This window comes from Vibrio sp. ZF57 (assembly GCF_001691235.1).
GTDB lineage: Bacteria > Pseudomonadota > Gammaproteobacteria > Enterobacterales > Vibrionaceae > Vibrio > Vibrio crassostreae_C.
Map to the genome: position 1 here is coordinate 1 of NZ_MAKD01000066.1, position 57,671 is coordinate 57,671.

Genomic DNA, 57,671 nt, shown 5'->3' on the forward strand with positions numbered 1-57,671 from the left:
CGATGACGTAGTGGATGCCGCGACAGGCGCAGCAACTGCTGCAACCGCCACTGTTGATTTACCATACGCTGGTGCGCTGTAGCTCGGGCGCCACAACTTAAGCTTCTGCCCTGGGTGGATTGTATAAGGAGCAGAGAGCTTGTTATAACTAACTAAATCGTTAACGTCTTTGTTCGTCACATAAGCAATAAAATAAAGCGTATCGCCTTTTTTCACTTCGTAGTAACTACCGCGATAGCTGCCACGATCAATCGAAGAGTATTTTTTATTTAAGCTTGAAACTGGCGCAGGCGAATTCGCTGCACACCCAACAAGGGCACAGCTAAGTAGTAAAGCACTTACTTTTAACAACTTCGAACGCATCGACTCTCTACCCACCTACACCATTAGTCTTGTTATTAAGCTAGTTCACCGGGAACAAGAGGTACAAATCTCACCATCTCGATCACGCTCGATAAAAACTCGTCACCATGGCGAACAATCTTCAACAATTGTTGTTCGTCATCACCAACAGGGATTAATAAACGGCCGCCATCTTTCAACTGCTGTAAAAGAGCCTGAGGAATCGACTCTGCAGCTGCGGTGACAATAATCGCATCAAAAGGCGCCTTGGAAGACCATCCTTGCCAGCCATCACCATGTTTGGTTGAAATATTGTAGAAATCGAGTTGCTTCAACCTGCGTTTAGCATCCCATTGTAGAGACTTTATTCGTTCAACCGAATACACATGGTCAACAAGTTGAGCTAGTACAGCGGTTTGATAACCAGAACCCGTGCCAATTTCCAAAACACGGCTATCTTGTTGTAGTTCAAGTAACTCTGTCATTTTAGCAACGATGTACGGCTGAGAGATCGTCTGCCCTTGTCCAATAGGCAGCGCATTATTATCATAAGCTTGATGATACATCGCCTGCGACAAAAAACTCTCTCTTGGTAATTGGTAAATCGCATCAAGCACTTTCTGATCTTGAATGCCATTTTCAATCAGAAAAGTAACTAAGCGCTCTGCTTGTGGATTACTCACTTACTTCTCTCCTAACCATGTCGCCATCGCACCCAACGACTCATGCGCCGTTAAATCAACCTGTAGCGGTGTTACCGATACAAAGCCATGCTCTATCGCATAAAAGTCCGTACCTTCACCAGCATCTTGTTCTTTTCCCGGAGGACCAAGCCAATAGATATCATGACCACGAGGGTCTTTTTGCTTAATCATATCTTCGGCATGGTGACGAGCACCGAGGCGCGTAACTTGAGTACCAGAGAGTTGTTCTAAAGCCAAATCAGGCACATTGACGTTTAACAGGCGATTAGTTGGGATTGGGTTGACTAAATGTTGTTCGACGATACGACGAGCAATCGCTGCCGCTGTCTTAAAATGTTTTTTACCCACCAATGAAAATGCCACCGATTGAACGCCTAAGAAATGCCCTTCCATTGCGGCTGCGACTGTGCCTGAATAAAGCACATCGTCACCAAGGTTAGCACCGTGATTAATACCCGTTAAAACCAGATCGGGCATATCGTTCTTGAGCAGTTCATTTAACGCAAAATGCACACAGTCGGTCGGCGTGCCTTGTACCGTGTAGGTATTTTCTGCAATTTCTTGAACGCGCAAAGGTTGTTCTAAAGTTAATGAATTTGAAGCACCTGAGCGATTTCGGTCAGGTGCCACAATGATAACTTCAGCAAGATCACGTAATTCATTTGCTAGCTCATGAATACCTTGAGCGTGCACACCATCATCATTGCTGAGTAAAATCTTCATCTTGTATCCTTTCTTTTGTTCCCATGCTAAGCCAAGTCACTTAAATTCCAATATCAAGTGACTCAGCTCCAAGCAGAATCGTTATTGCTCGTAGGTTCTCTCTACGTGTACTTCTTCAACCAACTCTCGAACGATAGCGGTTGCGAAACAACCTGCGTCTAGAGAGAACTTAAGAGTGACATTATCTTCGTTCACTTCCCAAGTTAAATCGGTTGGTTTTAACGATGCTTCACGACGGTCATGGCGCATGCGGTTACCGCGAATCAGCGCCATTAGGTCAGGTTCAGAATCAAGATGTTTTTGCTCTAACGCTTGAGACTCATCAATCGTTGGTAAGGCATTATCGCCAGCCAAAGCAACAGTTATCAAAGCAGAACCGTTCGCAATGTCTTGGTTTACAGCTTCAATGTTGTCTGCTGTTACTGCCAGTTGAGCACCGTCTTTCACCACGATATCGCCAACCAATGCTGATGCAAACGCATCTTGCTCAATACGGTCTGAAAGGATCAGGTTGTAAATCCACGAACGAGCAGCAGAAAGGTACAAGCTGCGCTTATTCTGGTTACGAGTACGAACGTTATCGCGGCCCCAACGACGAGCTTCAGATAGGTTGTTACCTTCATTGCCAAAACGCTGAGCACCAAAGTAGTTTGGCACGCCCACTTGAGCGACTTTTTCCAAACGCTTGACCACATCATCGCAATCCGTTACTTCAGACAAGGTCAACTCAAATTGGTTGCCAACTAAATCGCCTGGACGTAACTTTTTGTTGTGTCGCGCTGTCGCTAAGATTTCAATGCTTGGGTATTGTGCTAAGAACCCTGAAAAGTCAGGCTCACCTTTCGGTAGGTGAACGCTCAACCACTGCTCTGTCACAGCGTGGCGGTCTTTCAAACCCGCCCAGCTCACGTCTTTCGACTTAACACCGCAAGCTTTAGCCAGCTCGTTTGCTACGAAGCTCGTGTTTTCACCAGTTTTACGAATACGAACCATTAGGTGCTCGCCTTCACCAGCAAACTCAAAACCCAAGTCTTCATTAACGACAAAGTGTTCGGCTTTTGCTTTTAGTTTTGCTTTCGCAGTTGGTTTACCGTTTAGATAAGCCAATGAAGATAAAATATCTGACATGCTGTTCTTTTCGTGTTGGTGCTTACGCACTTTTAGTAATTAGGACCACCGCTTCACATGCGATGCCCTCTTTGCGACCTGTAAAACCTAAACGCTCAGTGGTTGTCGCTTTTACATTCACATTGCTAATGCTGGTTTCTAGGTCTTGAGCAATAGCTTGGCACATAGAGTCTATATGAGGCGCCATCTTTGGAGCTTGCGCCATGATAGTAATATCGGCATTACCAATCACGTAACCTTGTTCTTTTACTCGACGGTAAACATCTTTCAGTAGCTCACGGCTATCCGCACCTTTCCATTCGTCATCGGTATCAGGGAAATGACGACCAATATCACCCGCAGCAATCGCACCCAATAGAGCGTCACACAACGCATGAAGGGCAACATCACCGTCAGAGTGTGCAATAAGACCTTGCTCGTAAGGGATGCTTACACCACCAATAATTACCGGGCCTTCACCACCAAACTTATGTACATCAAAGCCATGGCCAATACGAATCATCATTATTCCTTATTCTGACTTAAATAGAACTCAGCAAGCGCTAAATCTTCAGGCTGAGTAATCTTAAAATTATCTGAACGCCCCGCCACTAAAGCGGGCGATAAACCTTTCCATTCAAAGGCTGAGGCTTCATCAGTAATTGAAGCGCCTTGTTGCAACGCCTCACTTAATGCCTTCCACAGAGGCTTTGCTCTGAACATTTGCGGCGTAAGTGCATGCCATAAATCGGCACGCTCAACGGTATGCTCGATCTGCCCTTGGGCACCGCGCTTCATCGTGTCACGAACTGGAGCCGCTAAAATAGCGCCCACATCATGGCTCATCGCGCCGGAAATTAGCTTGTCGATATCACTTAGCTGAACACACGGCCTTGCCGCATCGTGAACCATTACCCAATCACTAAGCTGCTGCTCAGCGATATAGTTTAGCGCAGAGAGTACAGAGTCCGCTCGCTCGCTTCCGCCTGACACTCTGATCACTTGCGGGTTCAGGTTGAGTGCTAGATCAGGGTAGTATGGGTCATCATCGCTGATCGCAACGACAATTTGAGCGACTTGTGGGTGAGACAGTAATTTCTCAATGGTGTGCTCTAAAATTGTTTTGTCGTGAATCTTGAGATATTGCTTAGGGCGGTCTGCCTTCATTCGGCTACCGACGCCCGCCGCAGGTACAACGGCAATCACGCTTTGAAGTTGAGTCGACATTAATGGGATTCCTCACCAATGATGCGATAAAACGTTTCACCTTCTTTGACCATTCCAAGTTCATGACGTGCGCGTTCTTCTATCGCGTCTAAGCCTTGGCGTAGATCGTCAATTTCAGCAAACATTTCTGCATTTCGAATATGCAGCTTTTCATTTACTTGCTGTTGAACTTGGATTTCGTTGTTCACACCGTAGTAATCAGAGATACCATTTTTACCGAGCCACAGTGTGTGTTGTAGCCAGCCAAACACTATGAGCAGTACTAAAGCAAAAATTCGCATAACACCTTTCGCCGGTTGAAAAAGAAGGAACTAGAATAAGGCACATATATACCATAATGAGCTTATTGGTGCGAGATATGTGGTGTCAGGGAATCAATAAGTCGGGGAGTCATTGTCAGGAAAACAATGAGATTCCCTACTCCTTCCTTCGTCAGTCTAGGGAATGACGAACTTTATATGTGACAAGGAGGAGCTTTAGAGCCTAGAGCTTCTTTCATTCAGTTTTCTACAGACAAAAAAATGCCCCGCATAAGCGAGGCATTCAAAAGTATTAGTGCATAATTCTAACTAGTTGGTGCTGTAGCAAGGCAACAAAGAAGATTCAGCTATGGAGCATAGTTTCCTATGTGACTTAGTGAATCTTCTGCAGTTAACGCAGCTACAGTGCCAAATAGGACGAATTATTGACCTTTAACTTCTTTAAGACCGTTGTAAGGAGCTTTAGAACCTAGAGCTTCTTCGATACGGATAAGTTGGTTGTACTTAGCAACACGGTCAGAACGGCTCATAGAACCAGTTTTGATTTGACCTGCAGCTGTACCTACCGCTAGATCAGCGATAGTTGCATCTTCAGTTTCGCCAGAACGGTGAGAGATTACTGCAGTGTAGCCAGCGTCTTTAGCCATCTTGATAGCAGCTAGAGTCTCTGTTAGAGAACCGATTTGGTTGAACTTGATAAGGATAGAGTTAGCTACGCCTTTCTCGATACCTTCAGCAAGAATCTTAGTGTTTGTAACGAACAGATCGTCACCAACGATTTGAAGCTTGTCGCCTAGAAGTTCAGTTTGGTGCTTGAAGCCATCCCAATCTGACTCGTCAAGACCGTCTTCGATAGAAACGATTGGGAAGTTGTTCGCTAGCTCAGCTAGGTAGTGGTTGAACTCTTCAGAAGTGAAAGTTTTACCTTCGCCCTTCATGTTGTAGATGCCAGCTTCTTTGTCGAAGAACTCAGATGCTGCACAGTCCATAGCAAGAGTAACGTCTTTACCTAGTTCGTAACCAGCAGCTGCAACAGCTTCTGCGATAACTTCTAGAGCTTCAGCGTTAGACTTAAGGTTAGGAGCGAAACCACCTTCATCACCAACTGCAGTGCTGTAGCCTTTAGACTTAAGAACTTTAGCTAGGTTGTGGAATACTTCAGCGCCGATACGTAGACCTTCTTTAAGAGTTTTAGCGCCAACTGGTTGGATCATGAACTCTTGGATGTCAACGTTGTTATCTGCGTGCTCACCACCGTTGATGATGTTCATCATTGGTAGAGGCATAGAGAACTGACCAGCAGTACCGTTTAGCTCAGCGATGTGCTCGTATAGAGGCATGCCTTTCGCAGCAGCAGCAGCTTTTGCGTTAGCTAGAGATACAGCTAGGATAGCATTCGCGCCGAACTTAGACTTGTTATCAGTACCGTCTAGGTCAAGCATGATTTGGTCAACGTCAGCTTGTGCTTTAGCGTCAGTACCAACTAGAGCTTCAGCGATTGGGCCGTTTACAGCTTCAATAGCTTTAAGAACACCTTTACCTAGGAAACGTGATTTGTCGCCGTCACGTAGCTCAAGAGCTTCGCGAGAACCAGTAGATGCGCCAGATGGAGCAGCAGCCATACCTACGAAACCGCCTTCTAGGTGTACTTCAGCTTCTACAGTTGGGTTACCACGTGAATCGATGATTTCACGACCTAGAACTTTAACGATCTTAGACATTGAATGTTTCCTTCTCGTTGAATATATAAATGTCAAATTTAAAGGTAGCAGCACAACTTACGCAGCTACCTGTATTCCTTTTTACTTCTCTAACTCGCCGCGCTGGAACTCACCAGCCGCTTTAACGAAACCTGCAAACAATGGGTGACCATCGCGAGGTGTTGAAGTGAACTCTGGGTGGAATTGAGCAGCAACGAACCATGGGTGGTTCGGGTTCTCAATAACTTCAACCAGTTTCTTGTCCGCAGATAGACCCGATACTTTTAGGCCCGCTTTTTCGATTTGTGGACGAAGATTGTTGTTCACTTCGTAACGGTGACGGTGACGTTCATGGATCGTCGCGCTACCGTATAATTCGTAAGCTTTCGTCCCTTTCGCTAGGTGACAAAGCTGTGAACCAAGACGCATTGTGCCGCCAAGGTCAGATGTTTCTGTACGCTCTTCAACTTTACCTTCGCCATCAGTCCACTCAGTGATAAGACCAACAACTGGGTACTTAGTTTCAGTACAGAATTCAGAAGAGTGTGCCCCTTCCATTTTCGCAACGTTACGAGCGTACTCGATAAGTGCGACTTGCATACCTAGACAGATACCTAAGTACGGTACTTTGTTTTCACGAGCGTATTGAGCAGCAAGAATCTTACCTTCAACACCACGGTCACCAAAGCCACCAGGAACTAGGATTGCATCTAGGCCTTCTAAAACTTCTACGCCACGAGACTCAACGTCTTGTGAATCTACATATTTAATATTAACGCTTAGGCGATTTTTCAAGCCCGCGTGTTTTAGCGCTTCATTTACTGATTTGTATGCGTCTGGTAGTTCAATGTACTTACCAACCATACCAATCGTCACTTCACCCGTTGGGTTAGCTTCTTCGTAAATTACTTGTTCCCATTCAGACAGGTCTGCTTCTGGAGCTGTGATGCCGAAACGCTTACATACAAGTTCATCAGTACCTTGAGCTTTAATAAGCTGAGGGATCTTGTAGATAGAGTCAACATCGCGCATAGAAATAACTGCATTTTCTTGCACATTACAGAACAGAGCAATTTTCTTACGCTCGTTCGAAGGAATGTTGCGGTCTGAACGACAAACTAGGATGTCTGGCTGAATACCAATAGACAGTAGCTCTTTTACAGAGTGTTGCGTTGGCTTAGTTTTCACTTCGCCCGCAGCTGCTAGGTATGGCACTAGAGTAAGGTGCATGAACATTGCGCGTTCACGGCCTAGTTCTACTGCTAGCTGACGAATCGCTTCCATGAATGGTAGAGATTCGATATCACCAACCGTACCACCAACTTCAACGATCGCAATATCGTGGCCAGCTGCGCCAGAAATTACACGCTCTTTGATAGAGTTAGTGATGTGTGGGATAACCTGAATAGTTGCACCTAGGTAATCACCGCGACGCTCTTTAGCGAGTACGTCTGAGTAAACACGACCTGCAGTGAAGTTGTTACGCTTAGTCATCTTGGTGCGAATGAATCGCTCATAGTGACCAAGGTCAAGGTCTGTTTCAGCGCCATCTTCCGTAACGAACACTTCACCGTGCTGAGTCGGGCTCATAGTGCCTGGATCAACGTTGATGTAAGGGTCAAGCTTCATCATGGTCACTTTAAGACCACGAGCTTCTAAAATAGCTGCAAGAGATGCTGCAGCAATACCTTTACCTAGAGAGGATACAACCCCGCCAGTAACAAAAATGTAATTTGTCGTCATGTTTAACCTGAAATTGGTTGAATGAGGGAAATGGACTACTTCTGGACGGGATGAAAATATACCAGAAGCCCCTTATCGCCACAACGTGAAATCTATCACACTGCTATTTTTTATTTTTTGCTTCAAATCAATTCATGATAAAAGCTTTGGTTATCTTTTCTCCGCCACTTTGACTTCATCCCACATGGAATCAAGCTGTTGTAGTGAAAAGTCAGTCAAATTTTTATCTTGCTGACGAACTTTTTGTTCCACCCCTTTAAAGCGACGCGAAAACTTGAGATTGGCTTTATTGAGTGCCGATTCTGGGTTTTTACCTAAATGTCGTACCAAATTGACCGTCGCAAACAGTAAATCCCCCAGCTCTTCTTCAACCAAATCTTCATTTGGCGTCACTTGAAGTGCCTCTTCCAGCACCTCATCGACTTCCTCTAAAACCTTATTAGCCACTGGGCCAATAGAGTCCCAATCAAAGCCATATTTCGCGACCTGCTTTTGAATCTTTGTAGCACGTGAAAGCGCAGGTAGAGAGCTTGGTATTGAGTCTAGAATACTTTCTTGAGTTTTGCCTGCCTGAGCTTTTTCTTTGGCTTTTTCAGCTTCCCAGTTGGCATTAATTTCTTCATCGCTCGCAAACTCGGTATCAGAAAACACATGCGGATGGCGGCGTGTTAGCTTTTCGTTAATGCCATCAACCACATCAGAGAACTCAAACAACCCCTGTTCTTTCGCTAACTGGCTATAGAAGATCACCTGAAACAACAAGTCACCCAACTCTTCTTGTAGGTTCGGCCAATCTTTGTTGTGAATCGCATCCACCACTTCGTACGTCTCTTCGATAGTATGCGGGACAATTGTTTCAAAATTTTGTTTTAAATCCCAAGGACAGCCACCTTCTGGATCGCGCAGCTTAGTCATAATTTGTTCTAGTTGTTCAATCGGGTGGCTCATGGTGCTTTCCTATTATTCTGTTTGATTGTTTTAATCTAATTCTTTTCTTAAAACTAAAAAAGGTGAGCAGCCAAAACCACTCACCTTTCTATTTTTCGTCATCTCCAAGAGTGAAGTATGAGCGAGTTGGGGATCTCAAACCGCTTGGCGAGATTCCCTATCACGTTCGTCCCTCACTGTAGGGAATGACATAAATGACACAAAAGGATCATCCAAGTCTCTTAACGCTCATTACATCTTTGATCTGCTCGACTCGACTTGTCACTCGGCTCAGAATCTCAATATTGGTCACTTCCAAATCGAAATCCATTACCGATAGCTGACGCTTGTAGTCGATGCGGCTCTTCATTGTCGTCACACTGATCTTCTCGTTCGAGAACAGTGAGGTGATGTCTTTCAACAAGCCATTACGTTCTAGCGCTTCAACACGCAGCGTTAGGATGTATGAGCCGACAAAGCCATTACCCCAAACGGTATCAATGATACGTTCTGGCGCATGCACGCTTAGCTCGCCTAGCTGTTCACAGTCAGCGCGGTGCACTGAGATACCACGACCTTGAGTGATGTAACCTTTAATCACATCACCTGGGATTGGCTGACAGCAACGCGCTAGGTGCGTCATTAGGTTATCAACGCCCTCAACCACTACCGCATCTTTCTTCGGACGACTCTGTTGTGCCGGCTTGTTTTCCGACTCAAGCAGTTTCTCTAGCGCTTTCTTGTCTTCTTCTTCCGCCGTTGGCTTATTCACTAGCGCATTGATGTGATTAACCACTTGGTTAATACGCAAGTCGCCACTACCAATACCTGCATAGAGTTCGTCTGGCGTATTCACGTTAAAGCGTTTTAGTGCGTATTGATCAGCATCTTTTAGGGTTGCGCCTACTTTCGCTAGCTCAACTTCCAGGATATCACGACCCGCTTCTAGGTTTTTCTCACGGCTTTGTGCGCGGAACCAAGCGTTGATTTTCGCTCGAGCTCGACCAGAATGAACAAAACCTGTGGTTGGATTTAACCAGTCACGAGATGGGTTCGGCTCTTTCTGCGTGATGATCTCAACTTGATCGCCCATCGATAGTTTATGAGTGAACGGTACGATACGCCCCGCTACTTTGGCACCGATACAGCGGTGTCCGACCATCGAGTGGATGTGGTAGGCGAAATCCAACGGGGTTGCGCCCATTGGTAAGTCGACCACGTCACCACGTGGAGTAAATGCGTATACACGGTCATCGAAGACTTGGCTACGTACCTCATCCAGCATCTCGCCAGAGTCCGACATCTCTTCTTGCCAGTCGATAAGTTTACGCAACCAAGTGATTTTCTCATCGTAGCCACTACGGACGCTTGAAGCTCCTTCTTTGTACTTCCAGTGCGCCGCCACACCAAGCTCAGAGTCTTCGTGCATTTGCTTAGTACGGATCTGAATCTCAATGGTCTTGCCTTCAGGGCCAAGTACTACGGTATGAATCGACTGGTAACCATTTGGCTTAGGGTTCGCCACATAGTCATCAAATTCGCTCGGGAGGTGCTTGTATTTAGTGTGTACCACCCCAAGGCCGGCGTAACAGTCTTGCAGCTGGTCAGCGATAATACGTACTGCTCGTACGTCAAAAAGCTCATCGAAGGCTAAGCCTTTCTTCTGCATTTTGCGCCAGATACTGTAGATGTGTTTTGGTCGGCCACTCACTTCAGCATTGATGTTTGAACGCTGCATTTCTGCGGTTAAATCATCAACGAAATCTGTGATGTATTGTTCACGAACGATACGACGCTCAGACAGCTGTTTTGCAATCTGCTTGTAGGTATCTGGTTGTTGGTAGCGGAATGCGTAATCTTCGATTTCCCACTTAAGTTGGCCGATACCTAAACGGTTTGCCAGTGGGGCATAGATGTTAGAACACTCTTTTGCGGCCGCGCGACGCACAGCATCAGGCGCTTTTTTTACCTCGATAAGGTTACAGATTCGTTCAGCGAGTTTGATGACTACGCAGCGGAAATCATCGACCATAGCCAGTAGCATGCGTCGAACGTTATCAACTTGACCCGAGGCAGCACTGCCTTCAAGGGTCACGTTTAACTGGCCTAAGGCCGCCATTTCTTCAACGCCATCGATCAACTTTACGGTTTCTTTACCGTAGCTTTCTTCAAACGCTTCGCGCTCAAAAACGCCGCTTGAGACGACAGGGAAAAGTTGTGCAGCAATTAAAGTGGCACGGTCCATGGACAAGGTGACCAAGATTTCGATCATCTCACGGCCACGCCAAAGCAAGAGCGATGCTTGCTCGTGATCTTTTAAAAGTTCTTCACAGTGACGATAAACTTTAATCAGTTTATTCGAGGTTTTTGCGTCTTGATTCAATGACGCAATCCAACTTTCTAGCTCAAACTGTTCGCTTGGGTTTAAATGTGCGCTTCGTACCGCAACCATCATGCCTTCCTAGTTATTATGTTTTATACCCAATTCAATATGACTAACTGGTTCCAAGTTAGTTCGACCATATTGATATCAGCGCAGGCTTCCCTGCGCCTTTGTGATTCATTTGAAGCCTTGTTTAAGGGCCTCTAAGCCTTGATAAAGAGAGCCATCGATTCTAGATGACTGGTGTGTGGGAACATGTCCAACATACCCAGTTTGGCTAATTGATAACCTTGTTTTTCTAAGCTCTCAGAATCTCTAGCTAGAGTAGCAGGATTACACGAAACATAAACCACACGCTTCGCTCCTAACGCTGAAATTTGATCAACGATCCCACTAGCTCCCGCACGTGCCGGGTCAAGCAATACTTTATCGAACTTCTCTTTTGCCCAAGGCTGTGAAGATAAGTCTTCTTCAAGGTTAGCTTGGTAAAATTCCGTATTGCTTAACTGGTTTAACGCTGCATTAGATTTGGCTTGCTGAACCATTTCATCAACGCCTTCTACACCAACCACAAACGCCGATTGTTGCGCGATAGGTAAACTGAAGTTACCTAAACCACAAAACAGGTCTAGTACTCGCTCATCCGCTTGAGGCTCTAGCCACTCAATCGCTTGAGCCACCATCTGCTGATTCACTTTCTGGTTTACTTGGATAAAGTGGTTTGGCTCAAACGGTAACGTCACGCCAGTTTCGCTGTAAGAAGGTGTATCGCCGACTAAGCGAACCAACTTATCGGTTTCAGGCATCGAATACAGCGTAGCGCCTTCTTCTTTTGCTAACGCAATCAGCGCTTGCTCATCTTTTTCAACCAAAGGCTTAAGGTGACGTAGCACCATAACAGGGCCAGTATCGCCCAACACCAATTCAACGTGTCCTAAAGACGTAAGGCTGTTGAAAGTGTTCAGTAAATTTTTCAGTTTTGGCAGCAATACATTGAGGCGAGGATCAAGCACGGCACAGTCGGTGATGTTTTCAATCTGCTTACTCTGCTTCTTACGGAAACCAAACTGAAGCTGCTGTGTCTTCTTATCAACAAATAGGCTGATACGTGCACGACGTCGATAACCGGTTTCATCACCGACAATAGGTTGTGCAACTTCAGTGTTAGCTGTTTGGTATTGGCTCATAAGGTGCGTCAGAGATTGCGATTTATGCTCAACCTGAGAAGAGTAACCGAGGTGTTGAAGGTGACAACCACCACACTGATTAAAGTGCTTACAAAACGGCTTTAAACGCTGCTCGCTCGGCTTCAATAACTTGATGAGCTTAGCTCGCGAAAACTTACTTTTGCTCTCAGTAAGTTGAATAACCACCTGCTCACCGGGCAATGCGCCATCAATGAAAACCGGTTTATTCTTTTGATAAGCGATGCCAGCGCCATTGTGATCCATTCGTTCAACCAAAACCGATTGATGCTTGGTCTCGAGTTGAGTTTTCTTTTTTGGTTGGAAAAAACGTGCCATTGCTTGTGCCTAATGTATCTTTTAATAAGTAATTGGTATCCAGGACTCACTATTATGTCTTGGAATCATTGTCGAACGTCACGGCTTTGATTAAGCTTACCGTTCACTTAACCGCCATTGTGTGCGTTATTTTCCCATATCCAGACCTCGATGTAATTAAAGAACATGACCAGATATGGCTTAAGAGCCCGTGTAATTACCTTAACTCTAGCTCCAACCCTGATTATTGGGTTGCTATTGAGTGCATTTTTCTCATTTAACCGCTATCAAGACCTTGAAGGTCAAGTGGTTAACACTGGTACTAGCATCATTGAGCCACTTGCGATTGCGAGTGAATCAGGCATGAAGCTCGAAAGTCGAGAGTCTGTTCGTCAGCTTATTAGCTATGCGCATCGAAAGAATTCTAAGCTAGTGCGCAGTATCGCGGTGTTTGATGAGCGTCATGAGTTGTTTGTAACCTCAAACTTCCACCCCGATTTTGAAAGCCTGACCTACCCCAAAGATAAACCGATCCCGCATTTAAGCTCATCGAACCTTCTCGATAATACGCTGATCCTGCGGACACCTATCATCGCCGAAGGCCAGTACATCAATTCAGCCAACGGTCAGTCTCAAGCTAATCAAGCGATCGGCTACATTGCGATTGAATTAGATCTTTCATCACTTCGATTGCAGCAATATCAAGAAGTGTTCTCTGCATTCTTAGTGTTGATTCTCGGGCTTGGTTTATCGGGTGTGTTTGCGTTCCGCTTAATGCACGATGTCACTCAACCGATCACACACATGAAAAACATGGTCGACCGAATTCGTCGAGGTCACCTAGATGTGCGTATCGAAGGTAAGATGCATGGTGAGCTAGACTCGCTGAAAAACGGTATCAATGCGATGGCGGTATCGCTATCAGAGTATCACGTCGAGATGCAGCACAGTATCGACCAGGCCACATCAGATTTGCGTGAAACTCTTGAACAGCTTGAGATTCAAAACGTTGAGTTAGACATCGCGAAGAAACGCGCTCAAGAAGCGGCTCGTGTTAAGTCTGAGTTCTTAGCGAATATGTCTCACGAATTGAGAACGCCGCTGAACGGTGTGATTGGCTTTACTCGTCAAATGCTCAAGACTCACCTATCGAACAGTCAAACCGATTACCTACAAACCATTGAACGCTCGGCAAACAACCTGCTTAGCATCATCAACGATATCTTGGACTTCTCGAAACTTGAAGCCGGTAAATTAGCCCTAGAGAACATCCCATTTGAATTCCAAGCCAGCCTTGAAGAGGTAGTAAACCTTCAAGCAACCAACGCTCATGAGAAAGGCCTAGAACTGACACTGAAGATCGACCCTAAAGTACCGCCAGGTGTGGTGGGCGATCCACTGCGTATTCAGCAGATCCTAACCAACCTTGTTGGTAACTCAATCAAGTTTACCGAACGCGGCAACATTGATATCAGCGTTGAGCTTCGCTCACAAAGTGAAGACAACATCGAGCTGCAATTCATGGTTCGCGATACGGGTATTGGTATTTCTGAGCGTCAACAAGCTCAGCTTTTCCAAGCTTTCAGCCAAGCCGATGCAAGTATCTCTCGTCGTTACGGCGGTACAGGCTTAGGTCTGGTTATCACCCAAAAACTGGTCAGCCAAATGGGCGGAGAGATCAGCCTAACCAGTCGTCTTCACCAAGGCTCTACCTTCTGGTTCACCTTGAGACTATCAACGACTGATATGCCGATGACAGAGCTGATTGAGACGCAGTGTCTGCAAGACAAACAACTGCTGCTTATCGAGCCAAACATGCAAGCGGCATCGATTACTCAGCAAATCCTAACCCAAGAAGGCTTAGTGGTAACGTATCGTTCGGTGATGCCAGATGAGACGACCTCGTATGACTACGTTCTGCTTAACCTAGCCGCCAACCAAGAGTATCAATTTGATACTGTGAGTGGTTGGGCGATCGGTGCGAAGAAGATTGCTCAAAACGTGATTATTGGTACACCAAGTACCGAGCTAGCGTTGGGTGAGCAACTAATGAAAGAGGTCGATGTTCAGTGCATCACCAAGCCTCTTTCTCGTAAGAAGTTGCTGCAAACTCTGGTATCGAATCAGGCACCTACCTTGATTGCACCAGCGATTGAAACGCATTCTGAAGAGAAGTTACCGCTTACTGTGATGGCAGTAGACGACAACCCAGCCAACCTTAAGTTGATTACCGCGCTGCTTAAAGAGCGTGTAGAAACCGTCATCAGTTGTACCAGTGGTCAGCAGGCGATAGACAAAGCGACAGAGACGCCATTTGATATCATCTTCATGGATATTCAAATGCCACAGATGGACGGTGTAACCGCTTGTCAGAACATCAAAAAACTGGCGAACAATGCGAATACACCTGTAATTGCCGTGACCGCACATGCAATGATTGGCGAACGAGATCGACTGCTTGAAGCAGGCATGGATGACTACCTAACCAAACCTATTGAAGAGCATGTTTTACAGCAGGTTCTGATTCATTGGAGCTCGACCTCTGAGGTTGAGCACATCGAAAAAATAGATCCAGACCACCCAGCGGTCTCTGCTGAAGTCGACAACGGTCCGGTGTCAGAAACTGAAGCCAGCGTGCACACAAACATCATCATTGATTGGCAAGCTGCGATGAAACAAGCCGCCAATAAAGAAGACCTCGCACGCGATATGCTGCAAATGCTCGTCGACTTTATTCCAGAGGTGTATGAGGCAGCAGACAAAGCGATAGAAGACAGTGACTATCCAGTTGAAGAGCTGATACACATCATTCACAAGATGCATGGCAGCAGCTCGTACAGCGGCGTACCAAGGCTAAAATCGGTATGTGCGACAATAGAGAAAGAGCTGCGTTCAGGTACTTCTGTTGAAGACATTGAACCTGAGCTTTTCGAGCTTCAGGATGAATTAGATAAGGTTCAAGCAACCGCGATTCACTACTTGAAACAGGCGAAGGCCTAGCGGGTACTTGTTACTCACTAGTATTCTTTAGAGGGTTTACCCGCCAATAAAAAAGCAGAGCTCATGAGCTCTGCTTTTTTCTGTCTAGAGCCAAGAGCACTAGATATAAAGTCGCGATAATCTGTTTACGATTCGAGTAACACCGTTGCCACAGCGTAGTGACGCTCATCCGAGATAGTCAGATGAATCGATGTTGTGCCATTCGCCTCTGCGATTTCACGCGCTTTCTTGTGTAAGCTCAATACTGGCTTACCATGCTCATCGTTTGAAATCTCAAAGTCGTGGAAGGTAACACCCAGCGCAATCCCCGTACCTAACGCCTTAGATGCAGCTTCTTTAGCAGCAAAACGTTTTGCAAGGTAACGGCCTTTTTGCTTCAACTGTTGGAATACTTCAAACTCAGAATCCGTCAAAATACGCTGAGCAAAAGCGTCGCCACTTCGCGACAGCGCCTTCTCGACACGTTCGATTTCTGCGATATCTGTACCTAATCCAACAACTGCCATGTTTCCTCTACTACTTAACTTCTGTCTAATGATTAACTGTACATCGCTTAGTGCCGACGACTTGCCGAACTAAGCGTTGTTACGTGCTGTTTCCATGATTGCTTTCATGTCTGCAACGGCTTTGTTTAAGCCATCAAACACTGCACGTCCCATGATCGAGTGACCGATGTTCAGCTCGTAGATCTCTGGAAGTGCCGCAATCGGTGCTACGTTGTGGTAAGTCAGACCATGACCCGCATTGACTGTGATACCTAAGTCATCTGCATAGCTTGCGCCTGCTGCGATCTTCTTAAGCTCGTCTTGTTGATCTTCTTCTGTCTTAGCATCAGCATAGTGACCCGTGTGCAGTTCAATGAACGGTGCGCCACACGCTTTTGCAGCATCGATTTGCTCACGGTCAGCATCGATAAACAGAGATACCTTGATACCTGCTGCAGACAGTTTTTGTGTCGCCGCTTTGATCTTCTCTAGTTGACCAACTACGTCCAAGCCACCTTCAGTGGTTAGCTCTTCACGTTTTTCAGGAACCAGACAAACAAACTCAGGATTAGTATCGAGTGCAATTTGAACCATCTCGTCCGTTACGGCCATCTCCAAGTTCATGCGAGTTTGAAGTGTTTCAGCCAGAATACGCACATCGCGATCAACGATGTGACGACGGTCTTCACGCAGGTGAATAGTAATGCCATCTGCACCAGCACGTTCAGCGATTTCAGCTGCGTGTACTGGATCTGGGTATTTAGTACCACGTGCATTACGTAGTGTTGCAATATGGTCGATATTAACGCCTAAAAGGATTGAGCTCATTTTCCAATACTCCGTGCTCTGGAGAGGGCTATTGTTGGCATAAATAGCTCTCTACTTTTTAATGGTTTGCCGCCAAGATACGGCTTTAAGGCTATGCGTGTAAAGCGTTTTGCCGCTTTTAACTGCTCTTTAGTGATAAACCTACGTTCGCTGATTGCAATAAGTTCATCGCCCATAAAAGTCAGGTTATCTCGACGTACTGAAGCGATGAAACCTTTCTGCTCTCGATAGCGATAAGTCATGCTCGGATCAATCGCTTCGCCAGTGCCCGCGCAGTGTAAAAAGTCGACGCCGTAACCCATAGCAGATAATAGAGCCAGCTCAAAGCGACGCAGTGCTGGCTCAGGATTATCATTATGCGCCAGCTCTGTTAAAGCATGAAGATAGTCGTGAAAAAGTGCAGGCATCGGTACTTCCGCCATCAATACCCGACCGATAAGCTCGTTCACGTACATGCCTGAATACAGATTAATACCGGCGAGAGGGAGCCCCAAGCTGATGGGTTCAGCTTGGCGTAAGGTTTTCATCGAACCATTACCAGACCACTTAAGCAATAGCGGCGTAAAAGGTTGTAATGCACCTTTCAAATTGGAACGCTTGCTGCGAGCGCCTTTAGACATCAACGTCACCCGACCGAACTCTTCGCTGAAGACGTCCAAGATCAGGCTCGACTCACTGTATGGTCGACGGTGCAACACAAAGCATCGCTGTAACCCTTCGCTCAATCACTTACCCTTATTACAGATACAAAAAGAGAGAGTTCGCACTCTCTCTTGGATTTATCTTCAGTTCAACTTTCTTAATCTCAGAAAGTGACGTTCAATATATTATAGATCGTCGATGTAGCCTAACGAGCGAAGTGCACGCTCATCATCAGCCCAGCCAGATTTAACCTTGACCCAAGTCTCTAGGTAAACCTTACGGCCGAATAGCTCTTCCATATCGATACGCGCTTCACGACCAATCGTTTTGATCTTCTCGCCCGCTTTACCAATCACCATTTTCTTCTGGCCTGTACGCTCAACAAGAATCAGTGCATTGATGTGGAAGCCATCGTTATCTGGGTTGTAATCGAAACGTTCGATTTCAACCGTTACCGAGTAAGGTAGCTCGTCACCCGTAAAGCGCATCAGCTTTTCACGGATAATTTCAGAGGCCATAAAACGTTGCGAGCGATCAGTCACGTATTCTTCAGGGAAGTGGTGTGTCGCTTTAGGTAAATGTTCACGTACGTGCTTACGCAGTACATCAATATTTTTACCTTGCTTCGCTGAGATTGGCACTACATCAATGAAGTCCATCTTCTTAGAGACTTCCATCATGTGCTGCATGACGTTAGTACGGTCTTGAACGTTATCTACTTTGTTGATGCAAAGTACAACTGGGAAGTCAGTCTTCTTCAGTTTGTTCAGAACCATCTCATCGTCGTCAGTCCAGTGAGTACCATCGACAAGGAAGAATACTAGGTTTACATCACTCAATGAGCTGTTCGCCGCACGGTTCATCAAGCGGTTGATGGCACGCTTTTCTTCAATATGAAGTCCAGGAGTATCAACAAAGATCGCTTGGTAATCACCCTCAGTTTCAACGCCCATAATACGGTGACGTGTCGTCTGTGGTTTACGTGATGTAATAGAAATCTTCTGACCCAGAATATGGTTCAGAAGCGTCGACTTACCTACATTTGGGCGACCGACAATAGCGATGAAGCCACAGTGTTGGTTTTCCGGTAGGCCTGTTTTTTTGCTATCAGATGAAAAGAATGCATCGATATCGAAATCTTGGTTGTTATCAGACATTGCTTAGTTGCTCTAATGCTGTTTCAGCAGCCGCTTGTTCTGCCTTGCGGCGGCTAGTGCCTTTACCGATAACAGGTTTATCCACACCTGCCACTTCACACTCAACCGTAAACTCTTGGTTGTGTGCTTCACCTTTAATATTAGTCACTGTGTAGACAGGTAGAGGATTTCTTCGACCTTGCAAAAACTCTTGTAGGCGAGTTTTCGGATCTTTTTGAGATACTCCAGGCTGAATAGCATCTAGGCGAGATTGGTACCAGCTTAAAATAATGCCGCGAACCGTCTCGGTATCACTATCTAAATAGACAGCGCCGATGACCGCTTCAACCGCATCCGCTAGAATAGAATCACGACGGAAACCGCCACTCTTCAACTCACCTGGACCTAATTTTAAGTAATCTCCTAGTTCGAATTCACGACCTAGTTCTGCCAATGTATGACCACGTACTAATGTTGCGCGCATGCGGCTCATATCACCTTCGTTTACCTTAGGAAAACGGTGGTAAAGATCATCAGCGATAACAAAACTTAAAATTGAATCGCCCAGAAACTCAAGACGTTCGTTATGTTTACCTGCGGCGCTGCGGTGAGTCAGCGCCAAGTGGATAAGATCGGCATCATTAAACTGATAGCCAATCTTTCTCTCTAGTTTATCAATTGGAGAATTCATGCTCTCTCGATGTGTTATGTGATCGATTAATGAATCCCACCGATGCGATTAAAACGCACACCAGTAGGAATCCATGTTGGAAGTACACTGTCTGAACCGCGTTCGAATTCGAAGCTGATCCAAATAGCAACGGCCTTACCAACAAGGTTTGCTTCAGGGACAAAGCCCCAGTAACGGCTATCGGCACTGTTGTCACGGTTATCACCCATCACAAAGTACTGGCCTTCTGGAACGACCCATTCGTTAACACCATTGCGAGGCTGATATGCTTGCACACGATCGCGGCGCAATGGGTTAACTAAAATCTGGTGTTCTACGTCTCCAAGCTGTTCGTTCAGCTGAATCAGAGGCACACCATCTTGAATAAATTGGCTCTCTTCAACATTACTTAGTTTCACTGGTTCACAGCTACTTGTACCCTTCGCCTGAATGCAGATCTCTTTACGACTGCTGTAGCGAATGGTGTCACCTGGCATACCAACAACACGCTTGATGTAGTCGATGTTAGGCTGAGGTGGGTACTTAAATACGATTGAATCACCACGCTCTGGCTTGCCCGTTTCTACCAGTTGAGTGCGCCATACTGGGTCTTTTAGACCGTACGCGTACTTCTCTACCAAGATGAAGTCACCAACCAAAAGCGTTGGCATCATCGAGCCAGAAGGGATTTGAAACGGTTCATAAATAAATGAACGCAGAACCAAAACAAATGCAATTACCGGGAAAATGGACACACTGTTCTCAACCCACCAAGGCTGAGCCGTAACTTTTGCGCTGGTTTCAGCGTCTAGGCCATTCGATTGTGCTTCAACGTCAGCAAGTTTTTGCTGGCGTTTCTTCGCCCACACAAACTTTTCCAACGCCCATACAATGCCGGTCACTAGAGTTACGATCACTAAAATAAGCGAAAATGTATTAGCCATTGATATCCCTTAAATTTCATTTCTTTAAAAATAACGAAAGTGAAAGAGTAGCGAGCTACTCTTTCACTTTAAATTATTCGTTTAATGCTGGATAAAGTTAGTCTTTTCCAACATGAAGGATTGCAAGGAAAGCTTCTTGAGGCAGTTCAACGTTACCGATCTGCTTCATACGCTTCTTACCTTCTTTTTGTTTCTTAAGAAGTTTCTTCTTACGACTGATATCACCACCATAACATTTTGCGATTACGTTCTTACGCAGTTGTTTCACTGTAGAACGAGCAATGATGTGGTTACCAATCGCTGCTTGAATCGCGATATCGAACATCTGACGAGGGATGAATTCTTTCATCTTCTCTACCAGTAGACGACCACGAGACTGGGCAATATCTTTATGCGTAATGATCGCTAATGCATCAACGGTTTCGCCATTCAGCAATACGTCGACACGTACCATGTTTGATGGCTCGTAGCGTTGGAAGTTGTAATCCAATGATGCGTAACCGCGAGACGTTGACTTCAGACGGTCGAAGAAGTCTAGAACGACTTCTGCCATAGGAAGATCATACGTCACAGCAACTTGGTTACCGTGGTAAACCATGTCGACTTGTACGCCACGCTTCTCAACACACAGTGTAATTACGTTACCTAGGTAATCAGAAGGTACCAGAATATTACAGCGTGCAATTGGTTCGCGAATTTCTTCTAGGTCATTAACTGCTGGCAGTTTAGCCGGGCTATCAACGTACAGAACCGTTTTATCTGTTTTTACAACTTCATACACTACTGTTGGAGCAGTTGTGATTAGGTCTAGGTCGTATTCACGCTCTAGACGCTCTTGGATGATCTCCATGTGAAGCATTCCTAAGAAGCCACAACGGAAACCAAAACCAAGTGCTGCTGAACTTTCTGGTTCAAAGAACAGTGATGCATCGTTCAGGCTTAATTTGCCTAACGCGTCACGGAAGTTTTCGTAGTCATCAGATGATACAGGGAATAGACCAGCGTATACCTGAGGCTTCACTTTTTGGAAACCAGGTAGACGTTCAGTGCTGCCGCCTTTTGCAAGCGTCAACGTATCACCAACTGGTGCACCTAGGATGTCTTTAATACCACAAACAACCCAACCTACTTCGCCAGTATTTAGCTCTGTAGTATCGATTTGCTTAGGCGTGAAGATACCTAGACGGTCAACACCCCATACTTGGTCTGTCGACATTACTTTGATCTTATCGTTCTTCTTCAGCTTACCGTTTTTGATACGAACCAAAGAAACTACGCCAAGGTAGTTATCGAACCAAGAGTCAATGATCAACGCTTGTAGAGGCGCTTCAGGATCACCTTCCGGTGGCGGGATTGCCGTCACGATGTTTTCTAGAACATCATCAACACCCAAACCTGTTTTCGCAGAACAGCGAGTCGCTTCCATCGCATCGATGCCAACGATCTCTTCGATTTCTTCAGCAACACGTTCTGGTTCAGCAGCTGGTAGGTCAATCTTGTTCAAGATTGGCACTACTTCCAGTTCCATTTCGATTGCTGTGTAACAGTTTGCTAGAGTTTGTGCTTCAACACCTTGGCCAGCATCCACTACAAGTAGTGCGCCTTCACAAGCCGCTAGAGAACGAGATACTTCGTAAGAGAAGTCTACGTGTCCAGGAGTGTCGATAAAGTTAAGTTGGTAAGTTTCACCATCTTTAGCTTTGTAATCTAAAGTCACACTCTGCGCTTTAATTGTAATACCACGCTCGCGTTCTATATCCATAGAATCGAGGACTTGAGCTGCCATCTCACGTTCACTTAATCCTCCACAAACTTGGATTAAGCGGTCAGAAAGGGTCGACTTACCGTGGTCGATGTGGGCGATAATCGAAAAATTACGAATGTGCTTCATAGGCTTGGTGTGACTAAACTCTTTGAATAGGGATAATAAGAAAGCCGCGACGCGTCCAATCTACAGTCAGCATTGGTGGCGGCATTTCAATCAAGTTGGCAGATTCTACCCAATTTAAGGGCAAGAAGCATCATAAATTAGACGAGAGACTCACCTAGGATTCGAATCAAGACGACTTCTTGCTTGGATTTGTCTTCCATGGGTTTGGCTAACCGCTTCGCTAAGGCAATCCCACCAGCAGTAAACAGTGCTGCACTTAAGATAACAATGCCCTCGCCGCCCTGGAGTAAGGGTTGTAACAAGAGTTGCCCAAAACCAGCACCAATCATCAACATAAAAAGTGGGATGAGATAAACAATCGCCGCCGACTGAAGTAGGCTTTTTTCTGGAAAGCCAATTTCTACGATTTGTCCAGCTTTGACTAAGCTTTTGGTTTTAAGCTGCCAAAACAAAGATTTATTGCCAACAGCCTTGGTCACAATACCCGTACCGCAGTTTTTTTGAGAAGAACAGCTGCTACAACTGGTTTGTTGTTCGCAGCTCAATTGAACAAAGTATTGCTTACCTTTTTGTTCAACCGAGCTAACGGTCGCCAGCGCGGTCATCATTGCGCTTGTACCGATTTATTAAATGTAACTGACTGAGCAATACGTTTTGCAGTTGCCGGCGGAATGTCACCAACCACAGAGATCTCTTTATCGCCAATCACTAAGCTGTGCAAGGTTCTACGCCCTTGACGCACCAGCTGCCCTTTCAATGAATGCTCATCTTTTTCCGCGATATAAACCGAAAAGTTAAACAGTCCATCACTGAAAAGCTGACTTTCAACCATTTTATCGGTCGCAGCCATTTGATAGCGGCTAAGCTCTTTTGATTTAAACCCTTCAGGAATCCACGACGCTTGCCAGTTAGTTTCACTCACTAAGCCTTCCGGTAATGATAAAACTTTCGGCAATTGAGCTTGGCTCAAGCCACCCATAGCCTCAGCAATCTTATCGTTCACCACGTAAGAGATAGTGCGGTACTGTTCAAGCACTTCGCCATCACGATCCAAAAGGTCGGCACGCAAAGGAAGATTCGTTTTTTCGTCTACCCAAACCACGTAAGAGTAGCGAAGGCCATCTTTCGGCACGACACGCAGCACTTGAGTGGTGCTACCTGCTTCACGAGAGCGACCAACTTTCACAAAGTCGTAGTACTGATTCAGAGATTCGATATCTCGATTAATCATCGGAATAACAGGCGCAACCATGCTGCCTGACTGAATCGTAAATGGCTCTGTACCCGGCTCGATGTAGCTAACTTCGTTGCCACGTCGAATGACTTCACGAACAGGGCCGCTTAGATAAACAAGGTGTGCAAGTTGTTGGTCGTCGTTAACCGCATGGCGATAAACAAGAGGCTCAATACTGCTCTTCTTTATCAAAATGTAGGAGAGTTCGTAATTTAGATGCTGACTGGCCTCGTTCATTTGATGCAACAAGTCCTTTGCAGTGGTTTCCTCTGCAAAGGCTGTTGGAGACATCAAGCTGAACAGTGTCAGTGCACTGACCAGGATTTTCTTCATTCAATGTCCGATTCTAGATGTGCATCTTGCATTGGCGATGCATCACTGTTTAATCTTAGCTGCAGCTCATAATCTTCTAACAATGCATGAACGCGTTTGCGCTGCTCTTGCAAGTTAGCTTCAGATGCTGGTTTCTCAACAGAGTCACGCGTTAAACTTACTGGTTCCGCAGAACCGGCAAATGGAATCGTCTGGAGTACAGGCAACTGCTCTGGTGCTGCAGGGTCGCTACCACCATATTGTTGAACACCTAATACAACGGCTAATGAAACACACGCTGCCACGGCAACTTGTCCAAACTGTTGTAACCACGCCGGAAGCTGACGCTTCGCTTGCTGAGGTTTAGGTTGCTCTTCAATTGGAGCAACAGTAGGTTCAACATTCACTTGGTGCAGGTTCGACATTGAACCATGTGCAGGCTCGTTCTCAAGCGCTGCCGCTACACTATTAGCAATGTTCCACTCTGGAGTTTCTGGCGAATCCCCACGCATAACATCACCAATTAAATGGTAACTCTGCCAAGTATCCATGCTTTCTTGATCAGATTCTAGATCTACAATGAGAGCTTTATCGATCGTTTCACCATCCATGAGTGCCGAAAGCTTTTCTTTATCAGCCATTATTTTCACCATAATTATTACAAGTTCTAGCGTTGCAAAAGAGGTTTGATTTTCTTTTCCACCGCTTCACGAGCTCGGAAAATACGCGAACGTACGGTTCCTACAGGGCAATCCATTACTTCTGCAATCTCTTCGTAGCTCAAACCTTCGAGCTCTCGCAACGTCATTGCAGTTTTTAAGTCTTCTGGTAGCGCTTCAATCGCTCCAAAAACAACTTGTTTCAATTCTTTAGACAGCGTTAAGTTCTCAGGGTTCGATATTTCTTTTAACGCGCTGCCTGTTTCGTAATATTCTGCATCTTCTGCATCTACATCGGTTGCTGGCGGCCTACGGCTTTGGGCAACGATATGATTTTTAGCGGTGTTCACGGCAATTCGGTATAACCATGTATAGAAGGCACTCTCGCCACGAAAGTTAGGTATCGCGCGGTAAGCTTTAATAAAAGCTTCTTGTGCTACATCAGGTACATCACCGGAATTATTCACGTATCGAGAGATAAGATTACAAACTTTGTTTTGATACTTAACCACTAGTAAGTTAAATGCCTGCTTATCTCCACTCTGAACTCGCTCAATCAACACTTGATCGGTTAGCTGCTCGTTCATTCGAGCGGGTACTCCTATTGTTATAACCCTCACCTTCACAGATATGGGTACTAATTATGCGAAATGTAGTATTGACACCACCGTCTACAAGAGCACTATTGTGACTAAGCCAAATACCGAAAGTTCCAACTTTCTTAAAATTATTTGCCATTATTGTTTCACAATGTGATGTAATAAAAATAGCTATCCCTATCAATTTGGGGAAACTTGAGCAAAAGCAATGGTATTGAGCAATTAAATATTTCTAGATAGCTGTCTATATATTGATTTTGCATAGCGTTTAAGGATGACTCTGGAGAGATTATAACAGTCTTAGCCAAACTCCTAAAACAAGACAAAGTCAATTGAGAGTGGACAACTCGACTATAGCCCGGGATTTAATAAGTTTTATGAACGCAAACCGTGAACATCAGTGTGATGTATTAGTGGTAGGAAGTGGTGCGGCAGGCTTGTCATTAGCCTTACGCGTAGCAGAACATGCAAAAGTAATTGTATTAAGCAAAGGACCACGCAGCGAAGGATCGACGTATTACGCACAAGGTGGTATCGCCGCGGTGTTCGATGAGTCGGACAGTATTGAGTCTCATGTAGAGGATACTCAAATCGCTGGGGCTGGGTTATGCGAAGAAGATACAGTTCAATTCATTGCTGAAAATGCGAAAGAGTGTGTGCAATGGCTGATTGATGGTGGTGTTCCATTTGATAAAGATGAGAACAGCACAGAAGGCCAACCAAAATATCACCTCACTCGTGAGGGTGGCCACAGTCACCGCAGAATTCTGCACGCTGCCGATGCAACTGGCATGGCGATGCAAACCTCACTACAAGATAACGTCAACAACCACCCAAATATCGAGATCTTCGAGCGCCACAATGCGCTGGATTTGATCACGGAAGATAAGATTGGTGGTTCAAAAGACAAGGTGATCGGTGCCTACATTTGGAACCGTAACCAAGAACATGTTGAAACCGTGCGCGCTAAGTTTGTTGTATTAGCAACAGGCGGCGCTTCAAAGGTTTACCAATACACCTCTAACCCAGATGTTTCTTCAGGTGATGGTATTGCTATCGCTTGGCGTGCGGGTTGTCGTGTGGCAAACCTTGAGTTCAACCAGTTCCACCCAACTTGTTTATTCCACCCAGAAGCGCGTAACTTCCTACTAACGGAAGCACTGCGTGGTGAAGGTGCTTACTTGCGTCGTCCAGATGGTTCTCGCTTTATGAAGGACTTCGATGAGCGCGGTGAACTGGCGCCACGTGATGTGGTTGCTCGTGCAATTGACTTCGAAATGAAGCGCTTGGGTGCCGACTGTATGTATGTTGATATCAGCCACAAGCCTGAAGAATTCATCACAGCGCACTTCCCGATGATCCATACTCGCTTGATGGACTTGGGCATCGACATGACCAAAGAGCCGATCCCTATCGTACCAGCCGCTCACTACACGTGTGGTGGTGTCATGGTGAATAAGCAGGGTCAAACCGACCTAACGAACTTGTATGCGATTGGCGAAGTGAGCTACACCGGCTTACACGGTGCAAACCGAATGGCTTCTAACTCACTGCTTGAGTGTGTGGTTTACGCATGGGCAGCAGCAAAAGATATCGTTGAGAACATCGACCAATCTCAACTGTGCGCTGAACTGCCAGCATGGGATGAAAGCCAGGTCACCAACAGTGATGAAGAAGTTATCATTCAACACAACTGGCACGAACTGCGCCTATTCATGTGGGATTACATGGGCATTGTTCGAACGGATAAACGACTAGAGCGAGCATTGCGTCGCATTCAGATGCTGCAACAAGAAACTCATGAGTACTACAGCTACTTCAAGGTTTCGAATAACCTATTAGAACTGCGTAACTTGCTACAAGTGGCAGAACTAATGGTTCGTTGTGCAATGCAACGTAAAGAGAGCCGCGGCCTCCACTACACGTTGGATTACCCTGAACTTGCAGAAGACAGTGGCCCAACGATTCTGACGCCAGAGAAACGCCAATCATAATAATTGGTTAAACGTGCTTAGCGAATTAGCCGTCAGCGGAAAATGATTAAACGAAAGGGAGCCGAGTGCTCCCTTTTCTTTTGTCTAACGCTTTCTTTTATCTAATACTTTCTTTCATCGAATAGTTTGGCTTCTCTAGCGCGCTCGTTGTAAGTTCGCCAGAAAATGGCGATATTCTCGCTCGCAACAGCTGTCCCGCCAAAGCAGTACCGAGTGCCCACATTCAAACTGCAATTTAACGAAGAACTGCGCCCAGATCTTATCAACGGACTTGAGTCGGTAAGTTCGGTCATTGAGTCGAATATCACCATCCTCTCTGTAATCAAAACGCCCATAGACACTATTTAGAATCACATGATTGTTTCTGAACAAGCGGATCATTAAAGCTAAGCAATAAAGGCTGGCGGCAAGTGGAATAGAAGACAGGACGATGAAAAACAAAAGGCACCCAAAAATAGTGCCTTTTGCAAATAATGCGGAATACGAAGGGTTAAGCTGAAGCTTAACGAACCTTGCTGAGGTTGTGTGCGACAATTTTATCAACCATTGATGCATGGCCTAGGTTTTCACTGCGTCCGTGGCCCATTACCCAAGTAAACAAATCTGGATCATCACACTCTAATAGAGAAACAAACTCGCGCTGTTCCTGCTCTTGCAATGAATCAAAACACTCTTCGAAAAATGGCATGATGACTACATCAAGTTCTAACATGCCGCGACGGCAACCCCATTTAATTCGTGCTTTCTGCTCTGCAGTGTACATTGGCTATCCTCACCTATAATTTTTCTTTCTCGGAGTGTAACAAGTCATACGCCCTGCAACTACTATGTGAGTCACAGTCCCTATCTAAGCTCACAAAAAAACCTAGGCTGACAAAGAAACAGAACCGGATTAACATAGAGCCAAATAAAATTCTTAGGAAAGATAAAATGGATTGGAAAAACATATTTCAGCCACTCGCTCATACGCAAAATGAATCGCTTCCAGAACTGATGATGACACACGTATCAGACTGGAGTGCAATTACCATGATAGGCGATGACAAAAAGTCGTACCTACAGGGTCAAGTAACGTGCGATGTCGTCACTCTTCCTAATGATGAATCCACATTAGGCGCGCACTGTGATGCAAAAGGAAAGGTATGGAGTATCTTTCGTTTGTTCCACCACAACGGTGGCTACGCACTCATGCAACCTAAATCAGCGATTGAAGTCGAGCTCGTTGAAATCAAGAAGTACGCGGTGTTCTCTAAGGTCGATATCGAGCAAACGTCTGACGTTGTTATCGGTGTGATGGGTTCGTCAGCTAATCAATACATTGATTCTATTTCAGAAAGCCAAGGTAATGTGCGTGCTATCTCTGGTGGTACAGCGGTTCAAGTTGCAGATAACCGCTGGGCTCTACTTGTGACAGAAGAAGCCGCTGAAGCCTTGGTATCAAACAGCGCTGCGGAGAAAGTATCAGAAACACTTTGGCAATATCATGAAATTCTTGATGCTCAGCCTAACCTATCGAAAGCAGAGCAAAACGAGCACATCCCTCAAGCGCTTAACCTGCAAGCGATTGGCGGTATCAGCTTTTCAAAAGGCTGTTACACAGGTCAAGAAACGGTTGCTCGTGCTAAGTACCGTGGCATGAACAAGCGTGAGATGCGCATTGTGTCGGGCACAACTGCGGACGTGCTGTCGTTAGAAAACCCTATTGAACTGGAACGTAGTGTGGGTGAGAACTGGCGTGGCGCAGGCCGACTATTAAACGTCTATCAATTTGCTGATAACCGAGCGATTGGTTTGATGGTACTGCCAAACAACCTTAATGACGATGTTCAGCTGCGACTGACCGCGCAGCCTGATCAAACATGGAATATCCTGCCACTGCCGTACAGCCTTGACGACGAGTAACCACGTGGAAACGCAGATTACACAATGGCTGGATCAACAGCAGGTGAATTATCGCCTGCTGATGCAAAGCAAGCCAACCACCAGCATTGAAGAAACTGCACAAGAGCGAGGCATCGACGCCTCTCAAATGGTGAAGTGCATCCTGCTCAAGGATATGGGCAACCAGTATGCGTTAGCCTGTACTGCTGGCGATCGCTCTGTCGACCCCAAGAAAGTACGCTCGGTACTGAATTGCCGTCGAATGACCTGCGTGTCGCTCGCTGATGTTGAAGCGATCACCGGTTTTAAAGTGGGTTGTGTTGGTCCGCTCGCTCTCAAGAGACACATGCCGATCATTTTTGATCCTTCCATTCAAAACAACTCGACCGTAACCATTAGCTCCGGCGACCGAATGGCTGGCGTTGCGCTGGATCTCAATGATCTTATGGCGCTATGTGCACCGACCGTCGCGGACATCAGTCGATGATCGTTTAGATCATGCTTCGCAAACTTCATTTTAATATTTCATTGAGTACATTTTTAGTGTGAACCTCGTCATAAGAAGAACACACCATCAATAAATAGTTACTCAAAATAAAAGCATAAGTAGTCACAAAGTTAAATTTGCGTTATTGTAAATTTACTGACTAGCTATTAAGCAAATCAGTGCAAGTGAATCCACTGAGTAACATCAGTATCCACTTTTGTGTAATGCATCTGTGACTATTCGCCCGTTTTAGACGGGCTTTTTTTTGTCCGAAATTTACAATTTGATTACACAAACAAAAAATCCCGCCTATTCTTATACTTGTAACATTATCACTGCTTAATACTGAACAGAAAAGTTCACGGCAGTTCACAACTCAGTATTATTTTGGGGAGGAGCTCACGTAAAAATAGATATTTACTGAAGAAAGTGCTTAGAACAGCACAAATATCTAATTAACGTCAACGCTACTGCATATAACTCCATGCTTATCACAATTATTATCTCGGAGTTTTTCTATAATATGCAGGCTAGGTAAATATAAGGATAATTAAGAATGAGACTGTTTAAGCGCTATACACCGAGTATGATTGCTAAACATGTAAGTCGACTTTTCAAAGGACGAATCTACATTTACGGCGTAGGAAAATTTGAGTTTGATAACGGTAAGCTAGTGCTACCAGACCGAGCAGAAAAACGTCACTTTCAAACAGTGAAAGAAATAAATAGTGAAATCATGAAACTGCGCTGCGCGTACGCATGACCTGATTATCTACAGAATTAAAAACAAAAAGGGTTGGCATTATGCCAACCCTTTTTTCGTACCAATTTTCGTATCAATGATGATTCGATATACCACCAGAACACTATGTCATTATCGATGAGTCACTGGACGCTTAGCTAAGTCAGGAAGATTGCCAGACAAACCCAGTGCGCGCTTCATGATCTCATCTTTCGCACCCGGTAATTGGCCCGCAAGCTTCATACCAATGCCACGAATCAGCTTCTTAGCTGGGTTATCGCCTTCAAACAGATCTTTAAAGCCCTGCATTGAAGCAATCATTTTCGCCGCCTCTGCTTTTCTCCAGCGCTCGTAGCCGCGAAGATTACGCTTGGTGCCAATGTCTTCACCCGCAGACCATAGCTTTAACAGCTCTTGCGCTAGGCTTGCTGCGTCTAATAGGCCAAGGTTCACGCCCTGCCCTGCTAATGGGTGAATGGTATGAGCAGCATCACCAACCAAAGCCACACGCTCTACCGCAAAGTCACGCGCATAACGCATGCGCAGTGGGAAGGCAAAACGGTCACCAACCACTTCACATAAGCCCAGCTTTGCATCGAACTCAGCTGTTAACTGCTTGTTGAATTCAGCATCCGACATTGATACGAGGTTCTCGGCACGATTTGGTTCCGTAGACCAAACAATCGAGCTCATGTTGCTTGGTTGCATTGGTAGGAATGCCAATGGGCCTTGAGGCGTGAAGATTTGACGAGCAACGCTGTGGTGCGGCTCTGTGGTTTTGATGTTCGCGACAATCGCACTGTGTCCGTAATCCCAATGTGTTAATGGGATATCTTGCTGCTTACGAACCCAAGAGTTTGCGCCGTCTGCTCCAACAACTAACTTAGCTGTCAGTGCTTGACCATTGTCCAATGTTAACCAAGCTTCACTTTCACCAATCGCCATCGTTTTACACGTTGCGGGCATATACAGGCTGACGTTGTCTTGTTTCTTAACCTGATCAAGCAGCGCTAATTGAATCACACGGTTTTCAACTATATGACCAAGATTAGGCTGAGCCAAGCGTGTCGAGTCAAACTCAATACGAGCGAAACTGTCTTGTTCCCACACTTCCATCGCTTGATACGGTGCAGCGCGTCTTTGTTCGATACCTTGCCATGCACCTAGATTACGAAGAATCACTTCACTAGAACGACTCAACGCGGATACACGCACATCAGGCAGCTCACTCAGCCCTTCACTAGGCGCTCTGCCTTCAATGACAGCGATTCTTAGGTCACTGTCTTTTAGGGCAGCAGCAAGCGCTAGGCCAACCATGCCACCACCAACAATCGCGATATCAACACTTTGCATCATTATTTATTACCTTATCTTTCTACTAGGCCAAGCGTATGACGCAAAAGTGGACCTTTAAGTGGTGGAAGGTTATCTATTACGGCTAACCCAAGATTACGCCCAATGCGAGCGGTCATATAATCGTTTGAGAACAGGTGAACTAGGCTTGAAGTCAACGTGATCGTTGCGTCTCGGTCTTGTTCTCTACGCTTTCTAAAGTTAACAAGACCACGGTAACGACCTACATCATCTAACTGGGTACACAACTCTTCTGCCAAGGAAGCCACATCTCGGATGCCTAGGTTAAAGCCTTGCCCCGCAATTGGGTGAAGCGTTTGAGCAGCATTACCAACAATGGCAAATCGATGAGAGATATTTTGCTGTCGGTGACGAAGAATCAGAGGGTAACTCGCGCGCTTGCCGACCTTCTCTAATCGGCCAAGTCGCCAGCCAAAGTCATTCTGCAATTGCTCAAGAAACTCATTGTCGTTTAGCGTCATCACTTTTTGTGCTTGCTCTGGTGTTAAACACCAAACCAGCGATAAACGGTTGTCACTCATCGGTAATAGAGCAACTGGCCCATGATGGGTAAAACGCTCAAATGCGCGACCTTGGTGAGGTTCACTCGCCACAATATTGGCAATCACAGCGACTTGCTCAAAGTCGTGCTCACTCAATGAGATATTGAGCTGTTGGCAACAGGTTGAGATTGCACCGTCAGCAGCAACCAGTAACTTAGTGGTTACTGTTTGCCCACTTGTCAGTTCAATCGTCGTCAACGCTTCTTCACGTTCAACTTTACTAACAGACTCAGGACAAAGCATGGTAATTGCCGCTTCTGATTCAAGTTTCTGCTGATAGATTCGACCCACATCTGCTAACTCGACCACGTAGCCAAGCGCATCTACAGCAAGCTCTTCACTGTAGATGTCTGTCATTCCGGCATGCCCGCGATCCGAAACATGGATATCTTTAATCGGGGTCGCGACCGGAGCGATAGATTGCCATAAGCGCAAAGAATCCAGGATCTGCACCGTGCCATAGGACAAAGCAATCGAACGAGAATCAAACCCAGGGTGAGCTTGATGATCAACCTGATAAGGCTCCACTACCGCAATCGACAGTGAACCTTGGCTTAGGTGATTCAAAGCAAGGGCTAAGGTTGCCCCTGCCATTGCGCCACCAGCAATTACAACATCATACTGAGCCATCATAACCTCAAACCGGCCAACGAATTAATGAATGGTAGGCGCCGCATCTTCAGATGGGCGAGCACCAAATTCAGCATGAATCGTTAGTGCACACGCTTTTACGTGCTCAATAACGTGCTCTAGAAGCTGCGCTTGCTCTTCCAGATCATCTTCTTCGTCAATGCCTAGCTTAGCCATCTCTTCTAGATCAGCTAATGCTTCTTTTGTACTGTCAGACGCTTTGTTCAATTGAGCGCCAACCAAGCCTAAGCCAGAAATAAAGTGGTTAATCCAATCAGACACACCGTCAGCAAGATCAAACAGGCTTGCGCTTGCGTCTTCGTCAGGCAGCAACATAGACAATTCCATACCCGAACCTGTGATTTCACTGGTCGTTACTTTCAGTGTCGCTTCCGCTAGCGTTAATGCGCGATCTGGCCAACCCATGCCTTCATTGGTGTAATCGAAGATCAGTGGTTGCCAGCTTTTATCTGCAAGGCTTAAGCCTCCGCTTAACATACCCGTTAATAAACCGTGCATCTCAGCAGGGGTTACGGCTAGACTTGCCGATTGAAGTTCAGTCGCAACCGTTAGGTAGTCAGGTAAAGTAGTTTCGCTCATCAGATAGCTCGCTCAGTTATTCTTTATATCGATAGTATAATCGTACCACTTCACCCCAATTCTGGTAAGCATCGATCCCCAGCAATTGAAGGATGACTGACTACCAATTGTTCAATTTGCTGAATTACTGTGTGCTCAAGCTCTCATTTACAAACAGTCACTCTGAAAAGCTTGAATCTTAATAGCGGTTTACCTATAGTTTCTCCCTCAGAGGAGATTGCTTCCTCATCGGTACTTGCACTTTTTCTTTCTCAAAAAATGGCGAAGGGCAACAGCCTTAAAATAGCGCGTTAAAGAGTTCATCCATCATGAGTAATCAAGCGGTAGACGTTGAAATATTAGGAAAACTGACTCGAGTGAATTGTCCACCAGGGCAAGAAGAGTCATTGATTGCAGCGGCGGCCGATCTTGATAATCGATTGAAAGAGATGGCTGAACGTACTAAGGTAACCAATGAAGTGAAGCTGCTGACTATCGCAGCTCTGAATATTTGCTACGAATTACAAACCAAGAAGTTTGAAGCAAATGATGAACAAAACGCACTGACCGAGCGAATGGAACAGCTCACGACATCACTTTCAGATGTCCTCAGTAAAGTTAAGCACGGACAGCAATAGCGTACACAAAATTTACCCTGGAGTGTTTGTCAGAGGATTCACGTCCCCGAGCCGATAAGCAATCCCTAAGGGTTAGTACTTGAGTGCTATTGAGCATGCTCGGCCCGACCGAGAAGCCTACGGTAATCATTGCTGATCCGCCTTGAACTCGCTGGTTCAAGGGCCATCTATTCTCAACGGCACTTTGGGGTATCCCTTCTTATGAAGACGCTCACACGCAGCGAATTTCGCAAACAGATCCGTATCAAACGCAATGCCTTATCTGGCGACCAACAAACTCAATCCGGTATCGACTTAGTTAAGCAGTGCATGCAGCTTGATGAAATTCAGTCTGCTCAGCATATTGCCCTCTATATCTCTATCGATGGCGAACTCGATACTCAGCCTTTAATCGAATGGTTATGGGCGCAAGGTAAGCAAACTTATTTACCAGTATTGCACCCCTTCTCTGCCGGGCACCTGCTGTTTTTACACTACTCGCCAACCACACCGACGGTCTTGAATAAGTACGGTATTGTCGAACCTCAGCTCAATCAAATGCTGGTTAAACCTTGTCAGCAACTCGACCTTATTCTTACGCCCCTTGTCGGCTTTGACTCCCATGGCCATCGTTTAGGTATGGGCGGCGGATATTACGATCGCACCTTGGCAAAGTGGTTCGAGACGGGCGAAGGTGCAGCTCCTATTGGTTTGGCTCATGATTGCCAACATGTTGATACGCTACCGATTGAAGAATGGGACATTCCGTTACCTAAAATCGTGACTCCGAGTAAAACTTGGCAATGGGAAAGCAACCATTAAAGCGCTATAATCGCGCCGCAAACGTTAACCTCGATATAGAAACGTTAACTCAATATCTAAACGTTAACTTCATCATTACGCAAACGATCAATTCAAAGCGCAAGACCTTATTCAGGAGAATGGCATGACTCAAGATGAAATGAAAAAAGCAGCTGGCTGGGCAGCACTTCAATATGTTGAAGAAGGCAGCATTGTAGGTGTAGGTACTGGCTCTACAGTAAATCACTTCATCGACGCACTTGGCACAATGAAAGACAAAATCAAAGGTGCGGTTTCAAGCTCTGTAGCCTCTACTGAAAAACTAGAAGCACTAGAAATCAAAGTATTTGAGTGCAACGACGTATTCAAACTAGACATCTATGTTGATGGCGCAGACGAGATTAACGCTTCACGCGATATGATCAAAGGCGGCGGCGCTGCTTTGACTCGTGAAAAAATCGTAGCGGCTATCTCTGATAAGTTTGTGTGTATTGTTGACGGCACTAAAGCAGTTGATGTGTTGGGTAAATTCCCACTGCCTGTTGAAGTAATCCCAATGGCACGTTCATACGTGGCACGTGAGTTGGTTAAGCTTGGTGGTGACCCAGTTTACCGCGAAGGCTGCACAACCGATAACGGCAACGTGATCCTAGATGTGTACGGCATGGCGATCGAAAACCCGAAACAACTAGAAGATATCATCAATGGTATAGCTGGTGTGGTGACGGTTGGTCTGTTCGCTCACCGTGGTGCTGATGTGGTTATCACCGGCACGCCTGAAGGTGCAAAAATCGAAGAATAAATAATAGAAGATTGAGTTTTTCTGTTACTTCATTACATACGGTGCCCTAGGGCGCCGTTTTTTTTGCTTTATTGCTGTAAAATTATGTCTTATTCCGTAATTTTCTTACCCAAAACATTTTTTTTTTGTTACTTTATTGTTCAGAAGACGCACAGAGAAAACGTTTGTCTCCTAACAAAGTGGTGAATTTGTTCCCCTTTCAGCCATTTTGTAGCACGTGCGCCGCATTTGCCCAACCTTTCCATTTTAAGGACGAGAACAATGGCCAAAGTTTCACTGGAAAAAGAAAAAATTAAAATTCTACTTCTAGAAGGTCTTCACCCTTCTTCTGTAGAAGTACTGCAAGCCGCTGGTTACACAAACATTGAGTACCACAAAGGCTCGCTACCGGAAGATGAACTTCTTGAAGCAGTAAAAGATGCTCATTTCATTGGTATTCGTTCTCGCACTAATATCTCCCAAGAAGTTATTGATGCAGCTGAAAAGCTGGTTGCCGTCGGTTGTTTCTGTATTGGTACTAACCAAGTCAACCTTCAAGCAGCAGCAAAACGCGGTATCCCTGTGTTCAACGCACCGTTCTCAAACACTCGAAGCGTTGCTGAGCTCGTTCTTGGTCAGGTTCTATTGCTACTACGTGGCATTCCAGAAAAGAACGCGCTTGCACACCGTGGCATCTGGAAAAAGAGTGCCGACAACTCTTACGAAGCCCGTGGTAAGCGTTTAGGTATTATTGGCTACGGTCACATCGGTACTCAACTGGGTATTATTGCTGAAAACCTTGGCATGCGTGTTTACTTCTACGACATTGAAAACAAACTGTCTCTGGGTAACGCAACGCAAGTTCATACCATGACGGAATTACTGAACAAGTGTGACGTAATCTCTTTGCATGTACCTGAAACCAACGAAACAAAAGACATGATGGGTAAAGAAGAGTTCGAGCGCATGAAGCCTGGTTCTATCTTTATCAACGCAGCTCGTGGCACGGTAGTCGATATTCCTGCTCTGTGTGGCGCTCTGGAGTCTGGACACCTTGCAGGTGCGGCTATTGATGTTTTCCCAACAGAACCAAAAACCAATGCAGACCCGTTTGAGTCTCCATTAATGCAGTTCGATAACGTGATCCTAACGCCTCACGTGGGTGGTTCAACTCAAGAAGCACAAGAGAACATTGGTGTTGAAGTTGCTGGTAAGCTAGCGAAATACTCTGATAACGGCTCTACGCTATCAAGTGTTAACTTCCCTGAGGTATCACTACCACTGCATACTGGAACGTCTCGTTTATTACACATTCACGAAAACCGCCCAGGCATCCTAACTCAGATCAACACCATCTTCGCTGAGGAAGGGATCAACATCGCGGGTCAATACCTACAGACTGCGGCTGATATGGGTTATGTCGTTATCGATGTAGAAGCCGATCGCTCTGAAGAAGCACTGCTTAAACTGAAAGAGATCGAAGGCACAATCCGTGCTCGTCTTCTTCACTAATCATCGCACTCAAAATGCATAAAAAAGGCTCTCACCATGAGAGCCTTTTTAGCATTTGGCCTATCGTAGGTAATTAGGTCGTCATGATCCAAAACCTTCTATAGCACTGTCATTACTCTTCGATCTGGTAGATCACATTCACGCGATCACGAATGGTGATCGTTGAGTCTTCATAAGAGTTCGATTCTGTTCTTGCATCCATCGCCATTGAACGCATGAGTACTGGCTGAGAAGATTGGGCGTTGTAATCCACGCGCCATACATCACCTAACTCGCGCTCAAAACCACTCGCCAATGATTTAGCTTTTGATGTCGCATCTTTAATGGCTTCTAAGCGCGCTTGCTCTTGATACTTAGCTTGGTCGCGAACTTGCAGTTGGATGTTGTCGATCTGATTAATGCCTTCTCCAATCGCAATATCCATGTACTCATTAAGATTAGCTAGCTCAGTCACTTGAACGGTCACATTACGTGAGGCGCGGTAGCCAACCAGTTCCGGTTTGCCATCTTTCGGGTAATGATATTGAGGAGATAAATACAGGTTAGAGCTGTGTACACTCGCCTCATCAACACCAGCTTGATGTAGCTTGTTTAGAAAGCCTGTCACGACTTTATCAACGGTATTTTTAGCCTGTTCAGCAGTCATCGTCGATTCCACGACTCTCACAGAGAATGTCGCCATATCAGGTGTAGCGATCACTTCACCATAGCCTGTCGTTGAAATATGAGGAAAGGATGGAGAGTCAGCCAATGATGGAAAACTCACAGCACTCAACGCCGCAGTAAGAGTAAGAGACGTTGCTAACATCTTTGGTACAAGCTTCATTAGGTATGACCTATGCTAAACAAATGTCCTTTCATCATAGAGCAATTTATCGTTTAGCCAATCCAGAGCACACACTTCTAACAGAACTTTGACGCTGAAAAAACCAACAGTTTACTGAGGTAAGTGATTGTGAGCAAAACTCAATATTGCTTGGGATACCTCTTTTAATACTCCGCTCTCAAGCTGCCAATGGTGCCAATAGATGCGATAAGAGAGCAGAAAGCCAGGGGTAATATCAATCAGAGCACCAGACTCGAGCTCATCGATAATCTGTAATCGGGGGATCAAGCAATAGGCTACACCCGATAATGCCAAGCGCACAAATGCTTCTGAACTGCCGACTGTATGATTGATCACACTGTCTCTCGGGACGTTAAAATGATCATGCAGAAACTTCTTATGCAGATCATCGTATTGATCATAGGAAACCGCAGGTGCTTTGCTTAAGGTGGCGTAGTTTACGCCCTCTGCAAAGTAACGCTGATGAAAGTCAGGGCTAGCCACGCACACATAATCCATCCTACCGAGATAGTCAGCACTGCAGCCAGGAATCGCTTGAGACTCCAAACTGATTGCACCGGCCACCTCGCCACTTTTAATCTTTTCAATGGTTCTCGACTCACCATGAATCGCGAGGTTCAACTCGACTTGGCGAGACTTAATCACATCCGACAAAGCTGGTAGCAACCATGTCGCCAAACTATCAGCGTTGGTGGCTATGGATATCGATAGTGGTTGATTACCCTCTTCATTCATCAACTCAGGCACAAGCTCGTGCTCTAACAAACGAACACGGCGATATAAGCCCAGTAGTTTTTTACCCGCAGGCGTTGGCCTAGGCGGGCTTTCTCTCACCAAGGCTGGCTGAGCCAACCACTTTTCCAGCTGTTTGATGCGTTGAGATACCGCCGACTGGGAGATATATAACTGCTCAGCAGCCCTTTCGAAGCTACGTTGTTTTACTACAGCATCCAGTGCTTCAATCCATTTATAATCCAATCCGCGCATCAATTTGCTTCCTTTTTAAGCTAACTCACCACCACATTAGCAACTCTAATAATGGATTAAAATCATTAATTATACTTATTTAAAGGGTCAGAGTATCTTCGCCATATAGCACGTAAATATCGTTAAATAAGTGGAGGTTAAAATGAGTTTTTGGGCTTTATTACAAGGTTTTGGTCTAGGGGCAAGTATGATTATCCCTATTGGCGCTCAGAATGCGTACGTCCTAAATCAAGGGATAAAACGCAATCATCATTTAACGACAGCAACGATTTGTAGCCTGCTCGATACTCTGTTTATCTCATTAGGCATTTTTGGCGGCGGAGCGATCTTGTCGCAAAATGAATTACTGCTTACCTCAGTGACACTAGGTGGCATCGCTTTTCTGACTGTGTATGGTTTGCTCTCACTACGCAGTGCATTCAAAGTGCGCACCAGTGATGAGTCGAAAGGTGAGATATTAGCGCGTGGCAAGCGCACCGTTATTTTAGGGGCATTGGCAGTAACAGTATTAAACCCACATCTCTATTTGGATACCGTGGTAATTCTTGGATCCATTGGTGGGCAATTTGAAGGCAACGACAGAATTGCATTTGCTATGGGGACTATATTAGCTTCGTTCGTCTGGTTCTATTCTTTGTCATTAGGCGCTGCAAAACTAGGCCCGACGCTATCTAAACCTAAGGTTAAGAAAGGCATTGATATCGCAGTCGCAACCATGATGTTCGCCATAGCAACAGTGCTTACCGATGGACTTATTGAGCAATACTGGTAAATCTATTTAGCTTCATGAAACCAACAAAAAAGGCGGATAACCTAAGTTATCCGCCTTTCCTTATAAAAGCTTATAGTTATAAAAACTAACTAGGAATTAAGCTTCTACTTTATTCATGTGTACATCCATTTGCGGGAATGGAATTTCGATACCCTCGTTATCCAAGCCTTCTTTGATTGCTTGCATCAGGTCGAAATAAACATTCCAGTAGTCAGCAGTGCTAACCCATGGACGAACAACGAAGTTAACTGAAGAATCAGCAAGCGTATGAACACCAACTTGAACGCCAGGTTCTTTCAGTACACGCTCATCAGATTCACAGATCTTAGTCAGTAGCGCTTTTGTCTTCTGAAGATCAGCGTTGTAAGAAACACCAATCATTAGATCAATACGGCGCGTCGCATGACGAGAATAGTTTGTGATTGGGCTGCCGATAACGCTACCGTTAGGTACTACAACCATTTTGTTGTCTGGCGTTGTTAGAACCGTTTGGAAGATTTGAATAGAATCAACTGAACCTGCCACACCACCAATTTCCACATAGTCACCAGACTTAAATGGACGGAATGCAACGATAAGTACACCAGCAGCAAAGTTAGATAGTGAGCCTTGTAGTGCAAGACCAACGGCTAAACCAGCCGCACCAATAACAGCAACTACAGATGCCGTTTGAACACCTAAACGACCAAGTGCAGCAATTAAAACAATCACAAACAACAAGTAACGAACTAAACCATGGACGAACTCCACAACTGCTCGGTCCATTTTCTTCTTCTGAAGAACCTTAGACACGCTATTCGCTACTGCTTTAACAATAAGGTTACCAATAAATAGAATTATCAGTGCTGAAATGATATTTACGCCATATTGGATAAATAAATCTGAATTATTTGTTAACCACTGCTCTGCTTGAGACAAACCATCCACAAGTGGAGTCTCAATCGCTGTCGAACTATCAGCCATAATGTGCATCCTCTATATAATATGCTATGGGCTAAACTGCCTTAAGCCTCATTTACTCTGCAATATAATAAACAGTGTAATTACCGTTAAGTCATTGTGTTAAAAGTAAATTAAAGCCAAGTCCTTTTTATAAACTGAACCAAGTTCAGTTTTTCGGCACGATATCCTATCTTTGACAGATTGCAAAGTCATATTTATGTAAGCTTTTGAATTATTAAAACTTACCGATAAACACAAATACCGATAACTAAAAGACTACGAAATTTATTCACCGCACGCTAGGTTTTTCACATATTTAGTACAAGTTTTTATCAGATATAAAAAAACCCGCTCAATGAGCGGGTTTTTAAAACTTAAAGAGTACTTAATTCAAAGAATTATAGTACGTCTACAGCGTTAAGGTCAGCAAATGCTTTCTCTAGACGAGCAACCATTGAAGCTTGACCAGCACGTAGCCATACGCGTGGATCGTAGTACTTCTTGTTTGGAGCAGCTTCGCCAGTTGGGTTGCCGATTTGACCTTGTAGGAAATCGAAGTTGTCAGCAGAGTACTGACGGATACCGTCCCAAGTTGCCCACTGTGTATCAGTATCGATGTTCATTTTGATAACACCGTAGCCGATAGACTCTTGGATTTCTGCTTCAGAAGAACCAGAACCACCGTGGAATACGAAGTTTAGAGCGTTAGGTGCGATACCGAACTTCTCTGCACAGTATGCTTGAGAGTCACGTAGGATAGTTGGAGTAAGTACAACGTTACCAGCTTGGTAAACACCGTGTACGTTACCGAAAGATGCAGCGATAGTGAAACGTGGGCTAACAGCCATTAGTTTCTCGTAAGCGTATGCTACGTCTTCTGGAGAAGTGTAAAGCTCAGATGCGTCCATATCAGAGTTATCAACGCCGTCTTCTTCACCACCAGTACAACCAAGTTCGATCTCGATTGTCATGTTCATTTTAGCCATGCGCTCTAGGTACTTAGCACATGTTTCGATGTTCTCTTCTAGAGACTCTTCAGAAAGGTCTAGCATGTGAGAAGAGAATAGAGGCTTACCAGTTTGTGCGAAGAACTCTTCACCAGCGTCTAGTAGACCGTCGATCCATGGAAGAAGTTTCTTAGCAGCGTGGTCAGTGTGCAGGATAACTGGAACACCGTAAGCTTCAGCTACAGCGTGTACGTATTTTGCACCAGCTACAGCGCCAAGAACTTGTGCGCCTTGACCTTCAAGTTTAACGCCTTTACCTGCGAAGAATGCAGCGCCGCCGTTAGAGAACTGAACAACTACTGGAGCTTTAACTTTAGCAGCTGCTTCTAGTACTGCGTTTACAGAGTCAGTACCAACAACGTTTACAGCAGGAAGAGCAAATTTGTTTTCTTTTGCTACTTCAAATACTTTCTGTACGTCATCGCCAGAAATCACACCAGGTTTTACAAAATCGAAGATCTTAGACATGGAAATAGTCCTATTTATTCTATCGTTTTAAGATTAAAAAACTTAAGTTTAAAAACTTGCAATCGTTTGCTCACAACTTATGCCATTCTAGCAAAAAAGTGTGATATGCAGCAAACGTTAAAAGGCGAGATTCACATCTCGCCTTTCTAAATCAATTATGCTTTAGCACGCTCTTCAAGCATTGCTACTGCAGGAAGTACTTTACCTTCAACGAATTCAAGGAAAGCGCCACCGCCAGTAGAGATGTAAGAAACGTCAGCTTTGATACCGAACTTATCGATAGCTGCTAGCGTGTCACCACCACCTGCTACAGAGAAACCTGCAGACTCAGCGATTGCTTTAGAGATACCAGCTGTACCCGCTTCGAAGTTCTTGAATTCGAATACGCCTACAGGGCCGTTCCAAAGGATTGTTTTCGCGTTGCCGATGATTTCAGCTAGTGCCGCAGTTGAATCTGGACCAAGGTCGAAGATCATGTCGTCGTCTTGAACTTCAGAAACGTGCTTGATTTCAGCTTCTGCGTTTTCGTCGAATGCTTTAGCACATGCAACGTCAGTTGCTACTGGGATAGCACACTCTTTCATTAGCTTTTGAGCCGTTTCAACTAGGTCAGCTTCGTATAGAGACTTACCTACGTTGTGGCCTTCAGCAGCGATGAATGTGTTCGCGATACCACCACCAACAACAAGCTGGTCAGCAATTTTAGAAAGAGATTCTAGAACTGTTAGTTTAGTAGAAACCTTAGAACCACCAACGATAGCCACTAGTGGGCGAGCTGGGTTGTCCATTGCTTTACCAAGCGCTTCAAGCTCAGCAGCTAGAAGAGGGCCAGCACATGCTACAGGAGCGTAAGTACCAACACCGTGTGTAGAAGCTTGAGCACGGTGAGCTGTACCGAATGCATCCATTACGAAAATGTCACATAGTGCAGCGTATTGCTTAGAAAGCGCTTCTTCGTTCTTCTTTTCGCCTTTGTTAAAGCGAACGTTTTCAAGAACAACAAGTTCACCAGCGTTTAGCTCTAGGCCGTTTACGTAATCTTTAGCTAGTTTAACTTCGCAGTCTAGTGCGTCGTTTAGGTAGTTAACTACAGGAGCTAGAGAGAACTCTTCGTTGTATTCGCCTTCAGTAGGACGACCAAGGTGAGAAGTAACCATTACCTTTGCGCCAGCTTCTAGGCAAAGTTTGATAGTTGGAAGAGATGCAAGGATACGTGCATCTGAAGTTACTTTACCGTCTTTTACTGGTACGTTTAGGTCAGCACGGATAAATACGCGTTTACCTGCAAGTTCCAGGTCAGTCATCTTGATCACAGACATGATTTGTCCTCTCAAATTTAAATAAATATAAAGTTTTGGAAACTCAGCAACCCTGCTAAGCCTATAAATTATTCAACTGGTAATTCTTTCACTACCAATAATATGTGGACTCTTAGTATTTATTTCAAGATAAAAAATAAATAATCCGCACATTTGCTTCTAGGTCTTACTTCTTGCCTTCAGAAGCTTGCATTGCAAGAACCGTATCCAGCATTCGGTTCGCAAAGCCCCATTCATTGTCACACCACACTAGCATTTTAACTAAGTGGCCGTTGCTCACTCGAGTTTGTGAACCATCAACGATTGCGCTATGGGGATCGTGATTAAAGTCGATGGAAACGAGCGGCGCTTCAGTATAGTCAACTATATTATGTAATGTACACTGGGATGCATTAACAATGGTTTGATTTACGTCATTAACTTTCACATTTGCATTAATTGTGACACTTAAATCCATCGCTGTTACGTTTACCGTCGGCACACGCACAGATATAGCTTCAAATTTGTTGGAAAATTTCGGGAAGATTCTTTCAATACCTTTATGCAACTTGGTATCGACAGGAATGATCGATTGGCTTGCCGCTCGAGTACGACGCAAATCGCTGTGGTACGCATCGATAACTTGTTGATCATTCATTGAAGAGTGAATAGTTGTAATAGTACCGGACTCAATGCCAAAGGAGTCATCAAGAACCTTAATGATAGGAACAATACAGTTGGTGGTGCATGAACCATTGGAAACGATTCGGTGGCCCGCTTCAATGGTATCGTGATTCACACCATAGATAATGGTGTTATCGAGGTCATTGGCACCAGGGTGAGAAAACAGTACCTTTTTTGCCCCAGCAGCAATGTGCGCTAGGCCGTCATCTCGGCAACCATAAACACCGGTACAGTCGAGAACAATATCCACTTCTAGGTCACGCCAAGGCAACAGCTCAATATCAGCAAGATGTAAGATACGAATGGTATCGAACTCACCTTTATCTTCCGCACCAATGCCGTGATGGACATAGATGTGCTCTTGATCGTTGGAGATTTTCTTGCCGAAGCGGCCGTGACTAGTGTCGTACTGCAATAGATGAGCCATAGCGTCAGGCTGAGCAAGCTCATTAACAGCTACTACTTTGATTTGTTGGCTTTTGCCACTTTCATAGACAGCGCGTAATACATTACGCCCTATTCTTCCAAATCCGTTTATCGCGACTTTTAGCATATTTCCGTACATCTAACCAAAATTTCGTGCAACAGATGATAACTGAATCCTACCCAAAAGGCATTACTTGAATAACCCCGTTTAGTTAGGACAGGTTAATCTGTTGCTTGTAGAGATAAGCCTAGAAGAAACAAATCCCAGATACAAAAAACCGAGCTCAGCGCTCGGTTTTTCCTTCATTTAACTGTTAGCACAGGCCATCAGTCAATGATTAAGCAAGAAGCTCTTTCGCTGTGTTTACTACGTTTTCAGTAGTGAAACCGAACATCTTGAATAGCTCACCTGCTGGTGCAGATTCGCCGAACGTTGTCATACCGATGATCTTGCCACCGAAGCCAACGTATTTGTACCAGAAGTCAGCGATGCCAGCTTCTACTGCGATACGCGCTGTAACATCAGATGGAAGTACAGACTCACGGTATTCAGCGTCTTGCTTGTCGAATGCGTCAGTTGCAGGCATAGATACTACGCGTACAGCTTTACCTTCAGCGGTTAGTTGTGCAGCAGCTTCAACTGCAAGCTCAACTTCAGAACCAGTTGCAATGATGATTAGCTCTGGCTTGCCTTCACAATCTTTCAGGATGTAACCACCCTTAGCGATGTTAGCAACTTGCTCAGCATTACGATCTTGTTGTGCAAGGTTTTGACGAGAGAAGATTAGAGATGAAGGACCATCTTTACGCTCAATAGCCAGTTTCCAAGCCACTGCAGATTCAACTTGGTCACATGGACGCCATGTGCTCATGTTTGGAGTCAGACGTAGAGAAGCGATCTGCTCAACCGGTTGGTGAGTAGGGCCATCTTCGCCTAAGCCGATAGAATCGTGCGTGTAAACTTGGATGTTCTGAACTTTCATCAGAGCAGCCATACGCATTGCGTTACGCGCGTATTCCATGAACATTAGGAACGTTGCGCCGTATGGCACGAAACCACCGTGCAGAGCGATACCGTTCATGATAGCCGTCATACCGAATTCACGTACACCGTAATGGATGTAGTTACCAGAAAAGTCAGTTGCTTCAAGAGACTTAGAACCAGACCACATAGTCAGGTTAGAAGGCGCAAGGTCAGCAGAGCCGCCCATGAATTCTGGAAGCATTTGACCAAACGCTTCTAGTGCGTTTTGAGATGCTTTACGTGAAGCGATGTTTGCTGGGTTAGCTTGAAGATCAGCAATGATTGCGTTTGCTTTCTCTTCCCACTCAGCGGGTAGCTCGCCGTTAGTACGACGTTTGAATTCAGCTGCTAGCTCTGGGTAAGCCGCTGCGTATGCGTCAAACTTCGCGTTCCACGCTGCTTCTTTCGCTGCGCCTGCTTCTTTCGCATTCCACTCAGCTGCGATATCTGCTGGGATTTCGAAAGGACCGTGTTCCCAACCCAATGCTGCTTTAGTTGCTGTGATTTCATCAGCGCCTAGTGGAGCACCGTGACAGTCATGCGTACCCGCTTTGTTTGGAGAACCAAAACCGATGATAGTTTTAGTACAGATAAGCGTTGGACGAGGATCCGCTTTAGCCGCTTCAATCGCTGCGTTGATAGCATCAGAGTCGTGACCATCTACTGCTGGGATTACGTGCCAACCGTATGCTTCAAAACGCTTAGGTGTATCGTCAGAGAACCAACCTTCAACTTCACCATCGATAGAGATGCCGTTGTCATCCCAGAAAGCAACCAGCTTACCAAGACCAAGCGTACCTGCTAGAGAACATGCTTCGTGAGAGATACCTTCCATCAGACAGCCATCACCCATGAATGCATAAGTGTAGTGGTCTACGATGTCGTGGCCTTCTTTGTTGAACTGTGCCGCCAGTGCTTTCTCAGCCATTGCCATACCAACAGCGTTAGTGATGCCTTGACCTAGAGGACCAGTCGTTGTTTCGATACCAGGAGCGTAACCGTACTCAGGGTGACCTGGAGTCTTAGAGTGCAGTTGACGGAAGTTTTTAAGATCTTCAATTGAAAGCTCGTAACCTGCTAGGTGAAGCAGAGAGTAAATCAGCATTGAGCCGTGGCCGTTAGATAGGATAAAACGGTCGCGGTCAGCCCATTCTGGGTTTGCTGGGTTGTGGTTCAAGTGGCCACGCCAAAGAACCTCAGCGATGTCAGCCATGCCCATAGGTGCGCCTGGGTGGCCTGAATTTGCTTGTTGAACACCGTCCATGCTAAGTGCGCGGATTGCATTGGCTAGATCTTTACGAGAAGGCATGTCTGCTCCTGGATACATAAGCGATTTAAAAAAGAGATAATTGCTAAAGTTTTCATTTTTATTAGCGCGGGTATTCTCTCAAACGACTATTGCGACTGCAAACGTTTTACTGGCATTTTAACGGTCATTTTTCGCAATTTTCGAACATTTACATCACTTGGCAGTGGCTTATCTCGATCGATACGCAAACGATTAGTTATGACATATCATAAAAAAGAGCTTGTAATTCGACCGCTGGAATTTAGAATAGCCGTCTAGATGTAGAAACACCTACAAAATATACTGTATTTAATGGCGGCGCTTCCTAGCTTGCGACGCCATAAACTATTTACACCAAAAACTAAAAGTGGAGCTCTCATGGCTAAGCACCTATTCACTTCTGAATCTGTTTCAGAAGGCCATCCAGATAAAATTGCAGACCAAATCTCTGATGCTGTTCTTGATGCCATCTTGGAACAAGATCCAAAAGCACGTGTTGCTTGTGAGACTTACGTTAAAACCGGCATGGTTATGGTTGGCGGTGAAGTAACAACGTCTGCATGGGTTGATATCGAAGAAATCACTCGTGAAACAGTACGTGAAATTGGTTACGTTCATTCTGACATGGGCTTTGACGCTGACTCTTGTGCTGTTTTAAACACAATTGGTAAGCAGTCTCCAGACATCAACCAAGGTGTTGATAAAGAAGACCCTAAAGAGCAAGGCGCAGGCGACCAAGGCATCATGTTTGGTTACGCGACTAACGAAACTCCTATCCTAATGCCAGCTCCAATTACTTACTCTCACCTTCTTGTTAAGAAGCAAGCTGAAGTACGTAAGAGCGGTAAGCTTGACTTCCTTCGCCCAGATGCGAAATCTCAAGTTACGTTCCAATACGACCAAGGTAAAATCGTTGGTATCGACGCTGTTGTTCTTTCGACTCAACACTGTGATTCAGTAACAACGCCTGACCTACGCGAAGCAGTAATGGAAGAAATCATCAAGCCAGTACTTCCTGCTGAGTGGATCAACAAAGATACTAACTTCTTCATCAACCCAACAGGCCGTTTCGTAATCGGTGGCCCAATGGGTGACTGTGGTTTAACTGGTCGTAAGATCATCGTTGATACCTACGGCGGCGCAGCTCGTCACGGTGGCGGTGCATTCTCAGGTAAAGATCCATCAAAAGTTGACCGTTCTGCAGCTTACGCAGCACGTTACGTTGCGAAAAACATCGTTGCTGCTGGTATGGCTGACCGTTGTGAGATTCAACTGTCTTACGCTATCGGTGTTGCTGATCCAACATCTATCATGGTTGAAACGTTCGGTACTGAGAAAGTAGCACACGAAATCATCATTGAAGCTGTTCGTCAAAACTTCGACCTACGTCCATACGGCCTTCAAGAGATGCTGAACCTTCTTCAGCCTATCTACAAGCAAACTGCTGCATACGGTCACTTCGGTCGTGAAGAGTTCCCTTGGGAAGCGACTGACAAAGCAGCAATCCTTGCGGACTTCGCTGGCCTAAAATAATTTAGCCACTGCGATGTGTTCCTTTAAAGCCCTTACTGCTTAGTAAGGGCTTTATTTTTATGTACTTACCGAACTTTCACTCACAATACCCTTCCCTAACGCCCTTCTTTACCGTTAACCACTTAGTATAAAAAGCCGCTGATAATTTGTGTTTTCTAGCACTACTGACAATAGTTAAGGTAACTCCTAGGCGATCAAGCTCACATTTAACTTAAATTAATTCAGTCTGATAACGCTCGTTAAATGCACGCTAGAACAATAACTGGGATGACAAAGAGCAATTTAGCTCAACACCATAACTCTCACACAAGCCACATCGATGAGCCTTATGGAATTATAACTAGGACGTTATTTAACTAGGGGGATCTATGCCTCGTACCGCGCACCCATCCGAACTGAACGATAAAAAACACAAGGTCAGCGATAAGGATTACGCTCGCACCATTCCTTGCAACCAAATCAGTATTTCCGCACCCTTTCATTGGTTGTCGCTTGCTCTGCATGACTTAGTAAGAATGCCATTAATCAGCGCATTTTACGGATTGTGCTTTATGGGAGCGGCAATTGCGATTGTTCAACTTGTCCAATGGCAAGGAACACACTTAGTCGTGATGCCAAGCCTGATCGTGTACATGCTGATAGGGCCGTTTCTTGCTCTGGGCTTGTATGACGCAGCTTGGGAAAGAGAAAAAGGCCATAACGCCAGCCTACTGCACTCAATGAAAGCCATCACTCGCAACTCGACCCACCAATGGGCCTTTGCGATTGTGTTGATGGTTGCGATGATATTCTGGATGCGTATCGCTGCGTTATTGCACGCGCTCTACCCTTCAGTGCAAGGCGCACCATTGGCTGAGTTCGCTCCCTTCTTAATTACGGGTTCTGTGATTGGTTTTGTCATCGCAAGCCTCATATTTAGCATCTCAGCATTTTCAATTCCGTTAATGATGGAGAGACGCGTTGATGTGATGAGTGCAATTTTCACTAGCTTTAATGCCGTGAAATCGAACATTCCTGCAATGGTGGTTTGGGCAAGTATTATTTGTGCCGGTATTCTGGTGGGTTTTGCCACCTACGGCATCGGAATGATCGTCACCATGCCGCTACTTGGTTATGGTACATGGCACGCTTATCACGAGATCATTAAGAAAAAACATCACGTGTAAAGCATCGCTAGATCAAAAAGCAATGTTATGATGAGGCCTTGGCTTAAACGCTGAGGTCTTTTATTTGGAGTTAACAACGTTTGTCTTACACCCCGCAACAACATCGAGCAAATAAGAAATTGGCCGAGTGCCTAGCTATCGCAAATCAACATTTCTCTCGTGAATTTCCACACCCAACTATCACCTTCAAGTTAAGAGGCAAAGCGGCGGGAAAGGCCTACCTTCAGCTCAACGAAATTAAGCTCAACCACGTACTATTTTCTGAAAATGAAGATGCCTTCATCAACGAGGTTGTGCCACATGAACTCGCACACCTGATCACGCATCAGGTTTTCGGACGTGTTAGGCCTCACGGAAACGAGTGGAAATACGTGATGGAAAAAGTATTCAACGTGCCAGCCAGAACAACTCACAGCTTTGAAATCGCGTCAGTTCAAGGGAAAACCTTTGAATATCGATGTGAGTGCACCACTTACCCATTATCAATCAGACGACACAACAAAGTACTTCGGAATCAATCGACCTACCGCTGCCAATTGTGCCAGCAAACCTTAGCTTTCACGGGAACTCAACTAAGCTAGTGACAGGTTGATTTACTCGGTAGAACAAATCTAATAGAGAGATCTAACATTTGAGTGCTAGACTGATGTTTATCATACTTTTATCAGTCTTTTTCTATGCAAAAACTCACCTTCAAAGCATTTGGCCTACCTGTATCTTTTTACTTAACAATAGTATTTGGCCTACTGGTAACCCAAAGCGTTCTCGCCGCACCACCGAGCTCATTTTCCAAAGCAAAAAGAGAAGCGGTGAAGATTTACCTCGACCATCCGACTTCATTTTATTGCGGCTGTGACATTACATGGAAGGACAAAAAGAAAGGCATTCCCGACCTTGATGGCTGTGGCTATCAAGTCCGAAAACAACAAAAGCGGGCGAGTCGAATTGAGTGGGAACACGTGGTTCCAGCTTGGCAATTTGGCCACCAGCGTCAGTGTTGGCAAGATGGTGGGCGCAAGAACTGCACTCGCAATGACAAAATATTCAAATCCATGGAAGCCGACCTTCACAACCTAACTCCGGCCATTGGCGAGGTTAACGGTGATCGCTCCAACTACAACTTCAGTCAGTGGAATGGCATGGATGGTGTGAGCTATGGTCAGTGTGAAATGCAGGTCAACTTCAAGCAGCGTAAAGTTATGCCGCCAGACAGAGCAAAAGGCTCTATCGCGCGTACTTACCTTTACATGAGCCAAGAGTATGGTTTCAAACTATCTAAGCAACAAACCAACCTAATGATGGCGTGGAACAAGCAATTTCCTGTCGACAAGTGGGAATGTACTCGTGATGAGCGAATCTATGCAATCCAAGGTAATCACAACCCATTTGTTTACCCTGCTTGTAAATAACGTCGCTCGTACAATCAACATTCCTAACTATCTCAAACAAGAGTTTCAGAATTGCCCCTGAAACTCTTGCTCTACCCTTGTTTTTTCAACTAAAAGCATCCATGTTAGGCAGAGACAAAATACCCAAATGAACATATTTATAGGTTTACCAGCATGAGAATCCCTCGTATTCATCACCCAGAACGCATTCATCAGTTAGGTTCACTCGCTTTAGGCGAAGATGCCGCGGGTCATGTTGGTCGTGTCCTTCGCATGAAAGAAGATCAAGAAGTCCTTCTATTTGATGGCAGTGGCGCTGAATTCCCTGCGACGATAGCCGAAGTATCAAAGAAAAATGTCACCGTTAATGTTTCTGAACGCATCGAACGCAGCAGCGAATCTCCGTTAGACTTACATTTAGGCCAAGTGATTTCACGTGGCGACAAAATGGAGTTCACGATTCAGAAATCGGTTGAGCTTGGTGTGAACACCATTACCCCTTTAATTTCAGAGCGCTGTGGCGTTAAGCTTGATACAAAACGCTTCGAGAAAAAACTCGCACAGTGGCAAAAGATTGCTATCGCGGCGTGTGAACAGTGTGGCCGCAATACGGTTCCAGTCATTCGCCCTATCATGCAACTTGAAGAGTGGTGTAGCGAACCGAGTGAAGCATTAAAGCTGAACTTACATCCTCGTGCAAAATACTCAATTAATACCCTTCCAGAACCTATCAGTAAGGTACGCCTATTGATCGGCCCTGAAGGTGGCTTGTCGGCTGAAGAAATCGGCATGACAGAACAATACAAATTTGAAGAGACGCTACTCGGCCCACGTGTACTTCGTACCGAAACAGCAGCTCTAACCGCAATTACTGCCTTACAAGTCCGTTTTGGCGATCTAGGCTAGGAGAAAAAAATGATCAAACTTGGCATCGTAATGGATCCAATTTCATCCATTAACATCAAAAAAGACTCTAGCTTTGCCATGATGCTTGAAGCTCAGCGTCGTGGTTACGAAATCCATTACATGGAAATGGATGATCTACATTTAGATCAAGGCGTAGCCATTGCTGACACTAAGGTTGTTGAACTAAAAGAAGATCCAAACGGTTGGTACGAGTTCAAATCAGAACAGACTATCGCGCTATCCGATTTAGATGCGGTACTAATGCGTAAAGATCCTCCGTTTGATACTGAGTACATCTACGCAACTTACATTCTTGAGCGTGCTGAAGAGAACGGCGCACTGATCGTCAACAAACCACAAAGCCTACGTGACTGTAACGAGAAGTTGTTCACGGCATGGTTCCCTGAACTGACACCGACCACCATCGTGACTCGTAAAGCTGAAAAAATTAAAGCGTTCCGAGAAGAACACGGCGACGTGATTCTAAAACCACTTGATGGCATGGGCGGCGCGTCTATCTTCCGTGTGAAAGAAGGCGATCCAAACGTATCAGTTATTATTGAAACCTTGACCAACCACGGTCAGAACTACGCAATGGCACAAACTTTTGTTCCAGACATCAGCAATGGTGATAAGCGTATTCTTGTGGTTGACGGTGAGCCAATGCCTTACTGTCTAGCGCGTATTCCTGCAAAAGGGGAAACTCGAGGTAACCTTGCTGCTGGCGGTACAGGTGAAGCTCGTCCTCTAAGTGAAACAGACTGGGCTATCGCAAGAGCAGTTGCTCCAGCACTGAAAGAGAAAGGCTTAATCTTTGTTGGGCTTGATGTTATCGGCGACAAGCTGACTGAAATTAACGTGACTAGCCCTACTTGTATCCGTGAAATTGAAGCCGCTTTTGATATTTCAGTTACAGGTAAATTAATGGATGCAATTGAGCGTCGCGTTAACGCTAAATAGCCTAAACTAAAGAAAGCCTTAGCTATTCGAAAACACAGAAATATCTAGGCAAAGAACAATGAGCGGCTTTACGCCGCTCTTTTTCCTTTACTGGGAACACACTGGCAGGAGGCTCTATGAATTTAACGAACCACTTTCTGGTTGCTATGCCCGGAATGAAAGACCCATACTTTCAAAATTCGGTGATTTACCTTTGTGAGCACAATGACGAAGGCGCGATGGGTTTGATGATCAACGCCCCTATTGATGTCACTGTCGGTAGCATGCTTAAGCAAGTTGAGGTTGATTCTGATCAGCCAAAACCCAACCAAGCAAGTCTTGATAAGCCTGTATTGAATGGTGGACCGGTCGCAGAAGACCGTGGGTTTATTTTGCACAAACCTAAAGGCAACTATCAATCCAGTATCAGCATGACGGATCAAATCTCAGTGACAACCTCAAAAGATATCTTGATGGTGTTGGGCACAGAAGATGAGCCGATGAATTATTTAGTCGCACTTGGGTATGCAGGATGGGAACCGGGACAACTGGAAACCGAACTGACCGAGAACTCGTGGTTAACCGTTGAAGCCGACCCGAAGGTCATCTTCGATACACCGATTTCTGACCGCTGGAAAGTCGCTGTACAGATGTTAGGCATTAATGCAGCTCAGCTTTCAGCAGACGCTGGTCACGCCTAGCTCAAATCAACTAAGTAAAATAAACAGACACTCTCAAACACAGATAAATTTGGAAACCCCATGTCACGAACAATTATGGCATTTGACTACGGTACAAAAAGTATCGGTAGTGCGATAGGACAAGAAATCACGGGCACCGCAAGCCCTCTAAAAGCTTTTAAAGCCAAAGATGGCATCCCAAATTGGGACGATATCGAAAAGCAAATTAAGGAGTGGCAGCCGAATCTTATCGTGGTTGGTCTTCCTACCGATCTTCATGGTAAAGATCTAGCCGCGATTACACCAAGGGCGAAGAAGTTTGCCAATCGCCTAAAAGGGCGCTTTGGTGTCGATGTTGAACTGCATGATGAAAGACTTTCTACGACAGAAGCAAGGGCCGACCTTTTTGAAATGGGCGGCTATAAAGCGCTAAGCAAAGGCAATGTCGATAACCAGTCTGCAGTCGTCATTTTAGAGAGCTGGTTTGAAGCACAATATTCATAACGAAAATTAAGAGCTCAAAGATTAAACTCCTTTGTGATCCTATAATGATATTACGACGTAATGTCGAAGCAATTCATTATTAGGTAAGTGGGAGTTCACATGAAAATTTTTCTAGCAATCTTCGTAGCTCTAGCAATATCAGCATGCAGTTCGACAAGCTCCAATAATGCAGGTTATATGAATCATACTTCGACTGACGCAGACGTAATCAGCGAGCCTAAGAACAAGAAGCGTTGATAATACAGACGCAGTCGAACGATGAATATGATGAACGCCTGATTTTAACCTAGAATCAAATCAGGCGTTTTTTATCACCCCATATCTATCTTCACACCAGCCAACGCCCCAGTTCCGTAGTCGTCATCACCACGTCTAGTTTTGAGCATCAAGCGCAAGTCATTAGCAGAATCGGCACTGTGGAACGCATCCTCTTCGCTGATCTTGCCTGCTATCACTAAATCATACAAAGCTTGGTCAAAGGTCTGCATACCTATCTCTTTCGATTTAGCCATGGTTGCTTTCAGTTCGTGCAGTTCACCACGACGAATCAAGTCAGAAACACGAGGGCTATTCAGCAGAATCTCGAATACACCATGACGCCCGCTGCCATTCTTGTCGCGAATGAGTTGCTGAGCGACGACACCACGCAGGTTCATCGATAGGTCAAACAAGAACTGTTCTTTCTGCTCTTTCGGCACCAAATGAAGAATACGCTCTAGCGCTTGGTTAGCGTTATTGGCGTGCAAGGTTGCCATACACAAGTGACCTGTTTCAGCAAAGGTCATCGCGTATTCCATGGTCTCACGGCTACGGATTTCGCCAATCAAGATCATGTCTGGTGCTTGGCGTAGCGAGTTCTTAAGCGCGACTTCATAGCTCTCGGTGTCGAGTCCAACTTCACGCTGTGTCACGATGCACTTTTTATGTTCATGCACAAATTCAATCGGGTCTTCAACCGTCAAGATATGTCCCGAGCGATTGGTGTTGCGATAGCCTGTCATTGCAGCCATTGAGGTCGACTTACCAGAGCCTGTCGCACCAACCACCAGCACAAGTCCGCGCTTAGCTATTGATAGGTCCTGTAGTACATCAGGAAGCTTTAGTTGCTCAAAGGTTGGGATGTTAGTCTCGATACGTCGAATGACCGCTCCAGGTAGCTCTCGCTGAAAGAATGCACTGACACGAAAACGACCAAAGTCACGCACAATCGCAAAATTAGCCTCACGCGTTTGCTGATATTCATCACGTCGGTCTTGTTCCATCATCGCATCAAGTAATTGAGCAACTTGAGCCGCATTCAGCTTCTCTCCTTGGGGGCGTAATTCACCATCCACACGAAAAAGGATTGGCGCATCAACCGTGATATAAAGATCCGATGCCTTTTGAGAAAGCATTCCCTCAAGGATTTGATTCAATTCCATTGTGTCCACCTTGATTAAAACATTGAGGTTTCAATTTCGATCTTTTTCTCGACCTCTTCCGAATCAACCAAGCCCTGCGCCATCAGCTGCTTCGCATTTTGTTCCATGGTCTGCATGCCGTGCGCTGCGCCCGTTTGAATGATCGAGTACATCTGAGCGACCTTATCTTCACGAATCAAGTTTCTGATCGCCGGTGTTGCCATCATGATTTCATGACACGCCACACGACCACCACCAACACGCTTTAGCAGCTTCTGGGCTATCACCGAGCGCAGTGATTCAGACAACATCGAACGAACCATATCTTTATCGCTACCTGGGAACACATCGATAATACGGTCGATCGTTTTAGCCGCAGAACTGGTGTGCAGAGTACCAAAGACCAAGTGACCCGTTTCTGCTGCGGTTAACGCTAAGCTAATCGTCTCTTGGTCACGAAGTTCACCAACCAGAATCACGTCTGGGTCTTCACGTAAGGCACTGCGCAGTGCCGCTTTAAAACTGTGAGTATCACGGTGAACTTCACGCTGGTTGACTAGGCATTTATTATTGGTGTGAACGAATTCAATCGGGTCTTCAATCGTCAGAATATGCTTATTGTGGTTGCGATTTACGTAATCAACCATCGCCGCAAGAGTCGTTGATTTACCAGAGCCAGTTGGACCAGTGACGAGCACTAACCCTTTTTCGTAGTTAGCAATCCTTTCGAAGATCTCAGGTGCACCTAACTGATCTAAAGTCGGGATTTCGACAGGGATAGTTCGAAAGACAGCTGAGCAGCCACGGGCTTGGTTAAACGCATTAACACGAAAGCGACCAACATTGGGTAATTCAAAAGAGAAGTCGACTTCCAGTTTTTCTTCAAACTCGCCGCGTTGTGAATCGCTCATGATCTCAAAAACCAAACGATGCACATCAGCATGACTCAAAGCTGGGATTCCAAGCTTCCTTACTTCACCATCTATACGTACCATTGGAGATACACCCGCAGAAAGATGTAGATCTGACGCGTTATGCTTTACACTAAAATCTAGTAACTCAGTGATATCCATTTATTTTCCCTTAAGTAAAGTCAGCTATGAGTAGTATTCAACAAAATATCGAACAAATCACCTCACAGATTCGTAGTGCTGAGCAAAAGTGCGGACGAGCTCCAGAGTCCGTGCAACTTTTAGCCGTCAGCAAAACTAAACCTATTGATGCGATTCTAGAAGCCGCACTCGGAGGCCAAGTTGCCTTTGGTGAAAACTATGTTCAAGAAGGTGTAGATAAAGTAAAACACTTTTCAGAACAACATTCTAACCTAAATTTAGAGTGGCATTTTATTGGTCCAATTCAATCCAATAAAACCCGCCCAATCGCGGAAAGCTTTCAATGGGTGCATTCCGTCGATCGCGATAAGATCGCACAAAGGCTTAATGATCAACGACCAAGCGAACTTCCACCTTTGCAAGTGTTGATTCAGGTAAACACCAGTGGTGAAGAGTCCAAATCTGGAACCTCAGAAGAGACAGTTTTTGCACTCGCGGAGTTGATTTCATCGCTCCCCAACCTCACCTTAAGAGGATTGATGTCGATTCCTGCAAACGTATCTGACTATCAATCTCAGCTTAATGCATTTTCTCAACTGGCAGAGCTTAAAGACAAGCTAGCCACGAAGTATTCAGACATTGATACCCTTTCGATGGGGATGAGTGGTGATATGGATGCAGCAGTTGAGGCTGGCAGCACCATGGTTCGTATTGGAACAGCTATTTTCGGCGCTCGTGATTACGCGAAATAGCCGTAGTAAGTAACGACAAGTACAAGTATTGATACCGCTTCGCCTTATCCGCGCAGCGACACGCTCAGGATTTTATATATGGTACATAAGAACATCGCCTTTATTGGGGCGGGAAACATGGTTCGCTCAATTGTAGCTGGCTTAGTTGCTAGTGGTTACCCAGCGCAAAAGATTACTGCGACAGCACCTTCAGAAACCAGAAGGCTGCCGTTAGAACAAGAATACGGCATCAATACCACTAGCGATAATATTGCAGCAGCAGAGCAAGCAGACGTTGTTGTGTTATCCGTGAAGCCACAAATGATGGCTGATGTATGTAAACCCTTACAAGATATCGACTTCAGCAACAAACTGGTTATCTCAATTGCCGCAGGTATTAATGCGAATCGACTTAATGAGATGTTAAACTGCCAACTGAACCTTGTTCGTGTGATGCCAAACACGCCATCACTGCTTGGTAAAGGGATGAGTGGTCTTTATGCCGATGCAACTGTCAGCCAAGATGATAAAGACTTTGCTTCTCAGCTGATGCAAGCTGTTGGTGAAGTAAGTTGGGTTGAACAAGAGTCTGGAATCAACAACATCATTGCGGCGGCGGGTAGCGCTCCGGCTTACTTCTTCCTGTTTATGGAAGCGATGCAAGCTGAAGC

Annotated in this window: 58 protein-coding genes and 1 other RNA gene (1 of these 59 running past the window's edge); 22 read left to right on the plus strand and 37 right to left on the minus strand. The window is 45.3% G+C overall.

Annotated features, from left to right (window positions below; genetic code table 11):
- The 12 genes from A6D97_RS07190 to rlmD all read right to left on the minus strand — a co-directional run.
- On the minus strand, window positions 1-363 hold a 363-nt coding region (locus tag A6D97_RS07190), incomplete at its 3' end, for a LysM peptidoglycan-binding domain-containing protein (protein ID WP_139074306.1).
- 35 nt (window positions 364-398) lie between these two features.
- The gene (locus A6D97_RS07195) at window positions 399-1,025 is read right to left on the minus strand and encodes a protein-L-isoaspartate(D-aspartate) O-methyltransferase (RefSeq protein ID WP_065584104.1); all 627 of its coding nucleotides are present in this window, start codon (window positions 1,023-1,025) and stop codon (window positions 399-401) included.
- Window positions 1,026-1,769 (minus strand): 5'/3'-nucleotidase SurE, encoded by a 744-nt coding sequence (gene surE / locus A6D97_RS07200; protein WP_065584105.1) that lies wholly within the window; start codon window positions 1,767-1,769, stop codon window positions 1,026-1,028.
- Between the two features lie 81 nt (window positions 1,770-1,850).
- Complete coding sequence (gene truD, locus A6D97_RS07205; RefSeq protein WP_065584106.1) at window positions 1,851-2,897, minus strand: tRNA pseudouridine(13) synthase TruD; 1,047 nt, start codon at window positions 2,895-2,897, stop codon at window positions 1,851-1,853.
- A gap of 22 nt (window positions 2,898-2,919) precedes the next feature.
- Entirely contained in the window at window positions 2,920-3,399 is a 480-nt protein-coding gene (gene ispF, locus A6D97_RS07210; RefSeq protein WP_004739053.1) for a 2-C-methyl-D-erythritol 2,4-cyclodiphosphate synthase, read from the minus strand.
- A gap of 2 nt (window positions 3,400-3,401) precedes the next feature.
- Window positions 3,402-4,103 carry a 2-C-methyl-D-erythritol 4-phosphate cytidylyltransferase gene (gene ispD, locus A6D97_RS07215; RefSeq protein ID WP_017059032.1) on the minus strand — a complete coding sequence of 234 codons (702 nt, stop codon included), beginning with the start codon at window positions 4,101-4,103 and terminating at the stop codon, window positions 3,402-3,404.
- The gene (gene ftsB / locus A6D97_RS07220; protein WP_010435786.1) at window positions 4,103-4,384 is read right to left on the minus strand and encodes a cell division protein FtsB; all 282 of its coding nucleotides are present in this window, start codon (window positions 4,382-4,384) and stop codon (window positions 4,103-4,105) included. The genes ispD and ftsB overlap by 1 nt, the downstream gene beginning before the upstream one ends.
- Window positions 4,385-4,785: 401 nt before the next feature.
- Window positions 4,786-6,084 (minus strand): phosphopyruvate hydratase, encoded by a 1,299-nt coding sequence (gene eno / locus A6D97_RS07225; RefSeq protein ID WP_017059033.1) that lies wholly within the window; start codon window positions 6,082-6,084, stop codon window positions 4,786-4,788.
- Between the two features lie 81 nt (window positions 6,085-6,165).
- Window positions 6,166-7,806, minus strand: a complete 1,641-nt coding sequence (locus tag A6D97_RS07230; protein WP_017063214.1) for a CTP synthase — start codon at window positions 7,804-7,806, stop codon at window positions 6,166-6,168.
- 150 nt (window positions 7,807-7,956) lie between these two features.
- Window positions 7,957-8,754: a nucleoside triphosphate pyrophosphohydrolase gene (gene mazG, locus A6D97_RS07235; protein WP_065584107.1), complete on the minus strand. Its 798-nt coding sequence runs from the start codon at window positions 8,752-8,754 to the stop codon at window positions 7,957-7,959.
- 208 nt (window positions 8,755-8,962) lie between these two features.
- Window positions 8,963-11,185, minus strand: coding sequence for a GTP diphosphokinase (gene relA / locus A6D97_RS07240; protein WP_065584108.1), 2,223 nt, complete (start codon window positions 11,183-11,185; stop codon window positions 8,963-8,965).
- A gap of 134 nt (window positions 11,186-11,319) precedes the next feature.
- A complete protein-coding gene (gene rlmD, locus A6D97_RS07245; RefSeq protein WP_065584109.1) occupies window positions 11,320-12,639 on the minus strand; it encodes a 23S rRNA (uracil(1939)-C(5))-methyltransferase RlmD in 1,320 nt (439 codons plus the stop codon).
- A gap of 165 nt (window positions 12,640-12,804) precedes the next feature.
- Here rlmD and barA point away from each other — a divergent pair, with 165 nt between their 5' ends.
- On the plus strand, window positions 12,805-15,618 hold the full coding sequence (gene barA, locus A6D97_RS07250; protein WP_017067822.1) for a two-component sensor histidine kinase BarA: 2,814 nt from the start codon (window positions 12,805-12,807) through the stop codon (window positions 15,616-15,618).
- 125 nt (window positions 15,619-15,743) lie between these two features.
- Here barA and acpS read toward each other — a convergent pair whose 3' ends face one another.
- From acpS to rpoE, 11 genes are all read right to left on the minus strand, one after another.
- Window positions 15,744-16,124: a holo-ACP synthase gene (acpS, locus tag A6D97_RS07255; protein ID WP_017059039.1), complete on the minus strand. Its 381-nt coding sequence runs from the start codon at window positions 16,122-16,124 to the stop codon at window positions 15,744-15,746.
- Between the two features lie 69 nt (window positions 16,125-16,193).
- Entirely contained in the window at window positions 16,194-16,931 is a 738-nt protein-coding gene (gene pdxJ / locus A6D97_RS07260) for a pyridoxine 5'-phosphate synthase (protein ID WP_017059040.1), read from the minus strand.
- The gene (gene recO / locus A6D97_RS07265) at window positions 16,928-17,656 is read right to left on the minus strand and encodes a DNA repair protein RecO (RefSeq protein ID WP_019826299.1); all 729 of its coding nucleotides are present in this window, start codon (window positions 17,654-17,656) and stop codon (window positions 16,928-16,930) included. The genes pdxJ and recO overlap by 4 nt, the downstream gene beginning before the upstream one ends.
- 102 nt (window positions 17,657-17,758) lie before the next feature.
- A complete protein-coding gene (gene era, locus A6D97_RS07270; protein ID WP_017059042.1) occupies window positions 17,759-18,730 on the minus strand; it encodes a GTPase Era in 972 nt (323 codons plus the stop codon).
- Window positions 18,723-19,400, minus strand: coding sequence for a ribonuclease III (gene rnc, locus A6D97_RS07275; RefSeq protein WP_017066012.1), 678 nt, complete (start codon window positions 19,398-19,400; stop codon window positions 18,723-18,725). Before rnc ends, era begins: the two co-directional genes overlap by 8 nt.
- Window positions 19,401-19,426: 26 nt before the next feature.
- Complete coding sequence (gene lepB / locus A6D97_RS07280) at window positions 19,427-20,323, minus strand: signal peptidase I (protein WP_017068697.1); 897 nt, start codon at window positions 20,321-20,323, stop codon at window positions 19,427-19,429.
- A gap of 97 nt (window positions 20,324-20,420) precedes the next feature.
- Window positions 20,421-22,214, minus strand: a complete 1,794-nt coding sequence (gene lepA, locus A6D97_RS07285) for a translation elongation factor 4 (RefSeq protein ID WP_017059045.1) — start codon at window positions 22,212-22,214, stop codon at window positions 20,421-20,423.
- A gap of 137 nt (window positions 22,215-22,351) precedes the next feature.
- Entirely contained in the window at window positions 22,352-22,822 is a 471-nt protein-coding gene (locus tag A6D97_RS07290) for a SoxR reducing system RseC family protein (RefSeq protein WP_017059046.1), read from the minus strand.
- Complete coding sequence (gene rseB / locus A6D97_RS07295; RefSeq protein WP_065584110.1) at window positions 22,819-23,781, minus strand: sigma-E factor regulatory protein RseB; 963 nt, start codon at window positions 23,779-23,781, stop codon at window positions 22,819-22,821. Before rseB ends, A6D97_RS07290 begins: the two co-directional genes overlap by 4 nt.
- On the minus strand, window positions 23,778-24,401 hold the full coding sequence (locus tag A6D97_RS07300) for a sigma-E factor negative regulatory protein (protein WP_017063205.1): 624 nt from the start codon (window positions 24,399-24,401) through the stop codon (window positions 23,778-23,780). The genes rseB and A6D97_RS07300 overlap by 4 nt, the downstream gene beginning before the upstream one ends.
- Before the next feature lie 26 nt (window positions 24,402-24,427).
- The gene (rpoE, locus tag A6D97_RS07305) at window positions 24,428-25,006 is read right to left on the minus strand and encodes an RNA polymerase sigma factor RpoE (protein ID WP_008223963.1); all 579 of its coding nucleotides are present in this window, start codon (window positions 25,004-25,006) and stop codon (window positions 24,428-24,430) included.
- Between the two features lie 389 nt (window positions 25,007-25,395).
- Between rpoE and nadB the strand changes: the two genes are divergently transcribed.
- A complete protein-coding gene (gene nadB / locus A6D97_RS07310; protein ID WP_017059049.1) occupies window positions 25,396-27,012 on the plus strand; it encodes an L-aspartate oxidase in 1,617 nt (538 codons plus the stop codon).
- Window positions 27,013-27,147: 135 nt separating this feature from the next.
- On the opposite strand, the gene A6D97_RS22345 is transcribed toward nadB, so the two are convergent.
- Window positions 27,148-27,567 (minus strand): protein YgfX, encoded by a 420-nt coding sequence (locus A6D97_RS22345; protein WP_324295273.1) that lies wholly within the window; start codon window positions 27,565-27,567, stop codon window positions 27,148-27,150.
- Window positions 27,515-27,775 carry a succinate dehydrogenase assembly factor 2 gene (locus A6D97_RS07315; RefSeq protein WP_004735374.1) on the minus strand — a complete coding sequence of 87 codons (261 nt, stop codon included), beginning with the start codon at window positions 27,773-27,775 and terminating at the stop codon, window positions 27,515-27,517. The genes A6D97_RS22345 and A6D97_RS07315 overlap by 53 nt, the downstream gene beginning before the upstream one ends.
- Before the next feature lie 167 nt (window positions 27,776-27,942).
- On the opposite strand from A6D97_RS07315, the gene ygfZ reads away from it, so the two are divergent.
- The 3 genes from ygfZ to A6D97_RS07330 all read left to right on the plus strand — a co-directional run bounded on the left by ygfZ (window position 27,943) and on the right by A6D97_RS07330 (window position 30,143).
- Window positions 27,943-28,914 (plus strand): tRNA-modifying protein YgfZ, encoded by a 972-nt coding sequence (ygfZ, locus tag A6D97_RS07320; RefSeq protein WP_065584111.1) that lies wholly within the window; start codon window positions 27,943-27,945, stop codon window positions 28,912-28,914.
- A 4-nt stretch (window positions 28,915-28,918) separates the two neighbouring features.
- The gene (locus A6D97_RS07325; protein WP_029235114.1) at window positions 28,919-29,380 is read left to right on the plus strand and encodes a YbaK/EbsC family protein; all 462 of its coding nucleotides are present in this window, start codon (window positions 28,919-28,921) and stop codon (window positions 29,378-29,380) included.
- 556 nt (window positions 29,381-29,936) lie between these two features.
- On the plus strand, window positions 29,937-30,143 hold the full coding sequence (locus A6D97_RS07330) for a DUF1107 domain-containing protein (protein ID WP_009847660.1): 207 nt from the start codon (window positions 29,937-29,939) through the stop codon (window positions 30,141-30,143).
- A gap of 111 nt (window positions 30,144-30,254) precedes the next feature.
- On the opposite strand, the gene A6D97_RS07335 is transcribed toward A6D97_RS07330, so the two are convergent.
- Genes A6D97_RS07335 through A6D97_RS07345 form a run of 3 tightly spaced genes read right to left on the minus strand, consistent with a single transcriptional unit; the run spans window position 30,255 to window position 33,268 of the window.
- The gene (locus A6D97_RS07335; protein WP_017063203.1) at window positions 30,255-31,478 is read right to left on the minus strand and encodes an FAD-dependent 2-octaprenylphenol hydroxylase; all 1,224 of its coding nucleotides are present in this window, start codon (window positions 31,476-31,478) and stop codon (window positions 30,255-30,257) included.
- Between the two features lie 11 nt (window positions 31,479-31,489).
- Window positions 31,490-32,668: a 2-octaprenyl-6-methoxyphenyl hydroxylase gene (ubiH, locus tag A6D97_RS07340; protein ID WP_017059054.1), complete on the minus strand. Its 1,179-nt coding sequence runs from the start codon at window positions 32,666-32,668 to the stop codon at window positions 31,490-31,492.
- A 24-nt stretch (window positions 32,669-32,692) separates the two neighbouring features.
- Entirely contained in the window at window positions 32,693-33,268 is a 576-nt protein-coding gene (locus tag A6D97_RS07345) for a YecA family protein (RefSeq protein WP_017070457.1), read from the minus strand.
- A gap of 308 nt (window positions 33,269-33,576) precedes the next feature.
- Between A6D97_RS07345 and zapA the strand changes: the two genes are divergently transcribed.
- The 5 genes from zapA to serA all read left to right on the plus strand — a co-directional run bounded on the left by zapA (window position 33,577) and on the right by serA (window position 36,958).
- Complete coding sequence (zapA, locus tag A6D97_RS07350) at window positions 33,577-33,885, plus strand: cell division protein ZapA (RefSeq protein WP_004735366.1); 309 nt, start codon at window positions 33,577-33,579, stop codon at window positions 33,883-33,885.
- Between the two features lie 11 nt (window positions 33,886-33,896).
- Window positions 33,897-34,080: non-coding RNA, 6S RNA (gene ssrS, locus A6D97_RS07355), on the plus strand.
- A 6-nt stretch (window positions 34,081-34,086) separates the two neighbouring features.
- Complete coding sequence (locus tag A6D97_RS07360; protein ID WP_065584112.1) at window positions 34,087-34,686, plus strand: 5-formyltetrahydrofolate cyclo-ligase; 600 nt, start codon at window positions 34,087-34,089, stop codon at window positions 34,684-34,686.
- A gap of 124 nt (window positions 34,687-34,810) precedes the next feature.
- Window positions 34,811-35,467 (plus strand): ribose-5-phosphate isomerase RpiA, encoded by a 657-nt coding sequence (gene rpiA / locus A6D97_RS07365; RefSeq protein WP_048605825.1) that lies wholly within the window; start codon window positions 34,811-34,813, stop codon window positions 35,465-35,467.
- Between the two features lie 261 nt (window positions 35,468-35,728).
- Window positions 35,729-36,958, plus strand: coding sequence for a phosphoglycerate dehydrogenase (gene serA, locus A6D97_RS07370; RefSeq protein ID WP_017059058.1), 1,230 nt, complete (start codon window positions 35,729-35,731; stop codon window positions 36,956-36,958).
- Between the two features lie 112 nt (window positions 36,959-37,070).
- On the opposite strand, the gene A6D97_RS07375 is transcribed toward serA, so the two are convergent.
- Complete coding sequence (locus tag A6D97_RS07375; RefSeq protein WP_017059059.1) at window positions 37,071-37,784, minus strand: oxidative stress defense protein; 714 nt, start codon at window positions 37,782-37,784, stop codon at window positions 37,071-37,073.
- A 111-nt stretch (window positions 37,785-37,895) separates the two neighbouring features.
- Window positions 37,896-38,792 (minus strand): LysR family transcriptional regulator ArgP, encoded by an 897-nt coding sequence (locus A6D97_RS07380; protein WP_017068706.1) that lies wholly within the window; start codon window positions 38,790-38,792, stop codon window positions 37,896-37,898.
- Between the two features lie 142 nt (window positions 38,793-38,934).
- Here A6D97_RS07380 and A6D97_RS07385 point away from each other — a divergent pair, with 142 nt between their 5' ends.
- On the plus strand, window positions 38,935-39,564 hold the full coding sequence (locus A6D97_RS07385; RefSeq protein ID WP_065584113.1) for a LysE/ArgO family amino acid transporter: 630 nt from the start codon (window positions 38,935-38,937) through the stop codon (window positions 39,562-39,564).
- 96 nt (window positions 39,565-39,660) lie between these two features.
- Here the strand turns inward: A6D97_RS07385 and mscS are convergent, their stop codons facing one another.
- The 5 genes from mscS to tkt form a co-directional block, all read right to left on the minus strand.
- Window positions 39,661-40,527 (minus strand): small-conductance mechanosensitive channel MscS, encoded by an 867-nt coding sequence (gene mscS / locus A6D97_RS07390; RefSeq protein WP_017063201.1) that lies wholly within the window; start codon window positions 40,525-40,527, stop codon window positions 39,661-39,663.
- A gap of 377 nt (window positions 40,528-40,904) precedes the next feature.
- Window positions 40,905-41,981, minus strand: coding sequence for a class II fructose-bisphosphate aldolase (gene fbaA / locus A6D97_RS07395; protein WP_010435694.1), 1,077 nt, complete (start codon window positions 41,979-41,981; stop codon window positions 40,905-40,907).
- A gap of 155 nt (window positions 41,982-42,136) precedes the next feature.
- Complete coding sequence (locus A6D97_RS07400; protein WP_017059064.1) at window positions 42,137-43,300, minus strand: phosphoglycerate kinase; 1,164 nt, start codon at window positions 43,298-43,300, stop codon at window positions 42,137-42,139.
- A 166-nt stretch (window positions 43,301-43,466) separates the two neighbouring features.
- Window positions 43,467-44,516, minus strand: coding sequence for an erythrose-4-phosphate dehydrogenase (gene epd / locus A6D97_RS07405; protein WP_065584114.1), 1,050 nt, complete (start codon window positions 44,514-44,516; stop codon window positions 43,467-43,469).
- A gap of 211 nt (window positions 44,517-44,727) precedes the next feature.
- Window positions 44,728-46,722: a transketolase gene (tkt, locus tag A6D97_RS07410; RefSeq protein WP_048605833.1), complete on the minus strand. Its 1,995-nt coding sequence runs from the start codon at window positions 46,720-46,722 to the stop codon at window positions 44,728-44,730.
- 357 nt (window positions 46,723-47,079) lie between these two features.
- Here tkt and metK point away from each other — a divergent pair, with 357 nt between their 5' ends.
- From metK to A6D97_RS22005, 9 genes are all read left to right on the plus strand, one after another.
- Window positions 47,080-48,234 (plus strand): methionine adenosyltransferase, encoded by a 1,155-nt coding sequence (metK, locus tag A6D97_RS07415; protein WP_017062234.1) that lies wholly within the window; start codon window positions 47,080-47,082, stop codon window positions 48,232-48,234.
- A 368-nt stretch (window positions 48,235-48,602) separates the two neighbouring features.
- Window positions 48,603-49,400: a DUF2189 domain-containing protein gene (locus A6D97_RS07420; RefSeq protein WP_017067802.1), complete on the plus strand. Its 798-nt coding sequence runs from the start codon at window positions 48,603-48,605 to the stop codon at window positions 49,398-49,400.
- A gap of 80 nt (window positions 49,401-49,480) precedes the next feature.
- Window positions 49,481-49,981 (plus strand): SprT family zinc-dependent metalloprotease, encoded by a 501-nt coding sequence (locus tag A6D97_RS07425; RefSeq protein WP_017062236.1) that lies wholly within the window; start codon window positions 49,481-49,483, stop codon window positions 49,979-49,981.
- A 96-nt stretch (window positions 49,982-50,077) separates the two neighbouring features.
- Window positions 50,078-50,809 (plus strand): endonuclease, encoded by a 732-nt coding sequence (locus A6D97_RS07430; protein ID WP_017063198.1) that lies wholly within the window; start codon window positions 50,078-50,080, stop codon window positions 50,807-50,809.
- Between the two features lie 153 nt (window positions 50,810-50,962).
- A complete protein-coding gene (rsmE, locus tag A6D97_RS07435) occupies window positions 50,963-51,694 on the plus strand; it encodes a 16S rRNA (uracil(1498)-N(3))-methyltransferase (protein ID WP_065584115.1) in 732 nt (243 codons plus the stop codon).
- Window positions 51,695-51,703: 9 nt separating this feature from the next.
- Entirely contained in the window at window positions 51,704-52,654 is a 951-nt protein-coding gene (gene gshB / locus A6D97_RS07440; RefSeq protein ID WP_004735482.1) for a glutathione synthase, read from the plus strand.
- Window positions 52,655-52,770: 116 nt separating this feature from the next.
- The gene (locus A6D97_RS07445) at window positions 52,771-53,334 is read left to right on the plus strand and encodes a YqgE/AlgH family protein (RefSeq protein WP_017062239.1); all 564 of its coding nucleotides are present in this window, start codon (window positions 52,771-52,773) and stop codon (window positions 53,332-53,334) included.
- A gap of 60 nt (window positions 53,335-53,394) precedes the next feature.
- A complete protein-coding gene (ruvX, locus tag A6D97_RS07450) occupies window positions 53,395-53,817 on the plus strand; it encodes a Holliday junction resolvase RuvX (protein ID WP_004735480.1) in 423 nt (140 codons plus the stop codon).
- A gap of 99 nt (window positions 53,818-53,916) precedes the next feature.
- A complete protein-coding gene (locus tag A6D97_RS22005; RefSeq protein WP_170791814.1) occupies window positions 53,917-54,054 on the plus strand; it encodes a hypothetical protein in 138 nt (45 codons plus the stop codon).
- 74 nt (window positions 54,055-54,128) lie between these two features.
- On the opposite strand, the gene A6D97_RS07455 is transcribed toward A6D97_RS22005, so the two are convergent.
- Both A6D97_RS07455 and A6D97_RS07460 read right to left on the minus strand, forming a co-directional pair.
- Entirely contained in the window at window positions 54,129-55,238 is a 1,110-nt protein-coding gene (locus A6D97_RS07455) for a PilT/PilU family type 4a pilus ATPase (RefSeq protein ID WP_017062241.1), read from the minus strand.
- A 14-nt stretch (window positions 55,239-55,252) separates the two neighbouring features.
- Window positions 55,253-56,290, minus strand: coding sequence for a type IV pilus twitching motility protein PilT (locus A6D97_RS07460; RefSeq protein WP_017062242.1), 1,038 nt, complete (start codon window positions 56,288-56,290; stop codon window positions 55,253-55,255).
- 26 nt (window positions 56,291-56,316) lie between these two features.
- On the opposite strand from A6D97_RS07460, the gene A6D97_RS07465 reads away from it, so the two are divergent.
- Together A6D97_RS07465 and proC are read left to right on the plus strand one after the other, a co-directional pair.
- A complete protein-coding gene (locus tag A6D97_RS07465) occupies window positions 56,317-57,021 on the plus strand; it encodes a YggS family pyridoxal phosphate-dependent enzyme (RefSeq protein ID WP_065584116.1) in 705 nt (234 codons plus the stop codon).
- Between the two features lie 78 nt (window positions 57,022-57,099).
- Window positions 57,100-57,671: the 5' portion of a pyrroline-5-carboxylate reductase gene (proC, locus tag A6D97_RS07470; protein ID WP_065584117.1), read on the plus strand. 247 nt of this gene lie beyond the right edge of the window; only the first 572 of its 819 coding nucleotides appear in the window; the start codon lies at window positions 57,100-57,102; the stop codon falls past the right edge of the window.

What these genes read in the sequence shown, in the direction of transcription:
- surE (WP_065584105.1), bottom strand. Translation starts at nt 1,769, where the DNA reads ATGAAGATTTTACTCAGCAATGATGATGGTGTGCACGCTCAAGGTATT.
- truD (WP_065584106.1), bottom strand. Translation starts at nt 2,897, where the DNA reads ATGTCAGATATTTTATCTTCATTGGCTTATCTAAACGGTAAACCAACT.
- ispF (WP_004739053.1), bottom strand. Translation starts at nt 3,399, where the DNA reads ATGATTCGTATTGGCCATGGCTTTGATGTACATAAGTTTGGTGGTGAA.
- ispD (WP_017059032.1), bottom strand. Translation starts at nt 4,103, where the DNA reads ATGTCGACTCAACTTCAAAGCGTGATTGCCGTTGTACCTGCGGCGGGC.
- ftsB (WP_010435786.1), bottom strand. Translation starts at nt 4,384, where the DNA reads ATGCGAATTTTTGCTTTAGTACTGCTCATAGTGTTTGGCTGGCTACAA.
- eno (WP_017059033.1), bottom strand. Translation starts at nt 6,084, where the DNA reads ATGTCTAAGATCGTTAAAGTTCTAGGTCGTGAAATCATCGATTCACGT.
- A6D97_RS07230 (WP_017063214.1), bottom strand. Translation starts at nt 7,806, where the DNA reads ATGACGACAAATTACATTTTTGTTACTGGCGGGGTTGTATCCTCTCTA.
- mazG (WP_065584107.1), bottom strand. Translation starts at nt 8,754, where the DNA reads ATGAGCCACCCGATTGAACAACTAGAACAAATTATGACTAAGCTGCGC.
- relA (WP_065584108.1), bottom strand. Translation starts at nt 11,185, where the DNA reads ATGGTTGCGGTACGAAGCGCACATTTAAACCCAAGCGAACAGTTTGAG.
- rlmD (WP_065584109.1), bottom strand. Translation starts at nt 12,639, where the DNA reads ATGGCACGTTTTTTCCAACCAAAAAAGAAAACTCAACTCGAGACCAAG.
- barA (WP_017067822.1), top strand. Translation starts at nt 12,805, where the DNA reads ATGACCAGATATGGCTTAAGAGCCCGTGTAATTACCTTAACTCTAGCT.
- acpS (WP_017059039.1), bottom strand. Translation starts at nt 16,124, where the DNA reads ATGGCAGTTGTTGGATTAGGTACAGATATCGCAGAAATCGAACGTGTC.
- pdxJ (WP_017059040.1), bottom strand. Translation starts at nt 16,931, where the DNA reads ATGAGCTCAATCCTTTTAGGCGTTAATATCGACCATATTGCAACACTA.
- era (WP_017059042.1), bottom strand. Translation starts at nt 18,730, where the DNA reads ATGTCTGATAACAACCAAGATTTCGATATCGATGCATTCTTTTCATCT.
- rnc (WP_017066012.1), bottom strand. Translation starts at nt 19,400, where the DNA reads ATGAATTCTCCAATTGATAAACTAGAGAGAAAGATTGGCTATCAGTTT.
- lepB (WP_017068697.1), bottom strand. Translation starts at nt 20,323, where the DNA reads ATGGCTAATACATTTTCGCTTATTTTAGTGATCGTAACTCTAGTGACC.
- lepA (WP_017059045.1), bottom strand. Translation starts at nt 22,214, where the DNA reads ATGAAGCACATTCGTAATTTTTCGATTATCGCCCACATCGACCACGGT.
- A6D97_RS07290 (WP_017059046.1), bottom strand. Translation starts at nt 22,822, where the DNA reads ATGATGACCGCGCTGGCGACCGTTAGCTCGGTTGAACAAAAAGGTAAG.
- rseB (WP_065584110.1), bottom strand. Translation starts at nt 23,781, where the DNA reads ATGAAGAAAATCCTGGTCAGTGCACTGACACTGTTCAGCTTGATGTCT.
- A6D97_RS07300 (WP_017063205.1), bottom strand. Translation starts at nt 24,401, where the DNA reads ATGGCTGATAAAGAAAAGCTTTCGGCACTCATGGATGGTGAAACGATC.
- rpoE (WP_008223963.1), bottom strand. Translation starts at nt 25,006, where the DNA reads ATGAACGAGCAGCTAACCGATCAAGTGTTGATTGAGCGAGTTCAGAGT.
- nadB (WP_017059049.1), top strand. Translation starts at nt 25,396, where the DNA reads ATGAACGCAAACCGTGAACATCAGTGTGATGTATTAGTGGTAGGAAGT.
- A6D97_RS22345 (WP_324295273.1), bottom strand. Translation starts at nt 27,567, where the DNA reads ATGCATCAATGGTTGATAAAATTGTCGCACACAACCTCAGCAAGGTTC.
- A6D97_RS07315 (WP_004735374.1), bottom strand. Translation starts at nt 27,775, where the DNA reads ATGTACACTGCAGAGCAGAAAGCACGAATTAAATGGGGTTGCCGTCGC.
- ygfZ (WP_065584111.1), top strand. Translation starts at nt 27,943, where the DNA reads ATGGATTGGAAAAACATATTTCAGCCACTCGCTCATACGCAAAATGAA.
- A6D97_RS07330 (WP_009847660.1), top strand. Translation starts at nt 29,937, where the DNA reads ATGAGACTGTTTAAGCGCTATACACCGAGTATGATTGCTAAACATGTA.
- A6D97_RS07335 (WP_017063203.1), bottom strand. Translation starts at nt 31,478, where the DNA reads ATGATGCAAAGTGTTGATATCGCGATTGTTGGTGGTGGCATGGTTGGC.
- ubiH (WP_017059054.1), bottom strand. Translation starts at nt 32,668, where the DNA reads ATGGCTCAGTATGATGTTGTAATTGCTGGTGGCGCAATGGCAGGGGCA.
- A6D97_RS07345 (WP_017070457.1), bottom strand. Translation starts at nt 33,268, where the DNA reads ATGAGCGAAACTACTTTACCTGACTACCTAACGGTTGCGACTGAACTT.
- zapA (WP_004735366.1), top strand. Translation starts at nt 33,577, where the DNA reads ATGAGTAATCAAGCGGTAGACGTTGAAATATTAGGAAAACTGACTCGA.
- A6D97_RS07360 (WP_065584112.1), top strand. Translation starts at nt 34,087, where the DNA reads ATGAAGACGCTCACACGCAGCGAATTTCGCAAACAGATCCGTATCAAA.
- rpiA (WP_048605825.1), top strand. Translation starts at nt 34,811, where the DNA reads ATGACTCAAGATGAAATGAAAAAAGCAGCTGGCTGGGCAGCACTTCAA.
- serA (WP_017059058.1), top strand. Translation starts at nt 35,729, where the DNA reads ATGGCCAAAGTTTCACTGGAAAAAGAAAAAATTAAAATTCTACTTCTA.
- A6D97_RS07375 (WP_017059059.1), bottom strand. Translation starts at nt 37,784, where the DNA reads ATGAAGCTTGTACCAAAGATGTTAGCAACGTCTCTTACTCTTACTGCG.
- A6D97_RS07380 (WP_017068706.1), bottom strand. Translation starts at nt 38,792, where the DNA reads ATGCGCGGATTGGATTATAAATGGATTGAAGCACTGGATGCTGTAGTA.
- A6D97_RS07385 (WP_065584113.1), top strand. Translation starts at nt 38,935, where the DNA reads ATGAGTTTTTGGGCTTTATTACAAGGTTTTGGTCTAGGGGCAAGTATG.
- mscS (WP_017063201.1), bottom strand. Translation starts at nt 40,527, where the DNA reads ATGGCTGATAGTTCGACAGCGATTGAGACTCCACTTGTGGATGGTTTG.
- fbaA (WP_010435694.1), bottom strand. Translation starts at nt 41,981, where the DNA reads ATGTCTAAGATCTTCGATTTTGTAAAACCTGGTGTGATTTCTGGCGAT.
- A6D97_RS07400 (WP_017059064.1), bottom strand. Translation starts at nt 43,300, where the DNA reads ATGTCTGTGATCAAGATGACTGACCTGGAACTTGCAGGTAAACGCGTA.
- epd (WP_065584114.1), bottom strand. Translation starts at nt 44,516, where the DNA reads ATGCTAAAAGTCGCGATAAACGGATTTGGAAGAATAGGGCGTAATGTA.
- tkt (WP_048605833.1), bottom strand. Translation starts at nt 46,722, where the DNA reads ATGCCTTCTCGTAAAGATCTAGCCAATGCAATCCGCGCACTTAGCATG.
- metK (WP_017062234.1), top strand. Translation starts at nt 47,080, where the DNA reads ATGGCTAAGCACCTATTCACTTCTGAATCTGTTTCAGAAGGCCATCCA.
- A6D97_RS07420 (WP_017067802.1), top strand. Translation starts at nt 48,603, where the DNA reads ATGCCTCGTACCGCGCACCCATCCGAACTGAACGATAAAAAACACAAG.
- A6D97_RS07430 (WP_017063198.1), top strand. Translation starts at nt 50,078, where the DNA reads ATGCAAAAACTCACCTTCAAAGCATTTGGCCTACCTGTATCTTTTTAC.
- rsmE (WP_065584115.1), top strand. Translation starts at nt 50,963, where the DNA reads ATGAGAATCCCTCGTATTCATCACCCAGAACGCATTCATCAGTTAGGT.
- gshB (WP_004735482.1), top strand. Translation starts at nt 51,704, where the DNA reads ATGATCAAACTTGGCATCGTAATGGATCCAATTTCATCCATTAACATC.
- A6D97_RS07445 (WP_017062239.1), top strand. Translation starts at nt 52,771, where the DNA reads ATGAATTTAACGAACCACTTTCTGGTTGCTATGCCCGGAATGAAAGAC.
- ruvX (WP_004735480.1), top strand. Translation starts at nt 53,395, where the DNA reads ATGTCACGAACAATTATGGCATTTGACTACGGTACAAAAAGTATCGGT.
- A6D97_RS22005 (WP_170791814.1), top strand. Translation starts at nt 53,917, where the DNA reads ATGAAAATTTTTCTAGCAATCTTCGTAGCTCTAGCAATATCAGCATGC.
- A6D97_RS07455 (WP_017062241.1), bottom strand. Translation starts at nt 55,238, where the DNA reads ATGGAATTGAATCAAATCCTTGAGGGAATGCTTTCTCAAAAGGCATCG.
- A6D97_RS07460 (WP_017062242.1), bottom strand. Translation starts at nt 56,290, where the DNA reads ATGGATATCACTGAGTTACTAGATTTTAGTGTAAAGCATAACGCGTCA.
- A6D97_RS07465 (WP_065584116.1), top strand. Translation starts at nt 56,317, where the DNA reads ATGAGTAGTATTCAACAAAATATCGAACAAATCACCTCACAGATTCGT.